51 protein-coding genes (1 of these 51 running past the window's edge) are annotated in these 57,273 nt (G+C 63.1%); 23 read left to right on the top strand and 28 right to left on the bottom strand.

The annotated features are described in order from the left end of the window. Window positions 1–654: 654 nt before the first annotated feature. The 11 genes from NDI79_RS19910 to NDI79_RS19860 form a co-directional block, all read right to left on the bottom strand. Window positions 655–2,022 carry a hypothetical protein gene (locus NDI79_RS19910; RefSeq protein ID WP_310930442.1) on the bottom strand — a complete coding sequence of 456 codons (1,368 nt, stop codon included), beginning with the start codon at window positions 2,020–2,022 and terminating at the stop codon, window positions 655–657. A gap of 141 nt (window positions 2,023–2,163) precedes the next feature. Beyond that, a complete protein-coding gene (locus tag NDI79_RS19905; RefSeq protein WP_310930441.1) occupies window positions 2,164–5,073 on the bottom strand; it encodes a helicase-related protein in 2,910 nt (969 codons plus the stop codon). A gap of 4 nt (window positions 5,074–5,077) precedes the next feature. After that, window positions 5,078–5,545, bottom strand: a complete 468-nt coding sequence (locus NDI79_RS19900) for a group I intron-associated PD-(D/E)XK endonuclease (protein ID WP_310930440.1) — start codon at window positions 5,543–5,545, stop codon at window positions 5,078–5,080. 134 nt (window positions 5,546–5,679) lie between these two features. Next, window positions 5,680–7,830, bottom strand: coding sequence for a BREX-5 system phosphatase PglZ (gene pglZ, locus NDI79_RS19895; RefSeq protein ID WP_310930439.1), 2,151 nt, complete (start codon window positions 7,828–7,830; stop codon window positions 5,680–5,682). Between the two features lie 2 nt (window positions 7,831–7,832). Beyond that, window positions 7,833–12,152: a BREX-5 system adenine-specific DNA-methyltransferase PglX gene (pglX, locus tag NDI79_RS19890; RefSeq protein WP_310930438.1), complete on the bottom strand. Its 4,320-nt coding sequence runs from the start codon at window positions 12,150–12,152 to the stop codon at window positions 7,833–7,835. 80 nt (window positions 12,153–12,232) lie between these two features. After that, entirely contained in the window at window positions 12,233–13,198 is a 966-nt protein-coding gene (locus NDI79_RS19885) for an AAA family ATPase (protein ID WP_310930437.1), read from the bottom strand. A gap of 110 nt (window positions 13,199–13,308) precedes the next feature. Next, window positions 13,309–17,124 (bottom strand): hypothetical protein, encoded by a 3,816-nt coding sequence (locus tag NDI79_RS19880; protein ID WP_310930436.1) that lies wholly within the window; start codon window positions 17,122–17,124, stop codon window positions 13,309–13,311. Next, window positions 17,121–17,711: a BREX protein BrxB domain-containing protein gene (locus tag NDI79_RS19875; protein ID WP_310930435.1), complete on the bottom strand. Its 591-nt coding sequence runs from the start codon at window positions 17,709–17,711 to the stop codon at window positions 17,121–17,123. Before NDI79_RS19875 ends, NDI79_RS19880 begins: the two co-directional genes overlap by 4 nt. Continuing rightward, window positions 17,708–21,427, bottom strand: a complete 3,720-nt coding sequence (locus tag NDI79_RS19870) for a hypothetical protein (protein WP_310930434.1) — start codon at window positions 21,425–21,427, stop codon at window positions 17,708–17,710. Before NDI79_RS19870 ends, NDI79_RS19875 begins: the two co-directional genes overlap by 4 nt. After that, window positions 21,427–22,266, bottom strand: a complete 840-nt coding sequence (locus tag NDI79_RS19865) for a BrxA family protein (protein WP_310930433.1) — start codon at window positions 22,264–22,266, stop codon at window positions 21,427–21,429. The genes NDI79_RS19870 and NDI79_RS19865 overlap by 1 nt, the downstream gene beginning before the upstream one ends. Window positions 22,267–22,330: 64 nt before the next feature. Then, on the bottom strand, window positions 22,331–22,924 hold the full coding sequence (locus NDI79_RS19860; RefSeq protein ID WP_310930432.1) for a tyrosine-type recombinase/integrase: 594 nt from the start codon (window positions 22,922–22,924) through the stop codon (window positions 22,331–22,333). Window positions 22,925–23,674: 750 nt separating this feature from the next. Between NDI79_RS19860 and NDI79_RS19855 the strand changes: the two genes are divergently transcribed. The 4 genes from NDI79_RS19855 to NDI79_RS19845 all read left to right on the top strand — a co-directional run bounded on the left by NDI79_RS19855 (window position 23,675) and on the right by NDI79_RS19845 (window position 27,014). Continuing rightward, entirely contained in the window at window positions 23,675–24,163 is a 489-nt protein-coding gene (locus NDI79_RS19855; protein ID WP_310930431.1) for a hypothetical protein, read from the top strand. Between the two features lie 2 nt (window positions 24,164–24,165). Further along, complete coding sequence (locus NDI79_RS23650; RefSeq protein ID WP_425499636.1) at window positions 24,166–24,849, top strand: HNH endonuclease; 684 nt, start codon at window positions 24,166–24,168, stop codon at window positions 24,847–24,849. Window positions 24,850–25,443: 594 nt separating this feature from the next. Next, entirely contained in the window at window positions 25,444–26,454 is a 1,011-nt protein-coding gene (locus tag NDI79_RS19850) for a tyrosine-type recombinase/integrase (RefSeq protein WP_310930430.1), read from the top strand. 287 nt (window positions 26,455–26,741) lie between these two features. Next, window positions 26,742–27,014 (top strand): HalOD1 output domain-containing protein, encoded by a 273-nt coding sequence (locus NDI79_RS19845; protein ID WP_310930429.1) that lies wholly within the window; start codon window positions 26,742–26,744, stop codon window positions 27,012–27,014. Between the two features lie 31 nt (window positions 27,015–27,045). Here NDI79_RS19845 and NDI79_RS19840 read toward each other — a convergent pair whose 3' ends face one another. Further along, window positions 27,046–27,207 carry a TFIIB-type zinc ribbon-containing protein gene (locus NDI79_RS19840; protein WP_310930428.1) on the bottom strand — a complete coding sequence of 54 codons (162 nt, stop codon included), beginning with the start codon at window positions 27,205–27,207 and terminating at the stop codon, window positions 27,046–27,048. Between the two features lie 136 nt (window positions 27,208–27,343). Here NDI79_RS19840 and NDI79_RS19835 point away from each other — a divergent pair, with 136 nt between their 5' ends. The 3 genes from NDI79_RS19835 (at window position 27,344) to NDI79_RS19825 (ending at window position 28,597) form a co-directional block, all read left to right on the top strand. Next, a complete protein-coding gene (locus NDI79_RS19835; protein ID WP_310930427.1) occupies window positions 27,344–27,781 on the top strand; it encodes a hypothetical protein in 438 nt (145 codons plus the stop codon). Window positions 27,782–27,860: 79 nt separating this feature from the next. Next, a complete protein-coding gene (locus NDI79_RS19830) occupies window positions 27,861–28,265 on the top strand; it encodes a CBS domain-containing protein (RefSeq protein WP_310930426.1) in 405 nt (134 codons plus the stop codon). A gap of 98 nt (window positions 28,266–28,363) precedes the next feature. Then, a complete protein-coding gene (locus NDI79_RS19825; protein ID WP_310922457.1) occupies window positions 28,364–28,597 on the top strand; it encodes a DUF7385 family protein in 234 nt (77 codons plus the stop codon). 39 nt (window positions 28,598–28,636) lie between these two features. Here the strand turns inward: NDI79_RS19825 and NDI79_RS19820 are convergent, their stop codons facing one another. Next, window positions 28,637–29,962, bottom strand: coding sequence for a ribonuclease catalytic domain-containing protein (locus NDI79_RS19820; RefSeq protein ID WP_310930425.1), 1,326 nt, complete (start codon window positions 29,960–29,962; stop codon window positions 28,637–28,639). A 52-nt stretch (window positions 29,963–30,014) separates the two neighbouring features. Further along, window positions 30,015–30,599, bottom strand: a complete 585-nt coding sequence (locus tag NDI79_RS19815) for a VIT1/CCC1 transporter family protein (protein WP_310930424.1) — start codon at window positions 30,597–30,599, stop codon at window positions 30,015–30,017. A gap of 80 nt (window positions 30,600–30,679) precedes the next feature. Here NDI79_RS19815 and NDI79_RS19810 point away from each other — a divergent pair, with 80 nt between their 5' ends. After that, window positions 30,680–31,108 (top strand): universal stress protein, encoded by a 429-nt coding sequence (locus NDI79_RS19810; RefSeq protein WP_310930423.1) that lies wholly within the window; start codon window positions 30,680–30,682, stop codon window positions 31,106–31,108. 31 nt (window positions 31,109–31,139) lie between these two features. Here the strand turns inward: NDI79_RS19810 and NDI79_RS19805 are convergent, their stop codons facing one another. Beyond that, entirely contained in the window at window positions 31,140–31,448 is a 309-nt protein-coding gene (locus NDI79_RS19805) for a DUF7562 family protein (RefSeq protein WP_310930422.1), read from the bottom strand. Between the two features lie 131 nt (window positions 31,449–31,579). Here NDI79_RS19805 and NDI79_RS19800 point away from each other — a divergent pair, with 131 nt between their 5' ends. Beyond that, entirely contained in the window at window positions 31,580–32,062 is a 483-nt protein-coding gene (locus tag NDI79_RS19800; protein WP_310930421.1) for an RNA-binding protein, read from the top strand. Between the two features lie 20 nt (window positions 32,063–32,082). On the opposite strand, the gene NDI79_RS19795 is transcribed toward NDI79_RS19800, so the two are convergent. Then, on the bottom strand, window positions 32,083–32,757 hold the full coding sequence (locus tag NDI79_RS19795; RefSeq protein WP_310930420.1) for a DUF1028 domain-containing protein: 675 nt from the start codon (window positions 32,755–32,757) through the stop codon (window positions 32,083–32,085). A 121-nt stretch (window positions 32,758–32,878) separates the two neighbouring features. Between NDI79_RS19795 and NDI79_RS19790 the strand changes: the two genes are divergently transcribed. Both NDI79_RS19790 and uvrA read left to right on the top strand, forming a co-directional pair. Continuing rightward, the gene (locus NDI79_RS19790; RefSeq protein ID WP_310930419.1) at window positions 32,879–33,232 is read left to right on the top strand and encodes a cell division protein SepF; all 354 of its coding nucleotides are present in this window, start codon (window positions 32,879–32,881) and stop codon (window positions 33,230–33,232) included. Between the two features lie 108 nt (window positions 33,233–33,340). Further along, complete coding sequence (gene uvrA, locus NDI79_RS19785; RefSeq protein ID WP_310930418.1) at window positions 33,341–36,289, top strand: excinuclease ABC subunit UvrA; 2,949 nt, start codon at window positions 33,341–33,343, stop codon at window positions 36,287–36,289. 96 nt (window positions 36,290–36,385) lie between these two features. On the opposite strand, the gene NDI79_RS19780 is transcribed toward uvrA, so the two are convergent. Beyond that, window positions 36,386–36,589, bottom strand: coding sequence for a hypothetical protein (locus NDI79_RS19780; protein ID WP_310930417.1), 204 nt, complete (start codon window positions 36,587–36,589; stop codon window positions 36,386–36,388). Between the two features lie 146 nt (window positions 36,590–36,735). On the opposite strand from NDI79_RS19780, the gene NDI79_RS19775 reads away from it, so the two are divergent. After that, a complete protein-coding gene (locus NDI79_RS19775) occupies window positions 36,736–37,749 on the top strand; it encodes a WD40/YVTN/BNR-like repeat-containing protein (protein WP_310930562.1) in 1,014 nt (337 codons plus the stop codon). Between the two features lie 3 nt (window positions 37,750–37,752). On the opposite strand, the gene NDI79_RS19770 is transcribed toward NDI79_RS19775, so the two are convergent. After that, window positions 37,753–38,508: a hypothetical protein gene (locus tag NDI79_RS19770; protein ID WP_310930416.1), complete on the bottom strand. Its 756-nt coding sequence runs from the start codon at window positions 38,506–38,508 to the stop codon at window positions 37,753–37,755. Window positions 38,509–38,626: 118 nt separating this feature from the next. Here NDI79_RS19770 and NDI79_RS19765 point away from each other — a divergent pair, with 118 nt between their 5' ends. Both NDI79_RS19765 and NDI79_RS19760 read left to right on the top strand, forming a co-directional pair. Then, the gene (locus NDI79_RS19765; protein WP_310930415.1) at window positions 38,627–39,709 is read left to right on the top strand and encodes a geranylgeranyl reductase family protein; all 1,083 of its coding nucleotides are present in this window, start codon (window positions 38,627–38,629) and stop codon (window positions 39,707–39,709) included. A 104-nt stretch (window positions 39,710–39,813) separates the two neighbouring features. Then, window positions 39,814–39,969: a hypothetical protein gene (locus NDI79_RS19760; RefSeq protein WP_310930414.1), complete on the top strand. Its 156-nt coding sequence runs from the start codon at window positions 39,814–39,816 to the stop codon at window positions 39,967–39,969. A gap of 37 nt (window positions 39,970–40,006) precedes the next feature. On the opposite strand, the gene ygfZ is transcribed toward NDI79_RS19760, so the two are convergent. Together ygfZ and NDI79_RS19750 are read right to left on the bottom strand one after the other, a co-directional pair. Further along, a complete protein-coding gene (gene ygfZ / locus NDI79_RS19755; RefSeq protein WP_310930413.1) occupies window positions 40,007–41,101 on the bottom strand; it encodes a CAF17-like 4Fe-4S cluster assembly/insertion protein YgfZ in 1,095 nt (364 codons plus the stop codon). A 78-nt stretch (window positions 41,102–41,179) separates the two neighbouring features. Continuing rightward, window positions 41,180–41,479: a DUF6432 family protein gene (locus NDI79_RS19750; protein ID WP_310930412.1), complete on the bottom strand. Its 300-nt coding sequence runs from the start codon at window positions 41,477–41,479 to the stop codon at window positions 41,180–41,182. A gap of 125 nt (window positions 41,480–41,604) precedes the next feature. Between NDI79_RS19750 and NDI79_RS19745 the strand changes: the two genes are divergently transcribed. Together NDI79_RS19745 and NDI79_RS19740 are read left to right on the top strand one after the other, a co-directional pair. Further along, a complete protein-coding gene (locus tag NDI79_RS19745) occupies window positions 41,605–42,723 on the top strand; it encodes a DUF7093 family protein (protein ID WP_310930411.1) in 1,119 nt (372 codons plus the stop codon). Between the two features lie 124 nt (window positions 42,724–42,847). Continuing rightward, window positions 42,848–43,228, top strand: coding sequence for a DUF5611 family protein (locus tag NDI79_RS19740; RefSeq protein WP_310930410.1), 381 nt, complete (start codon window positions 42,848–42,850; stop codon window positions 43,226–43,228). Window positions 43,229–43,318: 90 nt separating this feature from the next. Here the strand turns inward: NDI79_RS19740 and NDI79_RS19735 are convergent, their stop codons facing one another. Continuing rightward, window positions 43,319–44,059, bottom strand: a complete 741-nt coding sequence (locus tag NDI79_RS19735; protein WP_310930561.1) for an SDR family NAD(P)-dependent oxidoreductase — start codon at window positions 44,057–44,059, stop codon at window positions 43,319–43,321. Window positions 44,060–44,279: 220 nt separating this feature from the next. Here NDI79_RS19735 and NDI79_RS19730 point away from each other — a divergent pair, with 220 nt between their 5' ends. The 4 genes from NDI79_RS19730 (at window position 44,280) to NDI79_RS19715 (ending at window position 47,871) form a co-directional block, all read left to right on the top strand. Continuing rightward, a complete protein-coding gene (locus NDI79_RS19730; protein WP_310930409.1) occupies window positions 44,280–44,738 on the top strand; it encodes a universal stress protein in 459 nt (152 codons plus the stop codon). Between the two features lie 113 nt (window positions 44,739–44,851). Continuing rightward, complete coding sequence (locus NDI79_RS19725; RefSeq protein WP_310930408.1) at window positions 44,852–45,823, top strand: ROK family protein; 972 nt, start codon at window positions 44,852–44,854, stop codon at window positions 45,821–45,823. A 129-nt stretch (window positions 45,824–45,952) separates the two neighbouring features. Next, a complete protein-coding gene (locus NDI79_RS19720) occupies window positions 45,953–47,431 on the top strand; it encodes an LVIVD repeat-containing protein (protein ID WP_310930407.1) in 1,479 nt (492 codons plus the stop codon). 107 nt (window positions 47,432–47,538) lie between these two features. Further along, complete coding sequence (locus tag NDI79_RS19715) at window positions 47,539–47,871, top strand: NifU family protein (protein WP_310930406.1); 333 nt, start codon at window positions 47,539–47,541, stop codon at window positions 47,869–47,871. A 211-nt stretch (window positions 47,872–48,082) separates the two neighbouring features. Here the strand turns inward: NDI79_RS19715 and NDI79_RS19710 are convergent, their stop codons facing one another. The 3 genes from NDI79_RS19710 to NDI79_RS19700 all read right to left on the bottom strand — a co-directional run bounded on the left by NDI79_RS19710 (window position 48,083) and on the right by NDI79_RS19700 (window position 50,241). After that, the gene (locus tag NDI79_RS19710) at window positions 48,083–48,352 is read right to left on the bottom strand and encodes a HalOD1 output domain-containing protein (protein WP_310930405.1); all 270 of its coding nucleotides are present in this window, start codon (window positions 48,350–48,352) and stop codon (window positions 48,083–48,085) included. Window positions 48,353–48,418: 66 nt separating this feature from the next. Beyond that, the gene (locus NDI79_RS19705) at window positions 48,419–49,867 is read right to left on the bottom strand and encodes a ribonuclease FAU-1 family protein (RefSeq protein WP_310930404.1); all 1,449 of its coding nucleotides are present in this window, start codon (window positions 49,865–49,867) and stop codon (window positions 48,419–48,421) included. Further along, window positions 49,864–50,241: a DUF7532 family protein gene (locus NDI79_RS19700; protein ID WP_310930403.1), complete on the bottom strand. Its 378-nt coding sequence runs from the start codon at window positions 50,239–50,241 to the stop codon at window positions 49,864–49,866. Before NDI79_RS19700 ends, NDI79_RS19705 begins: the two co-directional genes overlap by 4 nt. Window positions 50,242–50,346: 105 nt before the next feature. Here NDI79_RS19700 and NDI79_RS19695 point away from each other — a divergent pair, with 105 nt between their 5' ends. Next, complete coding sequence (locus NDI79_RS19695; RefSeq protein ID WP_310930402.1) at window positions 50,347–51,357, top strand: PrsW family intramembrane metalloprotease; 1,011 nt, start codon at window positions 50,347–50,349, stop codon at window positions 51,355–51,357. 63 nt (window positions 51,358–51,420) lie between these two features. On the opposite strand, the gene NDI79_RS19690 is transcribed toward NDI79_RS19695, so the two are convergent. Continuing rightward, complete coding sequence (locus tag NDI79_RS19690) at window positions 51,421–52,041, bottom strand: riboflavin synthase (RefSeq protein ID WP_310930401.1); 621 nt, start codon at window positions 52,039–52,041, stop codon at window positions 51,421–51,423. A 142-nt stretch (window positions 52,042–52,183) separates the two neighbouring features. On the opposite strand from NDI79_RS19690, the gene NDI79_RS19685 reads away from it, so the two are divergent. After that, complete coding sequence (locus tag NDI79_RS19685) at window positions 52,184–52,831, top strand: DUF502 domain-containing protein (protein WP_310930400.1); 648 nt, start codon at window positions 52,184–52,186, stop codon at window positions 52,829–52,831. A gap of 13 nt (window positions 52,832–52,844) precedes the next feature. On the opposite strand, the gene NDI79_RS19680 is transcribed toward NDI79_RS19685, so the two are convergent. Further along, a complete protein-coding gene (locus tag NDI79_RS19680) occupies window positions 52,845–54,707 on the bottom strand; it encodes an SLC13 family permease (protein ID WP_310930399.1) in 1,863 nt (620 codons plus the stop codon). A gap of 152 nt (window positions 54,708–54,859) precedes the next feature. On the opposite strand from NDI79_RS19680, the gene NDI79_RS19675 reads away from it, so the two are divergent. Then, a complete protein-coding gene (locus tag NDI79_RS19675) occupies window positions 54,860–55,105 on the top strand; it encodes a DUF7533 family protein (RefSeq protein ID WP_310930398.1) in 246 nt (81 codons plus the stop codon). 36 nt (window positions 55,106–55,141) lie between these two features. Here the strand turns inward: NDI79_RS19675 and NDI79_RS19670 are convergent, their stop codons facing one another. Further along, entirely contained in the window at window positions 55,142–56,305 is a 1,164-nt protein-coding gene (locus NDI79_RS19670) for a M24 family metallopeptidase (RefSeq protein ID WP_310930397.1), read from the bottom strand. 10 nt (window positions 56,306–56,315) lie between these two features. After that, a protein-coding gene (locus tag NDI79_RS19665) for an ATP-dependent helicase (protein WP_310930396.1) crosses the window boundary here: on the bottom strand, window positions 56,316–57,273 show its 3' portion. The gene runs 899 nt beyond the window's last position; the window shows 958 of its 1,857 coding nt (coding positions 900–1,857); its start codon lies beyond the right edge, outside the window; its stop codon occupies window positions 56,316–56,318.

Raw genomic sequence — 57,273 nt, 5'->3', positions numbered from 1 at the left:
CTATCTCGTGGCTATTCGTCGCTGATGTCTCTAGAATTCTACTGTACAATCACGTGCTCGTTGCACAACCCCTCGAGATACCTAGCTCTGTCGAGTATCTCAACCAGCGACAGTATATAAAGAACTCCTCGGAAGCTTGGTGAGGGAACTGATTCGGACCCCTCTGTTTCCGCTGAAGTGGTGCTCGTTGCACAACCCTTGTGCAGAGTGATGTGCAACGAGGCGGATCGGATGTTCTCGACGAAAAACCGGGAGTTGAAACCGTGGTTCAAACGTTAGCAGCGAGGCCGTTATGCGCTAGAAAAGACGCAGTTCTAAATACCGCAACTAGCCTCAGCGGAACCCCGGTTTATATATGGGTCACAAAACTCCAACTACACACATTGAATAGATCGTCCAAACGACTTAGCCGATGGGGCGACCGCCATACTCAGCGGCGAGATCGCTTTTCGCGACTCTGAGGTGCTGTGTCAATGATACTGGAGAGATCATTGTAGATGGTCTCTATTGCCCTGACGTAGAACGTTTGGACTTGTCCAACTGTTTTTGTGGTGATTTCACATTTCCATCTTCATTGTTGTCACCCAGTGATCGTTCTTGTTGTCTGTGAGCGAGAATGTTCGCTAGATTGGCAGCGAAACTATGTCTCCTAGTTTATACCTGATAGACATATGCGTCATCTTCGAGAGATTCGGGGTAGTCCCCAATTCCCCATCCCTCTCCTGTGGTCTCGATATAGTAGTAGTCCCGTTCATCATACTCCCAGTAGGAGCCTTGAAGATCAGTACCATATATTCCGGTTCCCATGTGTCCTGGGGGCTGAATAAGAACCATGTCATATCCAAATGGTTCACACTGAAGGATTCCAGCTAGTAAGATTGAGGTATCCTCACAGTCGCCACCCAGTTCAGTAAGTGTCTCGAGGGTATACTTAGTATAGTCGTTGTATCCCGTCGAAACGTCGTCAGGCACATATGGAAGACGTTGTACAAAGTCGATAATAAATTCTACTTGCTCTACTTTTTCACTGAAATCATTGTCTAAAGCGATATCTGAAATAATCGCAGCGAATTCCCCAGCAAACCCATTCTGCATCTCGAAAGATACAAATTCCTCGCGACTTCTCCCGTGGTCACGTTCAACAGCAAGCGCATAAGCACTCTTAAATACGAAATACGATGCAGACCACTCCCTTCCTTTTGTTCGACCGCTTACCGAAAGAGCAAACGCTCCTTCGGCGTCTTCACGAGTATAATAGTCTGTTTCTTCAGTATTGATTCGTGCAAGAACGTCCGGTTGGTCCCGTCGAATATTCTGAGTATCTGTATCGACGACAAATGGATCTGACTCCCCAAGGAAAGTGAAGTCACTAAGAGATGCACTCTCATATGTCACGTCCTCATCAATGAAGAATATTAGAAAATGAACTAACTCATCCTTGGCCGATTCCGGAAATTCGAGATCAAGTTCAATAGGGGTGTAACCACTATCATTAGCCGAAAACGACGTACGGTAATATTCATGGTCTTGTTCTCTGGGAAAATTTGCGAGAAGGAGAAGCAGATCATTTCCATTAGCAGTAATGCCGTCCATGTCTTCGCTGACAACTTGAATAGTAGCCTTCGTTGAAGAGTATGAAGAAATATAGTTCCGACCCTCGTAGACCTGTGGGTTTTTTGCAGTTATTGTTCCGTAATCAGTCTCTGGCTTTGGAACCGGAGTAGATGTTGAACTTGGCGTCGGTGTTAGCGTCTTTGTTGGAGTCTGTACCGGAGTTTGGGTTGGAGTATCAGTCTTTGGAGTCATCTTCGCCGTACCCTTTACATCAGCGCGTTCCTGTACGCTCTTGTCACGTGGAGCGTAGTCTTTGCTGTCAATAACTCCATCACCATCAGTGTCTTCAATACTAGCACCACCAATGCACCCTGCGAGACCGAGAAGGGACCCTGTACCGACTGTAGTGAGCAATTTTCGGCGGGCTAAACCCAGACTATCGTTCGACTTGTCATCAGACCTTGACATATACTTAATATAGATTATTTATTCAAAGTTGATAACTCCTCCGTGCTGGTATTCTTTGCTGAGAATTAGAGAATTGGCAATACGGAGCATGCGCTAGATATTCGGCGGCTAACGCCGAATATCTGTACGCTTCTTTATCTCCTATATCGGGAGGGCAAGACAGATGTTCTCGACGTCGGGAGCTAATGAAATCACCTGCGCCTTCCGCTGCAGTTCATTTTGACGTTTCTCGATCCGTTCCTCAAGCTTGGAGAGCCGATCCCGTTGCCTCCGGATCGCGATGTCCATATCAGATCCAGCTTCTGCTTTCCGCTCGTAATCCGCGATGAACGTCTCGATCCTCTCACGTTCGGCTTCCGCGTAGGTCTCGAGATCGTCAAGTTCTTGCTGTGTCTCCTCTCTACGACGTTGCTGGAGTTTGTCGCGTCGTGATTCGACACGCTGACTCACGTACCGGTCGGCAGACGAACGCATCTCGCGCTGGTGCTCAAGGAGCGTTCGCACACGGTCGCCATCCGGGGAGCCCTTGATCGTGTCTCCCTCGATGATTCGTTGGCCCAGGCGCTGCTGAGGGTCACGATGCGTTGCATCGACGAATACGGGGAGTATCTCTTCACGGATGACCTCGCCCGTCCCGTCCTCGAATCTGACGCGGTAGTTGTAGGTGATTCCCGGCTCGTCGACGAACGGGAGCAGCTTAAGGCCCACCGCACCCTGATCGCTGTCGAGCACTCGCTGCATCAGCTCTTGGACGAGGTCTGCATCGGGAGAGATGTACTCGATCCCGTCGTGGTCCATCGCGAACTCACGGTTGAACGTGAACGGTCCGTACGGCTCACCGTCACGCGAGCGTCGAAGCGAGTCGGGCAGTTCTGCACGGAACAGGTTGTTTCCGGCCTTTTCGACGTTTCCACCGAGCGCGGAGATTCCCAACTCGAAGAACTGTCGAATGTCGGCTTCACTCCCATAGACGTCCTCGGACTGGTCCATCACCTCCTGGATCTTCCGGCGGCTCTCCTCGTCGAACGTGCTGGTGTCGATGAGACTGCGTTCGTACCACTCCGCGAGCGTCCTCTGTCGCTCGTTGATGAGCTCTTCGAGTTCCTCCTTGGTCGCACTCGCTGGCTCGTCGTTCCGGATGGACTCCATGATGAGCGAGTCGACGTTAATGTCGTCGAGCATCCCTAGCACGTCGGCAGTATTCCCCAGCTGGCCGCGGATGTTCTCGACCTTCTCCTGGAGCATCTCGAACACCTCGCTCTCGCGGGTGTCCTCGAACGAGAAGTTCCACACTTTGACCTCTTTCTCCTGGCCGTAGCGGTGGAGGCGACCGATGCGCTGTTCGAGGCGGTTTGGGTTCCACGGCAGCTCGTAGTTTACCATGATATGGCAGCTATGCTGGAGGTCGATCCCCTCGCTCGCTGCGTCGGTCGCGAAGAGCAACCGGGACTGGCCGTGGTTGAACTCGTCCTCGATGCGAGCACGGTCTTCCTTGTCGACGCCACCGTGGATGACGAGGATCTCGTCGGCCCATGGCTCGTCCTTCACCAGTTCGAGGATGTAGTCGAGCGTGTCGCGGTACTCCGTGAACAGCAGCACCTTCTCGTTGGGCTGTTCTTCGAGCAGTTGCTGGATGTACCGTCGAACCTTCTGGGCCTTCGAGTCGACAGGGATGCCCTCTGCGAGCGAGACGAGGTCTCTGAGCGTCTCGATTTCCTCTTCGAGTTGGGCGTCGCTCTCGGTGATCGTGAGCCCTGCGAGCTCTTCTTCGGCCTTCTGCTGGTCCTGCTCGTCAAGGTCCTCTCCCTCGAGATAGGCGGAGGCCTCTTCGGACAAGGATGTCGCCGTCGTCTGCTGGTCCACGAGGTTCGCGAGTCGGCGGCTGAGCGTCGCCTTGATCGCTCCGATACTGCTGACGAGGCGCTTCTGCATCAGCGCCATCGCGAAGCCCACAGCAGGCTCGTTGAGCTGCTCAGATCGGTTGTAGACGTTCTTGACGTAATCCGTGACCGCACGGTAGAACTGGCGCTCTTCGTGAGTCATCTCGACCGGGACGGTTCCGACCTCTCGATTCGGGAAGATGCGCTCGCCATCGTCGTCGTAGATGGTCTGCTTCCCGCGGCGCATCATCACGCGGTCGACCGCCTCTTTTGAGAGGTCTTGGTCCTCGGCGACGAGGAAGGGGTCGATGTACTCGATGAGCGAGCGGAACGCCTCGCCCTTCCCGTCGTGTGGCGTCGCACTCAGCAGGAGCAGCGAGTCGGAATTGTCGGCGACACGCTCGACCATCTTCGACGTCTTGCTCGGAGACTCGCCACGCTTGGCTGCCTTGTGTGCCTCGTCGACGACCACGACGTCCCAGAACGCGTCGTCGAGTTCCTCGCGGAACTCTTCCTGACGGAGGAACGCCATACTCGTGACCAGCTGCTGGTGGTCTTGGTCCCAGATGTTCGCCTCCTCGCCGAGACGACGGCGTTCACCTTCGACCCACTGCCGATCCGCTGGTGTGAGGCTGATGTCGAAGAAGCGGTCCATATCGCGGATCCACTTCTTCTGGAGATGGGCGGGGACGACAAACAGGACGCGGTCGGCGCGGTTGCGTGCTGTGAGCTCTTTGAGGATGAGCCCCGCCTCGATGGTTTTCCCCAGCCCGACGTCGTCGGCGATGAGCGCTCGCTGTCGGAGCTTCTGCATCACCCAGTTCACGCAGGCGAGCTGGTACGGTTCGAGGCGGACCAGAGAGTTCGAGATGCTCAGTAGTTGTCCTTGCTCGTGGGCGATCTGGAGCTGGAGCGCCTGTGACCGGAGGTCGAACCACTCTGCAGAGACTGATTCGTGGTCTGGATGTAGCTGGGTGGCTGTCGCCGGTTCGAGCGCCCCGAGCTGGTCTTGCTTCCGCTCGATCTCCACGTCGTCGATACAGACGGTTTTAACGCCGACATCCTCGACGTAGGCTCGCAGGTACTCAAGGTCGCCAACAGAGTACGTCTTGATGACCTCGGCGGGGTTGTCGTTGAGCAGAATCGTGTCTCCTGGGTTGAGTGAGTCCATATCGTTAGGTCGAGTCTGGATTCTGTCCCGTGTCTTCTGCGTCCGGGGTCACAGTGTGGTCATGCAGGTTCGAAAGTGCTTGAGCGAAAGTATAGTCGTCAAGGATGTTCGCGATACTCGCATTGTGCTCCGTCATTTCGTCTCTACCTTTCGCATTCACTCTGAACTCGTTTTGGCCGACCTCATCGAAGGTTGCATAGAATACTTTGTCCTCCTGAACGACGTAGCCAGCAAATATGTCGACTTGACCCGCCTCGTATCGGTCTGTGAATATCCGGTATTTCCAGGATTTCTTGTTCATCTGGTTGGCCTTCTTGACCTGCACTCGCAGGAGTTCGTCGTCTTTGTCTGCGACCAAGTCGTATTTGTACTGGCCGTGGGTGTACGAGACTCGACAATCGTTCCTAACGAGATCTGCAGCAACTGCGAATTCAGCCAATTCGCCATCAACGTGACCGGTGTTCCGACTCATAATCTGGAAGCGATGGTTTGGACGTGACTATGCTGCGCTTCTGGTGTGCGTGAATGCCGACTGACATAGGACGATGGATACCTATTATGACCGAATCTGGTCTTATCAATCTTCGCGAAGAAAGGGTGAGACCGCTACTCCTGCGTGATAGTGACGAAGTTCAGCACGAACTCCTGCGGGAGAACGCCTCCGTGGTAGAACCGCGCGTCAGGGAGGCCCTGGTTGCGGAAGCGCTGGATCGGATCGGCGAGGATACTGACTTTCGCATCGTCGTCGAGGTACCCCAGGTGGGTGTCCTCGTCGAGCAAGACGCCTGGTGCGTCATCATCGAGATCTGTTCCAGCAACCCATCGTCGGGTCACCTGTTCGGCGTTGTCCGGCGGGTGGAGATCGTCGATATCGACGTGCTTCGGCAATGAGACGAAGCCGTGGTCCGAGAGGATGTACGCACGGTCCCACTCACCCTTGTCCAGCTTCTCACAGATGATGCTTGAGATCGCTTCGATGCGGTCGCTAAACAGCTCCTCGAAATTCGTCAGCTCCTTCTCACCCGTCTCGTCGATGTCGTTCCAGTAGTAGGCGACGCGGGTGTTGCTCCAGCCCACCTCGTCCTCGGCGTCCTGCATGATGTAGCTCCAGCCGTCGTTCTCGAGGAGGGTCTGGCGACGGTGGTTCGTGATCTTGCGGTCGTTGCGCTCGGGAACGAGCTCGCCGTCCTGGAGTTCGATGTTGAAACTGAACTTACTGCCGGGCGTGAGCGCGGCCTTTCCGAATTCGGTATCGGATGGGAGCGTGCCAACCCACGTGCTCTCGTCGACTTCGAGCTGGGGAAGTTCGCGACGGATCGAGTCGGCGAGTTCGTGGGCGAGGTCGAACCGCAGCGCGTCGACGATGAACAGTGCGACACTCTGGCCGCTCTGGAGGTGCTCCTGCTCCTCGGCGAAGAACTGGTGAGCGTGCTTCTCACCGACGAAGGGTGAGCCAGCTTTGATCTGGTCGACGACAAGGTCACCGAGGTCAGTGAGGTACTCGAGGTACCGCGATTTGGTCAACGAGGAACGAAGGCCGTCGAGCGTCGCCGTCGCCGGATGCTCCTCGGGGAGCCCGGTCTCCGGTTGGCCAGAGACGATGAGATTGAAGACGGCGTTGTCGATCTGCCAGGTCCCCCCATCGACATCGCCGTAGAGATCGACGACGTCACTGGTGTCGCCACGCTCTTCCCAGGTCGCGAGTTCGTTCGCGAGGGTGGCCACGTCGATGGCCTGCTCCCAGACGTTCGTCCACGGAACGTCGCCGTAGGTTGACTCGAGGCGGTCGTGACGCTGCTTCGCCTGGGTGACACACGTCTCGTACTCTCCGCTGTTGAACGACTGGGTCCACTCGTCCCAGAGTCGGTGTTCGAGAGAGGCGTCGACCGGACAATCGACGAGCTTCCACGGCTCGTCGTAGGTGCGGAGGACGTCGTGCCAGAACCGCTGGTCCGGATCGAGGTAGACGTTCGCCAGTTCACGCTTCTGTGCGGTCTTGCTCAGCATCGACCGAAGTTCGGGTCTGGACACACCGAATCCCGTGCTTGGTTCGGGCTGGTACTCCCGCGGAAGCAGCGACTTCTCCAGTCCTTCGTCGACGAGCCACTCAGCGACTGCCCAGCGGCGTGTTCGTTCGACGATGGTTCGTACGTCGGACTCGCCCTCGACGGCCTTGACGCCATTGTCGACCAGTAAGTCACGAATCTTCAGGAGTTCGTCGCCATCCGGGAGGTTTCGCGTCCCGTGTTCGAGGACGAACTGCACGGGATCGTCGTGGCCGTCCAGCACGATCTTTGTCTGGAGACCCTGGAGTGACGGGAGACCACCCTCGCCGTTGAGTTCCTTGTAGAGCGTTTGGGCTACCTTCTCGCGGTCCTCAGCATCCTTGTATGCGGTACGAATCGTTGCCGCTTGGAGGCGTTCGTTTTCGAAGCAGCGTGCAGCTAGCTTACCGATGTGTTGCTCGACGACACCACCGGTGTGTTCGACGTCCTTGAACCAGTCGACGTCGCCGCTGCTGGGCTGGGGTACGTACCAGACGGTTCGGTTGCGTGGTGCGTCCGCACGGAGCTCTAACGGCGTCTGCTCGGCGGCACGGAACTCACAGCGGAGTTGGGTGCTCGCATGTTCAACGATGTCTCGGAGGTAGCCGCCGTCGTCCCACCAGAGGATGACTGGGTCCTCGTCGGCCGCATCGTCGATAGCGCTCTCGATCGCCTCGTGGGCGCACTGTGGGAGGGTGTTCGTCGCTGGCATACTTAGAGAACGTCATCCTCCACCGTCTTCGGGACGATATCGGCCTCTGCGAGGGGTGCGATATTGATTTCGACACCGTGCTTGTGGTTCGGTTGGTACCCTTCAGTCGTTATTTCTGAGAGTGCGCGGTCGGTCCAATTGGAGGGAATTCGTTTGTCGATGGTCTGGCAGCGGTCGCCGATTTCCTCTGCCAATGCTTTGAACTCTGCCAGTGGAAGGAGATTGTCGACGTTCTCGACGCCCTCTTCGTCGGCTATCGCTTCGAGGAACTCCATGTCGACGACTGAGGGGTCATCAAGACTGGTCGCGAGCGAGGCAAGCAAGCGCTCTTCGTCTTTCAGATTCTCGAACGGTTGCCCGTCATCGTCAAGCAGTTCGGCTCCTTCCCGCTCGAAGTAGTAGGTCATGAACAGGATGCCCGTGCTGGAGTAGTGGTCCGATCCCTTGAGTCGGTCATTAAAATACTCGAACAGGTCCGCTAGGTGTGCCTCGACTGACTCATCAGACGGATTGACGTACTCCTCACAAGCGCGTTCGAGTTCGCTGAGGGCGTCGTTCCACTCATATCGCCACTCGTCGACGGCATTCCAGAAGTTGTCCGAGAAGGTGTCCTGAAACCACTCTTCACTGTTACGCTCGCGTAGGTCCGCCAGCGTCTCCACGCGCTCTCGGGTTTCCTCGCGGAAGGTGGCGACCTTCGGAGCAAGTTCCTCAACGAGTTGTCGGTCCTCGTCGCCGAAGTCACGTTCGGTGGTGCTGCCCAGATCCTGAAGCACGTCCTCGAAGACGCTGATCTGGTTGAGTCCGCTCGCACAGCGCTCGTACTGCTCGGCGGCTTCCGCCTGTTCACTCGTTGAGAGGGACTGGTCACTCCGACGGCGGTTCGCGGCGCTCCGGCGTTCTCGGAGTTCGGCCTTTCTGGGTTCGAGGTACTGAGTGGCGAGCCGGTCTAGGAGTCCCGAATCGAGGCTATGGTAGTCAACGAAGCACGCGAACCCCTCGCCCGCCGAGTCGGCGATGAGGCGTTCACTGGTGAGCTTCCAGAGAATCGGCGTACTCTCCATCTTGTCGACGTGATAGTCAAAGAGATGCTCCTCGACGAACGCCCGGAGATTGGGATAGGCCTCCTCGGCGGCGGCCGTTGCACCGAGACACTCGTCGACTTCGGCGAGCCGGTCTGATGCGTGCTTGCCGTAAGCCTCCTGGAAGCGGTCGATAATTCGGTCGAGTATATCGGCTTTGCCGCCGGTGGAATGGAGTGGGATGATGCCGTCTGGTTCTGCACGGACGACTTCCATCGCGAAGTGATGGACGAGGTCTTTGACGTGTCGATCGACGTTGTCCGGGACTTCTGGGACTGATTCTGGGTCTGGGATCTCACGATCCTCCGGGGATTCCGACGTCCGGAGGAATATCTCTTGGCGAACCCGTGCTTCCGTTTCCGGCGAGACACCGACTGTTTCGAACACGTGCTCGTCGATCGCCCCGGAGAGTTCCTCCAGCCGGGACCGACGACGAAGCCGCTCCCGCTCCACCTGCGCAACCCTGCTCGTGATACTCATATTTGCTGCATCGCCGGTCATCTCTGTCTCCACGATTTCGGTTATATGGTCGACATGAGCATGCTCGTACACCGAGTCAGCCGGATACGTTTTCGGGAGAAGTCTTGGCCCAATGTAGTGAGGACTCGTCGGCTTTCGGGATTCGTTCTCCAATTGCAGCCTGAACTGCTCCTGGGCTAGTTCTGCGAGCTGATCTTGTTCGGCGAGGTCTTCCACCCAGGGCATCCGCCCAACATCCCCCACTTGCCAATGACGTTCGACGGTGAGGGACAGGAATAACGCGTGGTACAGGTTTGAGTTGAGAATCGCCATGAGTACCCAGTCCGAGACAGCATCGGTGAAGAACATACAGCCCGTGCCGTCGAACGATCCACCCGGTGGGAAGTAGCCGAACCGACGGCCCGTTCGTTTAACGTACGTCCACGTCAACCCCGCTTTTCCGAACTGTTCCTCGTTCTTCAGGGCAGCTCCTGCACGACGAAGTTCGTCACCATCGAAGGCCCAATTCAGGCTCGTGGAGATACGCGGAAGCACCCAGGCGTCGGTTCCACCTTTCGCGTACGGGATGTACCGGTCGTCACCATCGACCTCCCAATGGTACCGGATAAACCGATCATTATCGTTCGTATCCATCCCCTTCGCAGCCGTCCCCAGACTGGTACCCTCCACTCGGGCAGCGTCCGGATCCAGCTTCGTTTCCGTATCGTGTAGCCGTCGTATTGCTTCTGGCGTGGAGTAACACAGCGGCGTCCGAGGGATGTGCTTGAACTCGTCGTAGGGAACGTGGAACACCCGCTTCACGTCGTTTTCCGAGCTCTGTTCGAACACCGTCTCTCGGAACACTCGTTCCTTCTGGTAGCTATCGACATCGTGCAACCGAATGAAGGACCCCTGGGTGCTCTCGTTGTCACCGACTCGCACGACGGTCCCCACGGTTCCTACCATTGCATTGTCCAGTATACCGTACCCGAACTCCGCCAAGAAGTCGAAGCCTCCCTGTTCTCCGACGAAGTCCTCCCGGAACTCCTGGAAGGTATTCTTGAACATGAAACTGTGCGGGATGAGCATCCCGACGCGACCGGAGTCGTGAACGATCCGGCTCCCGACTTCGAAGAAGTTGACGTAGAACTCGGGTGGGTAGTCGAACTTTGACCGGACGTAGGACTGCACGACGTCCGGCATACGGTTCTGTGCACCATACGGCGGGTTCATCAGTGCCACGTCGTAGTCCTGTGCCAGGATATCCAGTAGCCGGACGAAGCTCCGAAGATCCTGTGCTAGGAACGAGTCCGAGTCTCGGTGTTCTTCGACGGCCTCCCGCAGACTGTGGAGCACCTGTCCGAGCGTGTGGTCTACTGTCGGATCGTCGTCGAGCGTGATCTGAACGCCTTCCGTATCGCTGTCGTCCTCAAATAGGTCACCGAGCGTCCCGCGAACGTCAAGCAGGCTCCCGAGCCCGTGGACTTCCTCGAAAGCGTCGAGGATTCGGCGGAGGGCGCCCTCAACCTTCGGGTTGTCGCCGGCCACCTCGTCGAACACTGCCTCGACACCGTCGACATCGGCCACCTTCGCGTCCGCACAGACGATACCAACTTCAGGCATGTCGAAACCCTCAGTACCTTCCGCCTCTGTGCGGGTCCGGCCCTTCAGATACAGATTGAACGCCGCGAGCTGGCAGGCCCGCATATCCAGATCGACGCCGTAGAGATTTTGCTGGAGAATCTTCCGCGGAATCTCCTCCGCAGAGAGGTCCGTCTCGGCACGCCAGATACGCTCCAGCACGTCGAACGCATACAGCAGGAAGTGCCCGCTCCCACAGGCAGGGTCGATGACGCGAAGCTCCTCCGGGTGCTCGAAGTCGGTCGATTCTCCTTCTTCCTCCGAGGGAACGAGATAGGTGCAAAAATCGGCGACATCAGGTGACTTGTCGGGAGAGAGTGGTCGATTCTTTCGCTCATCCGAAGAGAACGCTTCCTGGGACTTGACGACACCTTGCAATTCGCCGGTGTGTTCGAGGTAGAGCTTACCGAGCGAGTTGTCAGTGAGCATCCGCACAACCCAGTGAGGTGTATAGAACTGGTTCGCTGGTGGAACGTCCTCAGGGTCGAGGCCTTTGCGGTCGCCTTTCCTCCGGAGGTCGTCGAGCAGTTTGACGTTGTAGTATTCGTAGACCCAGCCGAGCACGTCGTCGGCCCGCCAGACCTCGTCAGGGACCGAGTCGAGCTTCTCGCAGAGTTCCTCGAAGGTATCGTCATCTGGATCGATAAGACTGTAAGCGGATGAACGGTCGAAGAGAATCTCGATTTCCTCGGCAAACTCGTCACAGGCGTTGTGATACGCTTCGAGGATGGCCTCATCTTCCAGTAGGAATTCCTCGTGGACGAGCGTCTCTGCAGCCGGCGTCAGACCATTCTCTTTGAAGACGGTGACCTCCTCGCCGACGAAGTCACGTACCTCCATACAGCGCAGCGCTGCAAGGCGATTGACGATGGTATACCCGACACCTGTGACGTACTGTTCGAACGCCTCGTCCCACGTATGACCGTCCACAACTTCGAGTTCGATTGCTTCGACGAGCCGCTCCATATCCTCGTTCACCGATTCAAGATCCTCCGGCTCGTCATCGAGACCCTTCTGCGTCAGTTGGAACCGGACGTTGCCCTCGACGCGTTCACGGAGATCTTCGACGATGTCTTCGAGATGTTCACGTTCGGCCTTGTCCAGTTGCGCCTTTCGCTGAGAGAGTGAATCGCCTTCCATAGAATGTAATCCAGTATGCTAACACGAACTGACAGGAGTGTCTTTAATATTGCTACCAGGAACGAAGATCACGATTTCGGTTAATCACTTTGTTGTTGAGCAACGTCTGCAAGCACCGACGAAATTTGAACAGATGCATCACCTCCTGCATCAAGCCGGTATGCTGCCTCGCCGATTTGATTGATTAGACGGAGAGTCGATTCGTCGAAGTTCTCGAGGTTGTGTGCGACATTGTGGGCTTCAAAGAGAATATCCTTGCCAGATACGCCCTCGGAGAGCAACTCGTGTAACTTCGATACCGCTTCCTCATAATCACCAGCTAACGCTGCATATACCATGTTCTTCACAGTATCTGGGCGAACAGAGGTCAGGGTGTCGTCAACGTCCGACTCGGTGATTCGATCGTCGTCCGCGGTTCCAACCGCTTGTAACGCGTTGATTGCCCTTCGGAGATCCCCATCTGCGATTCTGCTGAGTGCATCGATAGCCTCATCAGTAACTGAAACACCTTCACTACGAGCAATCTTTGTGAGTCGATTGCGGATCATCTCACGATCCACAGGAGAAAACCGATAGACTGCGCAGAGCGACTGAACGCTAGAACTGACTAGTGAAACGTCGTTACATGTGAGAATGACTCGAACCCGGTCTGTGTGTCTCTCCATTAGTGGTCTAAGCATCATTTGGGCGTCTCTTACTAGACTCTCTGACTGTTCTATGACTAGTAGTCGTGGAGCCTCTCCTTTGTAGTCTGTTTTAATGAACGGTAAGATTCTCGAACGAACTTGGTCTACTCCTCGAACGTCCATTCCATCTAAGATATGCGTATGCGTGCGCCATTCCGCACCGTGGATCTCCTTAGATAATATTCTCATGACTGTGGATTTTCCAGTCCCAGGAGGACCTACGAGCAACAGGTTTGGGAATTCACCCGTTCGGGAATAGTTCTGGAAAGTAGATATGATACTCTCGTTTCCGTCAATCTCCCCGAACGAATCGGGACGATACTTCTCCGTCCAAGTTTCAGTCTGTTTCCACTTCGGCATAAAGTGACGAAGCGTTGGGTAACCATTTTATTCTACTTGTTCTATGACTGTACAGTACCCCTGCATTAGGAAAGAACGAATGAGACTCCAGCAAGAGTCTGCTTGTGAGTCTACTCTTCGATCAATACGATACCGCCGTCCTCGACGTCATCCAGTGCCTCTCTGACTTCGCGGATTCGGGTCAACAATTTCTTGGACTCATCGAGGAGTTCCGTCGCTCGTTCATCAGTCGGTCGGTCGTCCGCGTCGATTAACCCCGTCACCTCGTCGGTAACGGCAGCGTTCGGAAGCTCCTGTCGGAGATCCTCTGCGACACGTTGGAGCTCCGCCCATGAATTGTCGTCAGCTCCTGGCGGCTTGGGGTCCTTCGCTTCCTCAATGAGCCGTCGAACTCGCTGGATCGACGGTGGTCGCGAGGCGTCCAGCACCGTAGAAACCGACTCGGTCGTTGGCGAATCTGGGTTCTCTGCTCGAAGATCTTCATGTGCAGACTGTAGCTTCGACCACGGGCTCGGCTCTCCCTCAAGTAGTTCTCGAGTTTTCTTGTAATCCTCGGTCTGCTGGCGCACAGACGAATCAACCAGATCACCCTCGGCGACCTGATCCCCGTTCCAGGCGCTCCCGAACACCAACTCGAGGTCGTCAAACGAGACGCTATCGAACGTTGCTGTAGCGTCGTCGAGGAGCGCTTTGACGTCCGGCTCGTTCTCACGAAGCCACTCCGTCAACTCTTCCCGAATCTCGTCGGGGTCTGTCGTGTCTGTGGCGTTACCTGTCACTCGACGGTACTGCTTGGATAGTTCGTCGACCCGGTGCTCGATTGCCTTCGCAAGCCGCGAGGTGACCGTCGATTTCGTCGGAACAGACCCACTGACAGCTGTCGTCTGCATCCGCGATGTAATCGCCGCACTGGGGTAGAGATCCTCCAGTAACTCGAGCGTCTCGGTAAACTGCGCCCAGAGCGTTTTCCCTCCGTCCGCTGTAGCGAAGAGGTCGCGTGCGTCTGCGAAGGTTTCGGCCTCAGACTGAACGTCGTCGTCGGCCAACTCGGACGTGGCGATATCGCCGCCACTGTAGGCCGGTTTTAGAATGGACTCCAGCCCGTCAAGATCCATATCAAACTCTCTGGTGACACCCTTGAACGTCCGCTTGACGAGGATGCTGTTGGTTTCGGCCCACAAGGCGAGCCCGGCAACCCATATGTCTGGGTCGTTGCCTTCGGGATCGTGGCCAAGGACCGTCGACACGATCTTGCGAACCTCTTTAGGGTTAGTGATTCCATCGTCGACGCCGAACCGCACCTGCATTGACGTGAGCCCACCCTTCGTCCGGACCTGTCGACCGATCGCCGTTGGATCGGTCACGTAGTCCGTATCCTGCTTGAGTGCGACCTTCTCGTTCGACATTGCGAGCGTGATGAGCAGCGCCGCAATCGACTCCTGTGGCGTCCCTCGGTAGTCGCCGTTCGCCGTCCGCGTTTGCTGGAGCAGCGTTTCGACGTCCACTGCAGTCTGTGACTCGTACTCGTCGATGAACTCCCGACACCAGCCAGTGTCCGCAATCTCCGTGCTGGACGTATCGACGCCGAGCATCACGGCGTCTCTATCGGCGAGTGGCCAGTCGCCACTTCCCCGAAAGAATTTCGCCAGCTCCTTCGCGTCGTCCACCTCGACGAGCGGCCGGGAGAGGACTCTCCGAGTCGAGCCGAACACTGCCTGCACCTGGTCTTCGACGACATCGTCGAGGACGTTTGGTCGCTCACCTCGGTAGTCGTGGACTGTGTGGACAGACGCGTTTTCGAGGAGATCGCTCACGGACGACTCGAGCCGCCGTTTATCGGTCCGGTGTTCCCGTTCGAGTTCCTCGTGACTCTCGGTCTCTTCTTCCAGTACCTGCCCCATCCCGATAACGTTGCGAATCCTGTCGAGTGTCGTCTCCGGAACGTCGATTGCGATGAGGATGTGTTCACCACCGTCGCGTCCGTCGTTCACGTCCTGCCACGTCTCCACTTGGTCCGAGACCGTATCGGCGTCATCGGCGAGGACGCGAATTCGGACGGCATCGTACTCCGTGGTCGGCGCTCTGCCCACTGGATCGAGGATGGAGTACTCGTACCGGAGCGGAACGAGCCGCTCGTCGCCAACGTCGGCCTCGTGCAGGCTGTTGTCGCTCCTGAAGAAGTCGTCGCTCTCCCGGAGTCGTGTCTCCAGCCAGGCAGAGAGCTGGTGTGGCGATATCTGCTCGGCTTTCGTCTGTGCCCGACTGAGGATACTCTCCTGTTCCTCCGAGACGAGTGTGTACACCTCGTCGCCCTTGTCGTTGGTCTCCGTGAGCACCTTCCGCTTATCGACGAGCGTGTTGAGTGCCGATTTGGTTTCCTCGACGCGCTGGTCAACCGAGGCGTTCACGTCGTCGAGCATCAGCCGCCCGAGGTTCTCCGGCGTCGCCGGGACTGCAGGCGTCTGGTTCAGCAGGTACAGCGCCTTCGAGACGTGGACTTCCCACGCATCCTCGTTCCCATCGAAGGTCGGAATTAGCGTGTTCTCGAGCATCTCCTGAACCCACAGCGGCACATAGGTCGTCTCCTCAACGAGCAGGTCGAACAGTTCGTTCCACGTGACGAGGGCTCCCTCCTCCGCATCAGCCCAGCCGAACTTCGTGAACAGCGACCGCACCAGGACGAGCAACGCACGGCCCTGGATGTAGTCACGCTCGGTCGCTCGGCCTTGCGTGATCAGCTCCTGCATCACCTTCCGCAACAGCGTCAAGTCGTACTCGCGGAACGGGTAGGACTCGACCGCATCAGGATCAGCACTCCCGACTGGTGAATACGCCTTCAGCGAGAGGTCCGGCATCGATGAGATGAGCGAGGAGACTCGAGAACTGCCTGCACCGTCTTTCTGCAGCCAGCGTTTCCGGACGATAATCTCCGTGTCTGTGCCTTCTAGCCGCACCTGCTGGTGGGTCCAGTGGTCATCGTTCACCTCACCGATGAGTTTTTCACGCGTGTCTGGCAGCGGGTACTGACCGGTCGTCATGACGACTGGATTCGGACCATTTTGGAGCGCTTCCATCGTCTCCTCGAATTCACGATATCGGTGCCTGCTGTCGCCGACGAACAGCGCGACCTCGTCTAGCCCGAGGAAGAGCTCGGTGTTCGGCCCCTCCTCGTTCAGGGCGTCGGTTACCGTCTCCACACGTTCAACCAGTTCCTTAGGATTGAACGACCCAGGATCGACCTCGTCTTCGGCCCGCTCGATGGATGCCTTCGCGCCATCACTAGTTTCGAGCTCGGTCCCTGTCGTCTCCGACAGTGCTGGGAGTGCCTCGTAGAGCCATCGCCGCAGCGAGGCACGCTCTTCGAGCACACCCTCAAACGTCTGCCCATCATACTCGGTGGTCTGGAGCGCATCCCAGACGCCGTCGTACTCCATATCGACGGTCCAGGCCCACTCGAGCAGCCAGTTGGGATCGGTCGGATAGCCGAGTTCGCGTCCAATCGCCTCGAAGATGAGGAACGGGAGCGGTGGTTCCTTCGACGCGTCCCGGTCGAGGAGATTCAGGAAAACCGGTTTGAGACGCTCGACGTGTGAGGCGTCGATCGACTGGGTGAGGTTGTCGAACCCAGGCCACTGCTCAGCGAGTTCGGTTCCCAGATGAGCGAACTCGGACTCGGTATCGACGACGAGACCGATAAGTTTCAGCAGGTGAGTCTTCCCTGAGCCGAAGGTTGCGTTAACATACAAGAAACGTTCTTGAGTTCCTGGATTTTCTATGATTTTCCCCAGTTCAGTGAGGACGCGCTTTGCGCTCTCCGTCTCGTGGAACTCAACGACGTCGGTTTCTGCCCGTTCACGGGCGTTGACCTTCTGGACTTCTTCGAGCTGTCGGGTCGGGTCGCTGCGGAATAGATTGCTGATACTCATTGTTGGAGGTGTTTCTCTGTAATCGGACCCGGGATCTGGTGCGCCGGGTAGTAATGTCGTGAATCTCCGTCGAAGAAGCTCAACTTCCCGCCGACGTCATCGCCAGGGTACGGAATCCCGATGGTCGATCTGACGTTCCGACGGTCGAGTTCGTCGAAGAGTTCAGAGGCACGTGTAAACGGGTAGAGACTCCCGATATTGAGGAGCAGGACGACGTGGTTCTGTTGTTTCAGATGCTCTTCGTCGATCTCGTTCTCGACCATCTCTTGGACGAGCTCTTCGGCGAGCCGATCCTGCATCGTGTCCTCGATGCGTTCCGGGCTCGTCTCGCTCCCGAGTGCAACGCACAGATTATACACCTTGGTCTGCGGAAGCAGTTCGTCGAGCCAGATCGGTTGGATAGAGATGTCTTCATCAATGCTTGGTGGCTCGTCAGACCCTGTCGCCCAACCACTGAGTCGGTCAACAGTTTGATGTTCGATTTCGGGTTCGACGGCCACAATAACGAACGGGTTTCGGATACCCGCCTGGCCTTCAGCGAACGTACAGAGCTTCTCCTTGAACGCACGGTACGGTGTGCCGGTCATCGGATGATCACCCCCGACTCCGTCACATCGATGTCCAGTTCTCGACGCTCGACGAGACGTTCGAGGTGTCGGTCGATGCTCTGACGGTCATCCGGAAGTACGCCGATCTGCTCGACTTCATCGGGCGTCCGGTCACCGACGATTGCGGTGAGTCGGTCGAGCCTGGACGCTAACTCGTCCATATCATACTCTGTCGCTGTGGATAGCGGATCTACGTCGGAGACATCATCAGCAGCCGAGACCAGTGTATCCTCGCCGTCTGAAGCGAGCGATGCGACAACTTGATCGATCGTCTCGTACCATCGCTGTATCTCTCGCAGCGGCGTGATGTACTCGCGTTCCATCGCGACCTGCACACCTGTCGGAAGCTCCGTTGCTGGGATGACCCACGGATGACCATCGATACGCTCGACGAGGTCAGTGAGCCCTTGCTGGTCGACGTAGGCGTTCCACGAGCGCTGGAACTCCTTGCTCAGCCCAGTCGTGGTCTCTGCGACGAGCGCCTTCCATCCGTCTGTCGTCCACCAGCTCCCATCGAAGGTTTCGAGCGCATCGCGTTGTGCAGTGACGGCCGATAGCGCTTCCTCGTCAACCCACTCGAACCGATCGTCGCCCACCGTGAGGTGCGCGTCGAACCGGTACAGAGACCTGATCCGACGGTTCCAGACGTCTTTCACTTCGTCGAACCACTCCTGTACGTTGTTCGTCTGTTCGATCGCGTCTCCGAGCCCGTCGCCCTGTGACCTCACGACGGACAACCGATCAGCAGTGGCGGTGATACGATCGGACAATTCCTCGATAAGTGCGTTCAGGAGTCCAGCGACAGCTCCCGAGTGAACGTCAGTATCGACGACTAACTGGACATCCTCTTGGAGTCCAATGAGCGACGATCGTAACTGCTGGTTCGCTTCCTGCAGGTGGATGAGTCCATTTGCGACCGTCTCCGTCGTCTGCTTGAAGCCACCTTCTTCGAGGAGCTTCCCGATTGGCTCACGCGGGAGCAGCTTCAGTCTCGTCGTCGAGAGCTGCTCTTGATCGAGAACAGCCGAGTTCTCCAGTGTATTCCCGTCTTCGTCGACAGGGACCAATCGGCCCTCTTGACAGAACCCCCAGATGATCGCACAGAGTGCCGGACGAGCGTCATCGTAGAACGGCTTCTTCCCAGTGATTCCGTCGAGGACGGTATTCATATTGAGGCCGTCATCGCGGCCTTTCAGCTGTCGGCCCGTGAGTGACATCACGTTACGCTGAATCGACTTCTTCCCTTGGCTTGCAGACGGATCGGACGATGGTACCTGAATCGTGTGCGCCCACGCAGGAAGTGGGTCGCCAGTCGAGAACTCCGCCAGTTCCTGCAAGCGATCGTCGGTCACCTGCAGCATCATCGGATGGAAGTCGTCGGGGTATCCGACGTCGACGGCGGTCTGGACAGCCTTGGAGATACCGCTGATATCCGTTCGGTCTTTCACCGTGTACGAACCGCTCTGCATCGCACTGACGAGCTTACTCCGAACAGCACTGGCACGCTGCTCGAGGTCTCGTTCCACAGCTGGCGGTGCATTGTGTGTCGAAATCGCGTCACGGAGTGCCCACCATTTACCGAGATGCTTCCGGAGGTCGTCCAGTCCGTCCGTATCTATTGTCCAGTAGAGAGTCTCCTCGTCACCGTTTTCGGGGGTGTGATCTGGGCGAACGCCCTGCACTTCGATGGAGACGTCCAGTCCACCGTCAGCGTCGACAGTGGTCTCGAAGTCGGTTCCATCGAGACGGAATCCATATGCAACGGGATACTCGTCACCGGAGTCCCCGTATGGGACCGACTCTGGCAGTGAGAGATCCTGTGTAATCCGGTGCCAGAGATGCTCGTCCAGTGCTTGCAGTATCGCCTCCCAGTCGGGGTCGTCCTCGTTGGCTTCGGTGTCGTCGTAGATAATCCGCTCTTCCTGGGTCGCGAAGCGGTACCGAGCTCCCGTTTCGTCTTCGGTCGGTCGAATGAATTTCTGGAGGCGTCCGAGCGACTCCTCGACTCGGTTCTGGGTACTGATCCAGGACCGGCCGTTGAGGTCCGACATCACGGAGACTGCGATGTTCCCCTCGTTGAGCGGGACGATATCGTGCACGTGTTGGAGTAAGAGAACGGCTTTCGCAACGTCGAGATCGAACTCCTCCAGATTCCCGTCATCCACCTCGTCTTTGATTCCTCGGCTCGCCTCGGAGCCCTCGATGACGCGCATGTCCGATTTGAGTATCTCCCTGAGCTCCGGCTTCACCAACTCGTAGAAATCGACGAGCGTGATAACCTGGTCGCCCTCCCCCTCGTCGACCCATTTCTGTAGGAGGCTGTGCATGAGCGCGAGAATGGCTCGGGCCGTGCCCGAGAATATTGACTTCGCCGGGTCACTGGCCTCCTGGCGGAGATTAAACAGAATCTCGAGGAACAGTGGAGCGTGGTACGGGAGGAACGGATAGAACTCAACGAGTTCCCCGTCGTCGATGCTGTCGAGTGGTGGTTTCGTGTTCTGCTTGATCTCGTTGTAGACCAGCGACTCAGTCGGCTTCACCGACGCGTTGTCGAGCACCTCCCGAACTGCTGCTTCCCCAACGTCGGACTTCTCGAATAGACGGCGCTTCGCGATATCGCCGACGTGCTTGCTGGGGAGCTGATAGCGGTGGGGGAATCGGTCCTTGACGATACTGAAGTCCGCACCGTGTGCAGCGAACTTCGGCTGGACGTCCTCGATCTTCGCCTGTGCGGTCGCGACTAACTGGATGTCGCCGTCGCCGATGTCGTCGACGTTCTCGGCGAGTGTCTGGAGTTCGGTCAGTCGCTCGAAGTCGGTCCCGATGAAGAGGCTGACCTCGTCGAGCAGCAACACGAGCTTAACTGGTTTCCCCAGCTCTGCCTGCCGCTCGGCCCGTAGCTCTTCCAGCCTGCTTACGACTTCCTCTGGGTCGATGTCGGACGGTTGCAGGTCTGTATACCCGTCGCGTGTCTCGTTGACTTCCTCGAAGAGCTTGGGCAGCACGACGTCTGCCAGTACACCATAGCTCTGGACGTCCTTCCAGAGGCTGTCCGATTGCCAGTTGTAATCGCTGGCCGCAGTTGTCACATCATCGAGCGCAGCTTCAGCGCGAGTCTGCCGATCGGACCACGCGTCTGTCGTTCGGAACCACTTCTCGAAGTAGGCGACGTCGAGTTGCGAGGACAGCCCTTCTGAGATGCCGTCATCAACGCCCGTCAGATCTGCGTCCTGGTGGGCGTGCCTGAGAACGATCTCACTGAAGCTCCGCTGCTTTTGTCCCTGGTACTTCAACAGGTTGACCGAGACTGGAATGACATAGTACTCGTCGTGAATCGCTTGCCAATGGTCGCTGAGTTGCTCGAACTCCTCGTCACCGGACGCCTGGACGAGATTTGACCAGACTGCATCCTGTTGTCCACCGAGCCAATCGGTGTCCAGCAGCCCATCGAGGACGGTCAGCAGGTGGCTCTTCCCACTTCCGTAGTAGCCGTAGAGCCAGTAGTTCGATCCCGTTCGCATGTCGTCTGCCTGTCCGAGCATTCGGTCGACGAAGTCCTCGATAAACCGACGGGAGTCGGCAGTCATATGATACGATCGGATCGCCCGCTGGCGGTGGTCTTGCTCGTCCCGGTCGATACGAACAGACTCCTCGAAGTCGTCTGGGAGGTCGTCAAACCAGTTCGCGTCGACCATTAGCTGTCACCTCCATCGTGTGCCCACAAGTAGGGCTCATCACTGGGACGTACGTTGAGGTCGCCGTGCAGTTCGAGATACTCCCATGCGTCGGTGCTCGCAACTCGGTCGAAGAGCTCTTCCCAACGGTTCTCAGGCTGGAAGAGATAGAGTAACCCGCGCGGCGCAGTGAGCCACTCATCGTCGTCGCTCTCGTATGAATAGTCCATCGCGACGAGCAACGAGATATCGCCTATCGACGGGGGTACACCAACGACTGATTGCTGCCCATCGAGCACACCGATCTTGCGCATTACGGATCGGAAGCCCTCGCACCACCGTTCGATGGTCGACTCCGCGTAGTTGAAGGAATCTCCGTCAGAGTACTCGAGCCGAGTGAGAATATCGACAAGCGTCTCGTTCGAGAAGTCAAGCGGATCCAGCTTGCCTTCTGCGAAGCGGGCGATGTATCCGTGAACGACGTACCGAACGAGCGAATCGTCTGAAATCAGGTAGAGATAGAGGATCTGTGCTTTGTCGCGAGTCGTCTGGCACTCGTCGAATATCGCTGGCAGAATACTCGGATTCGGGAGCGCCGTGGGAGCGTTCTTGAACCGCGACGTCAGCACACGGTATATTTTTTGAGAGCTGTCCCGTGTGCTTCGGTTCGATAGTCGTTCGTCGAACCAGATCTCTTTGACTTCGTTCCAGTTTCCGTACTCGGCGTAGAGTCGTGCGAGTTCCTCGGCTCGCTCAACAAGCAGACCACACATAGTCAGATCCATATTCACGTCCCCTGGAGACAGCTGGCGAGACAGTGACGGAAGAGGAGAGACGCCTCCGTCAGATGCGAGGTTCATACGTTAGTCGACTGAACCGATGCACTTTATATTTCGTTTACCTCGGGGGACGAAGTGGTTGAGTCTATGTACTCATTGCATCTCCAATCCGAGCCTCCGTTGGCTCTGCGAGGTACGGCTCGATCGCGGAGTAGCCGGACCAGCCACCGATGCTCATCATCGTCCGAACGTCGACCTGGCGCTCAACGAGATGGTACGTCGCCCACGAGCGTCTGAGGTCGTGTGAGGAGACAGACCGCCAACGTGGCGAGTCGAGGTCGTCAGCAATCGCGTGTGCTGCTTCTTTCACCCATCGACGAACCGATGGTGTACTCACATCGACCCACGCCTCCGATGGATCCAGCTGCCGCTCACGGCTGTATTTGTGGACATCGTCAGCGACGTCGTCGGGCATCCAGGCATCTCGTACCTTGCGGTCGCCTCCCTTCGTGTTTTTCCCGCGGACCTCGAACAGCCACACACTGCCGTCTTCGGAGTAGCGAAGATAGTCATCACCGGGGTAGCTCACTTCGGACGCTCGAAGACCACAGCGGCCCATCAGTTGCACTGCGATCTCTCGCTCCCAGCCGTCTTTCCCAGCGGCCCGTTCGAGAGCCGATAGCTCATCTGGGGAGAGCCAGCACTTTGTGACGTCTCCTGAGTCGTCGACGCGAACCATAATCGGATATCACAGAGAATGCGTCTAGTTCTTTCGGTCAACAGGACCAAATATCGGCTTCAGCTGCGGACATCCGGCTGCTCGTGATCGGGTTGTTAAATAAGTCGATTACACCGTAGCAAAGTATCACTAGAACTAATGACCGAACTCTGTTCTTAGATTGACTTCTCCCTCAAGATAACTTTCACCCCATTCAGTTATGCGATATACCCCATTTCCAAGATTCTCTAACAATTTATGCTCTGTCAACAACTTACATCGTTGGTTGATGTGTGTTCGGCTAAAGTAAATCCGGTCGTCTCCGTGCATCTTTGATGGAGTGTGTGGTCCCTCTTCCCTAAGAAATTCCAGTATGCGCTCGTCAGCGATGGTCATCCAATCTGCAGAGAGTCGCACGTTCTACTGTTATCTAACCGATTCATACCATCAACGATTGGGTAATTTAGGATACCTTAGAGTTAACTAGAATTATCTAAGAGAAGTCCATAGGAACTTTCCACAGAGATGTGCGCGAGATATCAACCCAAGTCAGCTAACAACAGCAGGCTTGCTATAGATATAGAGACCATTAGCCCAGACCACGAGTACTCGGAGAAACCTGATTTCCGTGATTCATCCGATTTCGAGCTTCTCTCTGTCGCGTTCGCTTACCAACAAACACCAAGATCACGTATTCGCACTGAAGTACTGTTTCGTGAAGGACGTGGTCCTAAGGCTGAGTTCAAACTACTCGACAAAATCGCAACCAAGATGGAATCCACGACAGCGACTTCTTATCTCTCTTACAACGGTGAAGCCTTTGATTTCCCTCATCTCCGAGGCAGAGCTCAAATTGTCGCTGATATCGTAGGAACCGACCGGGAAATTGTAGAGCGAATTGACTCTGCTCTCTCATCCGTACACAGTGACGATCTGAAGCACGATGCTTGGGCATCGTTTGGTCAGTATACCTCGCTAGAGGACGTATGCTCACAGATTGGCGTGTCACAAGTAACGCCACGTTGGCAAAAGTACGAACATGGACTGAATGCTGATGAATTCCGGCTTGATCAGAACCAAGGCGATCCATACCTCACGAGTTCGGACGTTGCTCAGTTCGGCGAACATTACCTCAACTGGTCCGACGATCCTGAGATTTCAAGAAGGCGCTACGACGCGCTTGAGGACCTGTTGAGAGCGTATGCCGTCTCAGATGTCATACCGCTATTCGAACTGGCAGACAAGAGACCGTACAAGTAGCTATGAACTCTAGCGCTGATAGAGAGCAACTTCGAGTCCGCCACGAGGCTTTGCTCTCGAAACGTGATGACTATCACAATGGGAGCGCTCCAAGAGGAGAAATACTGTCGTGGGTCGCACGACGACTGGAGGTGAGCTTCCTTAAGGATCCCGCGGTTGGTTTCTCTGAGTCGGATGGAATGAGATACAATGGAGGAATACTTGAAATCTGGAGGGATATCGTCCTATTGTATCTGGAGTTAGATTCCATGAGTCGTGAGAAGACGGATTCCTACGAACTACGGATCAAACGACTGTTACGCACGTTCCGCTATCCAATCCCTACGCGAATAGTTGCTGGCGTCGTTGGCTGTAGTTCTGGACACGCACGACGGTTCTACTGGGACGACAAAGAAAATCTCGTGCGGGAGAAAGAGTGGTCACAGTCACAACGAGTACAACAGGCGTCTCCACAGTTGGTGCAGGTGATCCAAAGGACTGATCAAGGAGAGTGTGTCCGCTGTGAGTCGGACAAGCGATTAGTTGTCCATCACATCCGTCCCGTCTCTAGTTCAGGTGAACCAGTCCCCGGAAATTTAGCAACCCTTTGTAGACGTTGCCACGCTGATGCTCACGGTGGAAGCGTCAATAGTGGTGAAGTTGTTTACGAGTATGATAGATTTTGGACATGGGTTGATCATGGGTAGATTCACCACTTTGAGAAGTTATTACATTCCTCTACTAAACAAATGATTCTTTCATACTATCTTAAAATAAACCTTTGCAGACAACACTTTTCATTCCGTGTATCATCGCGTTAAGTGCTACATGCGAACTGCATCAGAAACCCGCATACCGTGTTCACGGGGGACACGCGATCGTCTCCGTCGCTCGAAGCGCGGCGGCCAGACGTATGATGAACTCCTCCGGAAGATGCTGGAGCAGTACGACCCAGACAGGAACCGGTAACGCGGCATAACGATGTAGGAAGTTGCTCGCACCAATTGGCGACGGACGTCCGGTCATTGGCTAAGATCACAGGACGCCCGTCGCTGCAGCAGGATACATCACAGACAGCACCCTGCAATTGGGGATTACTATCTCCCTGAGCAAAGGCATTTCGTTGCCTGACGGCTCCTTTGTGATGTGTCCATTAAGCCACGATCAGTGGCATCTCAAGACACAAATGAAGTTAACACCATACAGACATTCCACACAAAAAGATAGAGAAGGCGAATCGAGTCAGCGAGACCTCGATAGCCGCGCGACAAAGATCTGCCAGAATCAGCGAGTTCAGACAAATGACTGATCTTGATCCTCTACTCCCAGAGGAGGGCGTTGAGCGCTTCCTAAACTATCGCGAACCGAGTATTGTCGAGTCCACCTATCAGAACGAGACGACTCGTCTCGGGTTCTTCCTCAACTGGTGCGAGCTTCGCGATGTCAACAATTTGAACGATCTCTCGGGGCGTGACCTCGCGGACTTTGTCGCGTGGCGTCGCAACGCGATCAAGCCGATTACGCTCCAGAAACAGCTCTCAACGATTCGGCAGGCGCTTCGCTGGTGGGCAGACATTGAGGCAGTTGAGGACGGTCTTGCTGAGAAGGTCCACGCGCCTGAACTTCCAGATGGCGCGGGCGCCCGGTCCGTTCATCTATCAGGAGAGCGTGCAAACGAGATCCTCGCTTCTTTGGACCGTTATCAATTCGCCAGCCGGAACCATACCATCGTCTCGTTGTTCTGGCGAACTGGGATGCGACGCTCTGAGGTGCGAGCCATCGACGTAGAAGATCTCCGTCCGGATCACCACGCGATAAATTTGAAACATCGTCCGGAGACCGACACGCCGCTGAAAAACGGTGAATCAGGTGAGCGCTGGGTCTACCTCGGCCCGAAGTGGTACTCTATCATCGATGAGTACCTTGACCACCCGGATCGGTACGACGTTCAGGACCGCTACGGGCGGCAGCCGTTAGTTACCTCGAAGTATGGTCGACCGACCGGAGACACGTTCAATAAATGGATAAACCGAGTCACGCAACCTTGCGAAATCGGTCCGTGTCCGCACGACCGAGATCCGGCGACGTGTGAAGCCCGTGTTGGCTCGAATCAGTACCCGGCGCGATGTCCATCGAGTCGGTCACCGCACGCGCTCCGTCGGGGCGCTATCACGTATCACCTGAACGAGGAAGTGTCGCCGGAGACGGTATCCGAACGGATGGACGTCTCGCTCGAAGTGCTATACGAGCATTACGATGCGCGGACACCACAGGAGAAGATGGACGTTCGAAAGGGGAACCTCCCGGAGTAGATCTATGCCAAGTGGACCATCTCCTCCCCCGCGAGTCCATCTCCTTCCGTCGCTACGCTCCGTCAGTCGATGGACTCGCTTGCCCCCGCTCACTCGCTTCGCTCGTTCGCGGGGACCCCGCGAGTCCACTAATTCCTCTCGACATAATCGGCGAGCGACGCAAGCAGTCGCGTCAAATCTACGTCCCATCGCCTAAGCCGCCGCGACCGCAGACTTTTCTAACCCGACGACGGTGACACGAACAGGAACGCCGCGAATCGGACGACGCTCGCGGCGGGAAACAACAGATGACGAAACAGACCATCTCCGACGGACCGGACGGACGCTCGATACCAGACCTCTCCTACGACGAACTGGCGAACGAAATCGTCGGCGTCGTCGCCGAGGCGAAGGGCTGCGACCCCACGACGCTGCGTCCGGTCTCTCAGGTGATGGACCCCGAAGCGGCCGACAGGATACTGGAACATCCGAACACGGGTCTCTCGATAGCCTTCGAGTACGAGGGCGGCGTCGTCCGCGTGGACAACCAGGAAGTCAAGTTCGAGATTTCGGAGGCGTAGCGCCCCGAGTCGGTCGCGCGCTACCAGTAACTTACCGCCGCTCGTCGGTCGGTTTCTCGAAGACGCGCTGGAGTTCGTCGCCGATGCCGTCCTGCCACTTCCGACCGCAGTTCTCGCAGACGTAGTCGGCGCCGTCGGCGCTGTGCGGGTCGGGGTCGGTCAGCGTCTCGCCGCAGTTGGGACAGTCGGTCACGTGGACAGCGAGGGCGCCCGCGCGCATGAGTGTGGTGGCGTTCCGGGGGAGGCGCCCCACGGCCGCCCGTCATCTCTCTACGCGGGAATCAGCCGCCGCGTATACTCCCTTCGAGTGCCTCTCTTCGCTCGGAATCATGTCCGCTACGCCGACTTCCCCGACCCGGAGAACCGCCGGGATACCGCGACTGCTCGGTCCGCTCGCCGCGTGGGCGCTGATGGCCGTCGTCGCCGTCGCCAACGGCGTCTTCCGCGAGACGGTGCTCGTCCCGCGCATCGGCGAATACACCGCCCACGTCCTCAGCACCGGACTCCTCGCGGGGGCCATCGCGGCGTTCTCGTACGCCTTCTTCGCGACCACCGACGCCGAGTACGCGCGCGGCGAACTGCTGGCGGTCGGCACCGGGTGGACCGTCCTGACCGTCGGCTTCGAGTTCCTCGTCGGCTACGTCGAGGGGACGCCCGTGTCGACGACGCTCGGGCAGTACGACGTGCTCGCGGGGCAGGTGTGGATTCTCGTGCCGCTGACGCTGTTCGCGACGCCGCTGCTGTTCGGTCGCCGGTCCCGGCGGTAGACGCTCGCGCCGCCGCGCGCCCGAGGATTCTCCGGCCCGCCGGCGCTACCCTTATGGACCGACCCCTCGACGTACGTCCATGGAGGATATTTTCGTCGCGCGCCTGATGTCGACGTCCACGCACACCGTCTCGCCCGACACGCTCGTCGAGGACGCCGCACAGGTGATGATGGACGAGGGCATCGGTTCGGTGATGGTCGTCGACGACGACAATCAGGTGGTCGGCATCCTCACCAACACCGACTTCGTGAGAATCGTCGCCGAACGCAAGCCGAAGGACCGCACGCCCGTCTCCGAGTACATGACCGAGGACGTGGTGACGACGACGGCGCAGGTGCCCATCCGCGACGTGGCCGACACGATGATGAACCACGGCTTCCACCACGTGCCCGTCGTCGACGACGAGGAGGGCGTCATCGGCATCATAACGACGACGGACCTCGCCGCCTACCTCTCGACGGCCGAGGCGCCCAGTCCCTCCTGAGGACGGACGCCGAACCGCACGACCGACCGCTCTTCTTCGCCCGCCGCTTCCGACGTGCTCATCGGTACCACTAAGCGTCCGCTCCGCGCACGGAGGGTATGGACGACGCGGAGTACGACGAACTCACCTCCTCGTTGACGCCGAACGAGGCCGTCGACGGGGTCACGACGTATCGAAACACCGTGAGCATCGCCTGTCCCGCCTGCGGGGACCCGTTCGACGACTTGGTCGTCTGCGAGGGCGAGTACAGCAGTCTCGAACTCAGCCGCATGCTCGACCTCTGCGTGTCGACACACGAGGACGAAGTGGTGCTGTTCACGCACAAACAGTAACTGAAAAACCGGCGGCGAACCGTCCGCCTGCGCCTACGCTTACGCCTCTTCTTCCGGCGGCAGACCGTTCTCGTCGACCACGTCGCCGTCGTCGTCGACGGTGACGATACCGCGGTTGTTCACCGCGTAGGGGTCGAGTCCGACCTCCTCGAGGAACTGCTTGTACAGTCGCTCGGCCGTCTCGGCGTCCTTCTGTCGGTCGGAGGCCCGGTCGCAGAGTTCGATGAGGTCCTCGGGAACGTCGTTCTCGTGGACGATCCAGTGGTTGATGAGGTCCGACAGCCGTCGGATGGGCGAGGTGAAGTGCCCGTAGATGTCGAAGTTCAGGGCGTGGTGCCCGCCGAAGGGGTCGTTCATGTACTTCGCGCGGGGCATCACCTTCAGCACGGCGCGCTGAATCTTGTTCAGCGCGCGGCCCGGCGAGTCCTCCAGGGCGGCGTTGACGGCCTTCCGCGGGTCGTCGAACGACGCGCTCGGGATGGAGACGCCGTCGAGCTCCATGATTTCGCGCAGCGCCTTGTCCCACTGGTCGGGCGTCGGTTGCGGGTGGACGCGGTACATCGCCTCGACGCCGCGGCCCCACATCAGTTCGTGCGTGACGGCCTTGTTCGCCTTCAGCATGCACTCCTCGATGATGGTGTGCGCGCGGTCCCGACTCGGATTCAGCACGAGAGAGCCGTCCTCCTTGCGCTGTTCGTGCATCCGGTCGGCGAGTTCGTAGACGAGCGTGCACTCCTCGTGGAGGGCGGCGTCCTCGTCGTCGAGGCGCTTCTCGGCCTGCGAGTAGGTGAGACGCTCGTCCGACTCGATGACGGACTTGTAGATATCGATGGTCTCGAAGGAGAGGTTCTCCTTGTCTATCTCCATCTCGACGGTGTGCGCCAGGCGGTCCTCGTTGGGGACCAACGAACACACCGTCTCCGCCAGCGTCGGCGGTAGCATGTGGATGGTGTAGGCGGGGAGGTAGACGGTGTTACCCCGCTTGACCGCCTCGTCCCACATCTCCGACCCGGGGTGGACGTAGTGGGTCACGTCGGCGATGTGGACCCACAGGGTGTACGTCTCCTCGTCCTCCGCGATGGAGATGGCGTCGTCGAAGTCCTGCGCGTCGATGGGGTCGGTCGTCCACGTCGTCAACTCGCGGAGGTCCTGCCGTTCGTCGACCTCCTCTCGAATCTCCGCCTGTACGTCTTTCGTGCGCTCTCTGGCCTCCGTGAGGACGGGGCCGGGGAACGCGTCGCGTATCTCGAACTCCTCGAAGAGTTCCTCGCGCTTCTCCTGCAGTTGCCGGGCGACGTCGGGACTGATTTCGACGGGGCCTTGCCCCTCGGCCGTCCCGGCCTGCGCCTGCGCGTCGTTCGACATGCCATCGACTAAACGCGAGAGGTAGTTAGGCGTGTCGCACTGGTGGATTCGCTCACGCCACGCCGCGCAGCAGGTCGCCGACGGCGTACGCGACGGCCGCGGCGACCATCCCGACGACGAACATCTCGGCGCCGTTGACGTACCACCGCCGCGCCGTCACCAGACTGCGACTCGCGCCGACGGCGAAGAAGGCGACGCCGGTGAACGCGACGGAGAACCCGAACGCCGGTGAGAGGTCCGCGAGGTACGGAATCAGCGGCGCCCACCCGGCGACGACGAACGCGCCGAACGTCACCGCCGCCGTCAGTCCGGGCGACTTCCCGTCGGCCGCCTCGGCCGCCGTTCCCTCCGCTGTCGACGCCGAGTCGCCGCTCTCGCCCGCCGCCTCCGCGCGCACCGCGCGCTGGTAGTCGAGTTCCGAGCGGCGACTGAGGTAGTTACTCATCCCCATCGAGAAGCCGTCGGCGAACAGGTTCGCCAGCCCGAGAACGACGACGATAGAGGGGTTCAGCGCGGCGCCGGTGACCCCCGACACCACCGCGAACGTCGTCACGATACCGTCGTTGGCGCCGTAGATGACCTCGGCGAGGTAGCGGCCCGACGACTCGACTTCGTCGCGCAGGAGCGTCTCTAACATCGGTGTCGGATGACGCGCGGAAGAGAAAAATCCTCTCCGGGCCAGTGAACCATTTGCGGTTCGGGGTCGTACGCCGCTGCATGGGAGAACACGTTCTCGTCCCGTTCGACGGCTCGCCGCTCTCCGAACGGGCGCTCGACCGCGTCCTCACGAGACACCCGGAGGACGATGTCACGGTCCTCTACGTCGTGGACCCGCTTTTGGCGGTGTACGAAGGGGAGACGAAAGGTCTCGGGGCCGGGGAGTCGTGGTCCGAGTGGATGACCGCCCGGACGGACGCGATTCGCGCCGACGCGGAGGAACGGGCGGCCGAACGCGGTCGGACGGTGACCGTCGTCGTCGAGAGCGGCCGTCCGGGTCGCGTCGTTCTCGCCTACGTGGACGACCACGACGTCGACCACGTCGTGATGGGGAGTCACGGTCGCTCGGGGGTTCCGCGCCTCGTCCTCGGGAGCGTCGCGGAACGTGTGATGCGCGAGTCGACGGTTCCGGTGACCGTCGTCCGCTGAGCCGACGGGCCCCGTTCGGAACTCGCCTCGGTCAGCGCTCCCGTTCCGTCTCCTCCGTCGAACCGTACCGCTCTTCGACCGCCTCGACGTACCGCGTCAGGAACTCGGTCCGGCGGAGGCCGTCCGCCTCGATGTCCACGAGGAGCGACTCCAGTTCCGCGCGCGGTTGGTGGCACAGTCCGCGATAACACTCCTTGCAGAGGTGTTCGAACTCCTTGCCGTGTCGGTTCCAGCGGTCTCCCTCCTTGTCGTACTCTCGCGCCTCTCCCCGAAGGATCGACGTCCCGCAGGCGATGCAGACGACCGTCTTCTGACCCCGGTTGGTCCGGGAACGCCACATAGAAGCCAGCAAGAACCCGCGTTACTTAGCGTTTGTTCCGCGCTCGCATCCGGGAGCGTCGTCGTCCGCGGACGCCCGACGCCGCCCCGGATAGCGGTCGATTTATTCACGCCGGTTCCGTGGACGGGGGTATGAAGGTCAAGTCCCGCCACCACCTTCGCTCGGACGAGATTTCGGAGTTGGAGGACGCCATCGCCGAACAGACCGGCGTGGAGTTGGACGGCGACGCCTACGAGATGGTCGAACTCGCCGACGCCGACTTCGACGTGGTCCTCGTCGACGGCGACCCGGTGGTCGTCTACATGGACGGCGAACGCCCGTTCCTCACCGTCGCGGGCGCCAACGGCTACGAACCGACGTCGAACGTCGTCACCGTCGACGCGGGCGCCGTCTCGTTCGTCAGCGACGGCGCCGACGTGATGCGCCCCGGCATCGTCGACGCCGACGACGGCATCGAGGCGGGCGACCTGGTCCTGATAGCCGAGGAGACGCACGGCAAGGTGCTCGCCGTCGGCCGCGCCCTCGAACCGGGTTCCGAGATGGTCGGCGACTCGGGGAAAGTCGTCGAGTCGCTCCACCACGTCGGCGACGACCTGTTCCAGTTCTCCGTCTGAGCTTCGAGCTTCGGACCGGACTACTCCTGATACTTCTCGACGGCCGCCTCGTACCCCTCTCTGGCCGTCTCGTACGTCTCCCGGAGGTCCGAAATCGGCGTCCGCGTCGCGTCCACCCGCAGGTCGTCGTAGTACGGTCGGGGGGACTCCTCCTCCGTCGTCTCCACCACCAGCGCGGCGCTCTGAACCTCCAAGTCCTCGCGCTTGTCGCCGCCCTCCTCGTAACCCGCGTCGAGGGCGTCCACCAGTCGCTTCGCCAGCGGTTCCGACCGGTCGCCCCCCTCGTACGCCGCCGCGGTGGCGTCGACGACGGACTCGCCGGTGAGGAGGTTGCCGGCGACGGTGTAGTTCCCTCCCGTCCGGTGGCCGAACCAGCCCTGACACTCCTCGCCGGAGAAGGCGAACTCTCCCTCCGAGCCGACGCCGTGCAACTGTCGCTGCTCGCGCCCCTCGTCGGCGTTCAGGAGGGCTTCCAGGGCGTCTTCGACGGCGAGTCCGTCGTCGAGGTACGCGACGCCCTTCCGCCCCAACTCGACGTTCACGAGGCTCTGCGTCGCCACGGCGCCGCTCTCGGAGGCGAACGGGCAGAGCGTCCCGACGCCGGGGAGGCGCGTCGTGACGGCGACGCCGAACCGCGTCTGCTCCTCGCCCAGTTCGCCCTCGTATCGCTCGCGGACGCAGATGCTGAAAGTCACGTTCGCGGGTCGGACGCCCGGCGCAAAAACCCCGGTATCCCGGCGCGTGGCGCCCGTTCTGTCGGGCGTCTGACGAGCGTCTGACGTAAGAACTAACCCGGCCGTAGCGGTTGTAGCCGACATGGGAATCATGAGCAAAATCCTCAGTGGCGGCGAGAGCCACACCACCGAGGACTACGTCGAACTCGACTTGGACGACTTCGACACCGCTCGCGGCGAAGCGGGGATGAGCGTCCGCATCGCGACTATCGGCGGCAAGCAGGACGTCGTCGCCATCAAGGACGCCGTCTACGACGGCAACCTCGTCATCGCGGACATCACGCGGCACACCACCTCCGACAGCACGATGGAACACATCGTCGACGACCTGCGACAGGTGGCCGACGAGGTGGACGGCGACATCGTCCAGAAGGGCGACGACCAGATAATCATCGCTCCCACCGGCGTCACCATCGCCCGCGAGAAACTGTCGTAGTCCGCCTTCCGCACCCCGCCTCGCCGCGACCACGAACCGCCGCGCTGAGGTGTGCTATCCTACCACAACCGATGGGTTTAGCCGTACGCTCGCCTTAGCCGAGCGTAGATGAGCAAGGACTTCATCGAGGTTCGAGGCGCCGAAGAACACAACCTCAAAGACCTCGACGTCCGGATTCCCCGCGAAGCGTTCACCGTCGTCACCGGCCTCTCGGGTTCGGGTAAGTCGTCGCTCGCCTTCGAGACGATTTACGCCGAGGGGCAACGACGGTACATCGAGTCGCTGTCGGCGTACGCCCGGAACTTCCTCGGACAGATGGACAAACCGCAGGTGGAGGCCGTCGAGGGTCTCTCGCCCGCCATCTCCATCGACCAGAAGAACGCGGCGAACAACCCGCGTTCGACCGTCGGCACGGTGACCGAACTCCACGACTACCTCCGCCTGCTGTACGCCCGCGTCGGTACGCAGTACGACCCCGTCACGGGAGAAGAGGTCGGCGAGCAGTCCGCACAGGACATGGTGACGCAGGTGCTCTCGCTCCCGGAGGGGACGCGCGCGAAGATAGTCGCGCCCGTCGTCCGTGACCAGAAGGGGGCGTTCGAGGACCTGTTCGACGACTTGGTCGCCGACGGCTACGCCCGCGTCGAAGTCGACGGCGAGGAGTTCGACCTGACGGTGGAGCGGCCGGACCTCGACAAGAACTACGACCACACGGTGGACGTGGTGGTCGACCGGGTGAAGATACGCCCCGAAGATAGATCCAGAATCGCCGACAGCGTCGAGACGGCCTTAGAGGAGGCCGACGGCGTGCTGAAACTCGTCGTCCCCGACCCGCCGGAGGACGTGCCGTTCGCCTCGAACACGCGGTCGACGGGCGACTTAGCGGGCGAGGGCGACGACCGACTCGTCGTGCAGTTCTCCGAGGCGTTGGGCAACCCCAACTCCGACTTCCAGTTCTCCGAGATAGAGACGCGGTCGTTCTCGTTCAACAGTCCGCACGGCGCCTGCCCGGCCTGCGAGGGCCTCGGACAGACGAAAGAGGTCGACGAGGAACTCGTCGTCGTCGACCCCTCCAAATCGATCAAAGACGTCTTCGAGCCCTGGTCGTACAACCGTTCGTACTACCGCACGCGCCTCGACTCGGTGGCGTCGCACTTCGACGTGAGCGTCGACACGCCGTTCGAGGAGTTAGAGGAGGACGTTCGCCGGCAGTTCCTCTACGGCACCGACCGACAGGTCGTCTTCGAGCGACAGACCCGAAACGGCACGCGGAGGAAGGAGAAGCGCTTCGAGGGCGTCATCCCGAACCTCGAACGCCGCCACGTCGAGACGGATTCCGAGTCGACGCGCGAGCACATCGAGAAGTACATGGCGACGACCACCTGCCCCGAGTGCGACGGGACGCGCCTGAAAGAGCAGTCCCGGCACGTCCTCGTCGCCGGCACCGCCATCACCGAGGTCAACCGGATGAGCATCGGCGACGCCCTCGAACACTTCGAGGGTCTGGAGGCCGAACTCGGCGAACGGGAACTCACCATCGCCGAGGAGATTCTCAAGGAGATACGCGCCCGCCTCGGCTTCATGGAGGAAGTCGGACTGGAGTATCTCACGCTGGACCGCGAGGCGGCCACCCTCTCCGGCGGGGAGAGCCAGCGTATTCGGTTGGCCACGCAGGTAGGGTCGGGTCTCGTGGGCGTCCTCTACGTCCTCGACGAACCGTCCATCGGCCTCCACCAGCGAGACAACGACCGCCTGCTGAACACCCTCGAAGGCCTCCGCGACCTGGGTAACACGCTCATCGTCGTCGAACACGACGAGGAGACGATGCGCCGCGCGGACACCGTCGTGGACATGGGTCCCGGACCCGGCAAACGTGGCGGCGAAGTAGTCGCGCAGGGCGACTTCGACGACATCTGCGCGGCCGAGGAGTCGCTCACGGGCGAGTACCTCTCGGGCCGACGGGAGATACCCGTCCCCGAGGAGCGCCGCACCTCGGAGGGGGCGCTCACCGTCCGCGGCGCGCGCCAGCACAACCTGAAGAACCTCGACGTCGACTTTCCCATCGGGCAGTTCACCGCCGTCACCGGCGTCTCCGGGTCGGGCAAGTCGACGCTGATGCACGAGATTCTGTACAAGGGGCTCGCGCGGACGATGAACGACAACACGTCCGTCCACCCCGGCGAACACGACGCCATCGACGGCACCGAGCACATCGAGACGGTGCGCCTCATCGACCAGTCGCCCATCGGTCGGACGCCGCGGTCGAACCCCGCGACGTACACCGGCGTGTTCGACTACATCCGCGAACTGTTCGCGGAGACGAAACTGTCGAAGCAGCGCGGCTACGAGAAGGGCCGCTTCTCGTTCAACGTGAAGGGCGGGCGCTGCGAGGCCTGCGGCGGGCAGGGGACGGTGAAGATAGAGATGAACTTCCTCTCGGACGTGTACGTCCCCTGCGAGGAGTGCGGCGGCGCGCGCTACAACGACGCGACGCTGGACGTGACGTACAAGGAGAAGACCATCTCGGACGTCCTCGACATGGAAGTCGCGGACGCCCTGGAGTTCTTCGAGTCGAACAGACAGATCCGCCGCCGACTCCAACTCCTGAAGGACGTCGGCCTCGGCTACATGACGCTCGGTCAGCCCTCCACAACCCTCTCGGGCGGGGAGGCCCAGCGCGTCAAACTCGCCGAGGAGTTGGGGAAGAAACAGACCGGCGAGACGCTCTACCTGCTGGACGAACCCACGACGGGGCTGCACAAAGAGGACGAGCGGAAACTCATCGACGTGCTCCAGCGACTCACCGACAACGGCAACACCGTCGTCGTCGTCGAACACGAACTCGACCTGGTGAAGAACGCCGACAACATCGTCGACCTCGGCCCCGAGGGCGGCGAACACGGCGGCGAGATAGTCGCCAGCGGCACGCCCGAGGACGTCGCGCGGGTCGACGACTCCCACACGGGCCGGTACCTCCGCGACCTGCTCCCCGACGTCGACATCGAGGGGCCGCGGTCGGACCGCCGCAAACCCGCGAAGGCGCCGAGCGACGACTGAGCGACGAGCGCGTGCGGGCGGGGGACGTCGGTTCGACCGACGCCGCGTTCCGATTTTCCGTACTGATTCTTCGATTCGGACGAGCGCCCCGCGGACTCACTCTACCGTCGCCAACAGCGTCGCCGCGGCGACGAGCGAGACGGCGAGGGCGAAGATACCGACGCTCTTGGTCGCCGTCGCGGCGTTCGGCGTCGCCGCCGCGGCGCCGTCGACCGATAGCAGGAACCCCGCGAGCCAGAAGCCGCCGACGGCGATACCGCTCATCCCCAGCGCGTATCTCGCCGTCCAGTTCGCGGGCATACACCGACTCTCGCGTCGACCGCAAAGAAACCACCGACTGAACTATCAGAATTGATTCCCACAGCAGTTGGCGTCCTTCCGCACCCCGCACAACGGTCAAGGTCGGCGGCGCGCTAGGTGCGCGCATGACAAGGTGCTACGTCGCGATGGCGGAGGACGTCCTCGTCGTCGAGGACGCCGAGACGGGTTCGCCGACGGCGCGGCGGACGTTCGACGGCCACGAGGTGGAGTGTCTCGCCGCGGGCGCCGACACGCCGGCCCGCGCCTTCTGCGGGACGTTCGAGTCGGGTCTCCACCGGACCGACGACGCCGGCGAGACGTGGGAACGGGTCGGCGCCGAGGCGCTTCCCGAGTCGGTGACGAGCGTCGCCGTCTCGCCGCACGACCCCGGCGTCGTCTACGCGGGGACGGAACCGAGTGCGGTCTTCGAGTCCGTCGACGCCGGCGAGACGTGGACGGAACTCGACGGCCTGACGGACCTGCCGTCCGCCTCGGAGTGGTCGTTCCCGCCGCGCCCGGACACCCACCACGCGCGGTGGGTCGAACCCGACCCGAACGACCCCGACCATCTGTACGTCGGCGTCGAGGCGGGCGCCCTCGTGCAGACGCGCGACGGCGGCGAGACGTGGGAGGACCGCGTTCCCTCGGCCCGCCGGGACACTCACTCGATGACGACGCACGCCGACGAACCGGGCCGCGCGTGGGTCGCCGCGGGCGACGGCTACGCCGAAACGCGCGACGGCGGCGAGACGTGGACCCACCCGCAGGAGGGTCTCGACCACCGGTACTGCTGGAGCGTCGTCGTGGACCGGGCGGACCCCTCGCGCGTCCTCCTCTCCTCGGCGTCCGGACCGCGCTCGGCGCACCGCGCCGGAAGCGCGGAGTCGTACCTCTACCGACGCGAAAGCGGGGCCGGAGGCGACGACGGCGGCGCGTGGGAGCGACTCGACGACGTCGGGATTCCGACGGGTTCGGGCGTCGTGCGCGCCGTCCTCGCCCGCGGGGACGACGGCGGCGAATTCTACGCGGTCACCAACCGCGGCCTCTACCGCACCGCCGACGGCGGCGACTCGTTCGACCGCCTCGACGTGCCGTGGCCGGACGCCTACGAGGGGCAGACGCCGTCCGGTCTGGTCGCCGTGGGGGAGACGGAACGGTAAGGCTCACGCCCTGATGCTCGAATCGCCGGCGTGCATGCGGCGGAGTCGCGCCTCCCCCTCGGCTGCCAGCAGGGCGAGAACCAGCGGGAGGGGCCAGCCGATGGCGTACAGCGCGCCGAACGACAGGCCGTCGCCGGCGGGGACGACGAGGACGAACCCGAGGCCCGCGCCGACGACGGCGGCGGGCGAGAGGCGACTGGTCTTGACGGCGACGTAGACGGGGACGGAGCCGACGAGGACGAGACCGACCGTGACCCAGACGGCGAGGCCGACGGTTTCGAGGTCGAACGTCCGGAACTGGAGGCCGGAAAAGCCGACGACGACGGCGGCGTGGAGGACGCCGGTGGCGAGGGCGCCGACGCCCGTCTCGCCGTCGAGGGCGTCGTTCACGCGCGGGTGTCTGAGCGCGAGGTACTCGACGGCGGCGAGGGAGACGATGACCGCCTCCGCGAGGGCGACGCCGACGAGGAAGTCGGGGGCGACGAGCGAGTCGGGGGCGACGCCGCCGCGTCCGGTCCCGAGACGCGGGCCGAACCCGATCCACGGCACCAGCAGCAGCAGCGACGTGGTGACCGGGAGCGGGGTGAGGAGTCCCGAGTGGTGTCCGACGACGACGACCAAGCCGACGGCTGCGAGTAGGACGACGAACAGGAGGGCGGTTCGAGCGTCGTCCATCGCGCCCGAGACACCCAGACTGAGGAGATAGCTCGTGAACGCGACGGGGGCGATGACGGAGGCGAGGAGAGCGTCCCGGCGCATACGCGCTTATTCTCACTCCGTTGATTTATCACTACGCCTCTGTGTCAGTCTCTGCGCTCGCTCCGAGGTCGTGCAGACGGCGAAGGTATTTGTTCGCCGGCGGCCGAATCCGTAGCAAATGTACGACTTTGCCGTGGTCGGCGTCGGTCCCGCGGGCGCGCGCTTCGCCCGCCGGGTCGCGGCGGCCGGCCACGACGTCGTCGCCTTCGAGAAGGGCGAGGTCGGAACCCCGCTGGCCTGTTCGGGCCACGTCAGCACCGACATCTGGGAGTACGTCCCCGACGGGGCGAAAGAGCGCCTCCTCCAGAACCGCGTCTACGGCGCGAACTTCCACGTCGGCGGCGCGGACTCGAACTCCTACCCGTTCTACAAGACCGAGGAGGTGTCGAACGTCATCGACCGCGTCGAACTCGACCGGACGCTCGCCGACTGCGCGCGCGACGCCGGGGCCGACGTGCGCGAGCGACACACCGTCACGAGCGTCGAGGAGTTCCACGACCGCGTGGAACTCACCGTTTCGGCCGCCGGCGAGGAGGAGACTATCGAGGCGAAGATGGTCGCAGGATGCGACGGTCCCGTCTCGCGCGTCCGCCGGCAGGTCGGCCTCGACGAACCCGAGGAGATACTCCACGGCGTCCTCGCGTTCGACGAGGCGCACGACGACGGCGACTTCGTCGACGTTCACCTCACGGTCCCGCGCTTCTTCGCGTGGCGCATCCCGCGCGGCGAGGCGGGCGTCGAGTACGGCCTCGCCGCGCCGCCGGGCGCGGAGGTCAACGAGATGTTCGACGTGCTCACCGATCAGTACGACGTGGAGACGACGCACTTCTGTTCGGGTGGCATCCCCATCGGTCCGCCCGAACGCGTCACGACGCGCCGCGTCTTTCTCCTCGGAGACGCCGCCGCGCAGACGAAACCGTTCACGGGCGGCGGCATCCTGTACGGCATGACCGCCGCCGACCGCGCGGTGGAGGCCGTCGACCCCGACGACCCGGCGACGCTCCGCGACTACGAGTCCGCGTGGCGTACGGAGCTCTCGACGGAGATTTCGATGGGTCGCTGGGTCCGGCGGGCGTACTCGCTGCCGGAACGAGTTCAGCACCTCGGCCTGCGGTCGCTCTCGGGCGAAATCGCCGTCCACATGGACAAGCCGACGTCGTTCTTCTCGCGGGAGCACCTCGGGACGCTGTTAGGTCGCTGAGGCCTCTGAGGTCCCCCGTCGGACTCTGACTTCCCATCGCTCGCTTCGCTGACCGATTTTCCCCCGTCGAAAAGCATTTGTTCGCTAGCTGACTGTTTACCTGTATGGTCGACATAGGCGGCGGTGACGACCCGTGGCCGGTGCCGCAGGTGCCCGAGGGTGAGCGAGGGTCCTCCGAGAGTCGTTGGGACGTGCTCTGGTTCTTACTCCCGGTCGTCCTCGTCTTCGTCGTCTTCGTGGCGGCGCTGTACGTCTGGTAGCGTTCGGTCGCCGGTTCCGATTCCGCCCGTCGCCCGTCTATTCGCGCTCCAGATACGTCGGTAGCCGCCGCGACGTGTCGCTGCCCTCCACGAACGGGAGCGCCGTCACCCCGGCGTCCACCTCCTCGCCGTCGACGCGGACCGTCACGTCGTCGGTGTTCAAATCGAAGTCAACGAGCGCCAGCGCAATCGGCTCTTCCAGCGACGGACTCGTCACGCCGCGCGTCACCTCGCCGACGGAGGCGTCGCCCGCGAAGACGGCCGCGCCCGACTCGGGGACCGCCTCCGGGAGCAGGCCGACGAGGCGCTTGCTCGGCTGTCCTCGATTCTCGACCTTCGAGACGACCTCCTGGCCGACGTAACAGCCCTTCTCGAAGTCGAGGGCGTTGCGGAGGCCGAGGACGTTCGGGACGTTCCCCTCTAACTCCGTGTCGAACAGCGGCGTCCCCGCCTCGGCGGTGAGCGTCTCCCACGTCGCGTAGCCGAACGGCGGCGCGTTCATCCCGTTGGTGAGGAGCGTCTCGAAGACGCGCGCGGCGTCGTCGGCCGCGCAGACGACTTCGTACCCCTCCTCGCCCGCGAGGCCGTCGCCGGCGATGACGGTGACGCCCTCGTCGCCCATCGACCCGCGGACGAACGTCAGCGCGGGTTCCGGCGCGGCCGCGCCGTTGAGCACGCTCGCCACCTTCTCGGTCGACTGCGGGCCGTGGACGCCGAACACGCCGAAGTCGGTGGAGGCGTCCCGAATCGACACGTCCTGGATGAACACCTTGTCCGACCAGTCGTCGACCAGCGGTTCGGCCCGTTCGGGCGGCGTGAAACAGAGCAGGCGCTCGCCGGCGTTGTAGACGTACATGTCCGTCTCGATACGTCCCTGCGGGTCGAGCAGGAGGGCGTAGACGCCCTCGCCGTCCGCGTCGGGCACGCGGTTCGACACCGCGTTGTCGACGAACTCGACTCTGTCGTCGCCCTCGACGACGACGACGCCGTAGCCCATCTCCATCACCGCCGCGCCGTTGCGGACCGCGCGGTGGGTCCGCTCCGGGCGGCCGTAATCGCGGACGACGCGCCGGCCCGCGCGAGTCTCGAACGTCGCCCCGTACCGCTCGTGCATCTCCTCTACGACGGTCATTACGTCACTCTCCGCGCTCGGGCCTGAAAACGTCCACGTCACGCGGCCGGCGCACGAACGCCGGCCCCTCCTCTCGGGTCAGAACCCGAACTTCTCGCGGACGGCGTCGATGAAGCTCTGTTCGTCCTCGGGTTCCGCCGTCGGGTCCGGGACGACCCGGTCGGCCGGGAGGATGACGACGCGGTCCTCGCCGCTGTCGACCGAGATGAGTCCGTCGGACTTCAGCGCCGACAGGGCCTCCTCGATGGTGTCGATGTCGGCGTCGACGGCCGCGCGCAACTCGAAGACGGTCATGCCCTCCTCCGCCCGGTCGACGAGTGCGTCGAGGAGGTCGACCTCTACATCCCGCCGGTCTCGAAACTCCCGCCGCGCTCTCATGTCCGGTACATCGTCCGCGGTCGGTTTATACTGTCCCCCGGTCGTGCGCCCCGGTAGCACGCCGGCCGCGGGCGTCGGACGGCGAGGGGGTACATTTTAGTCGCTGAGTTTCCGAAAAGCGGGTAATGGGACTCAAATGTCGTCTACTCGGGCATCAGTACGGGGACCCCGAGATAGAACGCGACCGCGAGGAGAAGGGCGACGAGGTCGTCGTCACCATCCGGGAGATTCAGGTGTGCCAGCAGTGCGGGGCCGAACACGTCGTCAGCGAGAACAAGGAGGTCACCGCCATCCGAAGCGCACAGGAGGTGGGACTGGACCAACGCTCCGGCGCCGCGCCCGAGGCGGCCGACCCCGCGGCCGCAGACGACGCCCCGGCCGGTCCCGAGACCTCGCCCGTCGACGACCCGGGCGCCCGCATCCCCGAGGCGGAGTCGGAGTCGGAGGCCGACGCCCCGAACTCGTTCTCGCCCGACGCCGCGAGCGAGTCCGCTCCCGACGCGGCCGGGGCGTCCGATGCGTCCCCGGCCCCCGAGACCGACGCCGACGCCGGCGCCGACTCGGAGTCGTTCAACGACGATGACTTCGAACCCCCGTCGGACCCCGAGGAGGACGACGCGGTCATCCTCGGTGAGGAGGACGCCGAACGCGACGAGACGCAGTGGCCCGAAGACGCGGGCGCCGACCCCGCCGCGGCGGCCCAGGAGTCGGCCGCGCGGGACCCGACGACGGAGGGTTCGGCGGCGGAGTCCGCCGACGGCCAACCGGTCCCGACCGACCCGCCCGCGGAGGGGGACGCCCCGGTCACCGACGACGCGGAGTTCATCGACGCCGACGAGGAGACGGCCGACGCCGCGGAGGTCGACCGCGGCCACGGCGAGTGGCCCGAGCGGAACGACCTCGAAGAGCGACAGACCTCCTGGCCCGTCCAGGAGGGCGAGGACGAAGGGTTCGACGCGGAATCGCCCGACGGAACGCCGGCGGAGGTGTCGTTCGGCGGTCTCGCGCCCCAGGCGAACGGACGGTCGTCCGACGGGGCGGACCGGTCGGACGCCGGCGCCGGCGACGACGGGTTCGCCCGCGAGGAGTCGCAGGGCGAACGGCAGGCCGACGTGCCCGACGACCGAGTCGAGTTCTACTGCCCGAACTGCGGGCACGCCCGGGGGGCGGGCGTCTCCTCGATGCGCGCGGGCGACATCTGCCCCGAGTGTCGGCAGGGGTACATCGCCGAGCGCCGAGCGTAGTCGGCTTTCCGTCGCGGCCGCCTTCACTCGTAACCGACTTATAGGCGGCGTGAGGCGCTTTTATACGGCATAAGAAGCGGCGAGGGACGAAACAGGTAAACCGTCCCCTGTCAAACGACGGGCCATGAAGGAGTACAAGATGCGCCGCGGCGAGACCCTCGACGAGCGAGTGCCCGACATGGAGTCGTACGTCGAGGAGATGTTCGGTCCCATCACCGAGACGATGGACTACAAGGGCAGCGACCTGTACGTCGTCGGCGAACCCTCGAACCCCGTCTTCGAGAAAATCGTCGCCGGCGCGGTGAAGTACAGCGGCAAGAAGGACAAACTCGCCGTCGAGTTCCACGAACGCGACCCGACGGAACTCGGCCCCGACGAACTCGAGGCGGCCGGCGACGCCGTCGACGCCAAGAACACGTTCCTGCTCGAAGCGACCGGCCGGGACGCCAAGTCGCGCCGCGACTCGCTGAAGCGGTCCGTCGAGGACGAGTCCCCCGACTACTGAGCGGTCCCTTCTCCGCGCGGGCGACGCCGCGCGCCCGCACCGCACGTCGCCTCGGAGCGACCGCGCTCCGTCCCGAACGGCCGACGCCGTTCACATCCGCTCGGGGAGCCATCCCCCGTCGACTTCGACGTTCTCCCCGGAGAGGTACTCCGACCCCTCGTCCCAGAAGAAGGAGACGGCGTGGGCGACGTCGTCCACCGTCGCCCACCGGCCCCGCGGGGCGTCCTCGGGGAACTCGTCGGACGTCTCGACGACGTACGGCGAGACGGCGTTCACCGTCACGCCGTCGTCCCGCGTGTCCGCCGCGAGCATCCGCGTGAACATCAGCACGCCCGTCTTCGCCACGAAGTACGGGAAGTTCTTCGGGTGGACGAGCGCCTTCTCGCTGCCGGCGTACCCGACGTTGACGATGCGGCCCCACGACCCCTCGCGCATCCCCGGAAGCGCGCGCTTCGAGCAGAGCACCGTCCCGTAGAAGTTCGTCTCGACGACCCGCCGCCACGTCTCGAACGCTATCTCCTCCCAGTGGGCGGGCGCGAAGTCGCCGACGTTGTTCACCAACACGTCGACCGTCCCCAGTTCCGCCTCGGCGGCGTCGAACATCGCGTCGACGCCGTCGGGGTCCGTCACGTCTCCCTGCACCGTCGTCGCGGCGGGGGCGCCGAGTTCGCGCGCCTCCTCGGCCGCCTCTTCGGCCGCCTCCTCGCTGGAGTGGTAGTGTATCGCCACGGACGCGCCGGCGGCGGCGGCGCGGAGCGCTACCGCCCGACCGATACCGCCGGAACTCCCGGTGACCAACGCGACGCGGCCGTCCAACTCTGGAGAGAGCATGTCCGCCCCTTGGCGGGAGGCCACATTACGCCGTCGTCCGCGGAACGCCGCCGCCCGCCTCTTGACCCACCCGTCTCACGCGCGGAGCGGAGAAAACTACATGGTGGTAGCACGTGACACCGAACCGTCCGCCGCACCCGCCGGTAGCCTGCCCGACTCTTAATTCGAAACCGAGTAAATAATCGTCATAGTTAAGTTCTCGCCGGCTGATACCGTAGCCATGGCCATAGAAACCATTCTCTTAGCCGTCGGACCGGGCGATGCGGACCGACTCGACCGACTCGCCGAAGAGACGATAGAGGTCGCCGGTCCCGCCGGCGCGCGCGTCGTCCTCGGGCACGTGTTCACGCGCGAGGAGTACGACTCGGCGCTCGACAACCTCGAGTTCGACAGGAACGCCGACGAGGTATCGGCCGACGACGTGGCGGCGCGTCACTCGACGGTCCGCGAACTCGTCGCGCAACTCGACGCGGCGGACGTCGAGTACGAGATACGGGGGCGCGTCGGCGACCACGGCGAGTCCATCGTCGGACTGGCGCGGGACGTCGACGCCGACCGAATCGTCGTCGGCGGCCGTCGCCGGTCGCCGGCCGGGAAGGCCGTCTTCGGCAGCGTCGCACAGGAAGTCATGCTCTCGGCCCCCTGTCCCGTCACGTTCGTCCGCGCGGACACGAAGTGACGGCTCGACGGAGACGTTCTCCGGGCGCGCGGGCGCTTTCGGGGCGTGCAATCGAACTCGGATTCGTGTGAGAAACCTCTTAGTTAAGTGCGGGGCAAACGCGTATCGGTACAATGGCCTACTACGTGGGTGTCGACCTCGGGGCGACCAACGTCCGGGCGGTCGTAGCCGACGAAGACGGCACGGTCCTCAGCAGTCGCAGCGACGGGACACCTCGCGGTCCGACCGGTATCGCCGTCACGGAGGCGATTCTCCGCATCGTCCGCGAGGCGTGCTCGGACGCCGACATCGAACCCGAGGAGGCGGTCGCCGCCGGCGTCGCCTCCATCGGTCCGCTGGACTTGGCCGAGGGCGCCGTCGAGAACCCGGCGAACCTCCCCGACACCATCGATAGAATCCCGCTCACGGGACCGCTCTCGGTCCTCCTCGACACCGACCGCGTCTACCTCCACAACGACACGAACGCGGGCGTCATCGGCGAGCGGTTCCACTCCGAACGCAACCCCGACGACATGGTGTACGTCACCATCTCCTCGGGCGTCGGCGCGGGCGTCTGCGTCGACGGCAACGTGCTCTCGGGGTGGGACGGCAACGCCGGCGAAGTCGGTCACATGACGCTCGACCCGCAGGGCGAACTCACCTGCGGGTGCGGACACGACGGTCACTGGGAGGCGTACTGCTCGGGGAACAACATCCCCCGGTACGCCGAGTTCCTCTACGAGGAGGACGGCAGCGTCGACACCGTCCTCCCGGTCGAAGACCCCGACTTCTCGGCGGTGGACATCTTCGAACACGCCGAGGACGACGAGTTCGCGCGCTACGTCGTCGACCAGGTCGGTCACTGGAACGCGATGGGCATCGCCAACATCGTCCACGCCTACGCCCCCCTCACCATCTACGTCGGCGGCGCCGTCGCCCTCAATAACCCCGACCTCATCCTCGACCCCATCCGCGAGCGGATGGACGAGATGGTGATGGTGAACGTCCCGCAGATAGAACTGACGACGCTCGGCGACGAAGTCGTCGTGCAGGGCGCGTTGGCGAGTGCGCTGACCGGGGGCACCGGCGACCGTTCGCGCCTGTAGGGCGCGAAGGTTCGCGAGTGGACTCGCAGGCGGGACCGGCGACCGGTCGCGGATGTGGGCCGCGACGATTCGTCCGACTCCGGTCGTTCGAACCGCCGACTTATCCCGCTCGAACTCTCAGACGTGCGTATGCGCCGCCGCGACTTCCTCCGCACCGGCGCCCTCGCCGGCGCGACCGCTCTCCTCTCGGCCGCGACGCCGACGGCCGCCCACCCCGGCCCGTACCAACCGTACGGCCGCGTCGACGTTCCGGGGACGAAGGAGGCCGTCACCTCGCCCGACGGGAACGTCGCCTACCTCGCCACCAGCACCGGATACGCGACGGTCGACGTCTCCGTTCCCGACCGCCCGGAACTCCTCGCCGACGTGCGGGAACCGCTCTCGGACCACGAGGCGGGTCCGCTCCGCGGCATCTACGACGCGAAACTCGACGCGACGGACCCCGAGACGCTCGTCGTCGTCGGCCCGGCGAACCCCCTGCCCGGCGCCGTCGCGGGCGTCCTCGTCGTCGACGTCTCCGACCCCGCCGCGCCCGAACGCGTCGCCTTCCACGAGACCGACTATCCGATCCACAACTGCTTCGCGCGCGACGGCCTGGCGTACCTGACGAAGAACGACGGCGAGACGAACGCCCTCGCGATACTCGACCTCGAATCGGGCGAGACGCTCTCGGAGTGGACGCTCACGAGCGTCGACGGCGCGTGGGCGGACGTGCGCAACGGGCGTCGGTCCGTTCACGACGTGTACGTCCACGAGACGACCGCCTACCTCGCCCACTGGGACGCGGGCACGTGGATTCTAGACGTGTCCGACCCGGCGAATCCGACCCGCGTCGGCGGCGTCGAGGTGCCCGACCCGACGGACCTCGCGGCGTCGAGCGCCGAGGGCCGACGCGAGGGCGTCCTCCCGCCCGGCAACCACCACTACGTCGCCACCGACGAGTCGGGGTCGCTCCTCGGCGTCGGCAAGGAGTCGTGGGCGCAGCGAATCGGCGGGAACGGCGATGGGGGCGACGGGTCCGGCGCGCGCCTCGTCGGCGGCCCCTCGGGCATCGACCTCTGGGACGTCTCGGACCCCGCCGCCCCGGAGCGACTCTCGACCATCGACCCGCCGCCGTCGCCGGACCCGACGTACGGCGGCGTCTGGACCACCGCGCACAACTTCGAGTTCGCCGGCGGCCGCCTCTACTCCTCGTGGTACCGCGGCGGGGTCAAGCGCCACGACGTCTCGGACCCGCGAAATCCCGAACAACTGTCGTGGTGGCGGATGCCCGACGAGGCGTCTTTTTGGACCGCCCGCCTCGCGAAACCCGGCGCGCAGGAGGGATTTTTCGTCGGAGCGAGTCGCGGCGTCGGCGACGTGCCGGGCCGCCTGTACACCTTCCCCGACCACGCGGGACAGCAGGCGTCGCCGCCGTCGCTTCTCCCCGAGGACTCGACGGGGACCGAATCGCTCGTGGTGACGGGAACCGAGACGGCGGCGGACGGACGCACTGCCGAGACGGACGACGGTGCGTCGGCGTCGGCGCCCGGGTTCGGCGTGGGCGCCGCCGCGGGCGCACTCGGCCTCGCCGCGTGGCGACTCCGCCGGCGCGCCCGCCGCGAGTGACCCCGACGCCCGAATCCGAGCGATAGACCGTGAGAGACATCCGTTCGCGTTCCGAGCGCCTGAGGCCAACCGGAAGGCATCAAAGTGTGGGGCGCGAAAGGGGAGGTATGAGCGACGACGGGGACTCGCTGAAACGGCGTATCGAGGACTGGATGGTCGGCCAGATGCCCATCATCCAGATGCACGGCGGCGACAGCGTCGTCCGCAAGGCCGACCCCGAGTCCGGCGAAGTCGTCGTCGAACTCGGCGGCGCCTGCGCGGGGTGCGGCATCTCGAACATCACCGCCAACAACATCAAATCCGACCTCATCATGGACTTCGACGACGTGACCGACGTGCAGGTGAAGGTCCCGAGTTCCGGCGACCACGGCGCCAGCACCGTCGAGGGCGGCCGCGGGGGCGAACTCCAGTACGGCGAGGAAGACCCCGGGCACTTCTAACGAGCTTTTTACACGCTCGGGTCGCGCGAAGCGAGACCGCTCGCCGTAAAAAGCTCGACCATCGCCAGAAGTCTTCGACTTCTGGCTGTTCAGCCAGAACGCGCCGCGTTCTGGCGACAAAAACCTCCCGCGACTCACTTCGCTCGTCGCGGTACAACTGCTCGGAGCTACCACTTCAGCCGCCGCCTTGCGAGACGACTGACTCTCTCCTCTATACCTTCACGAACTGCGCTCGCCCGCTCTGTCCGACCGTGATGCGGTAGCCCTCGTAGGTGAACGTTATCTCCACTTGCGCCTCCGGGGCGGGCGGGTTCGAGAACAGATGGTCGAGGATGTGACCGACGTGGAGGTACGTCGGGTCGAGTCGGTCCGCGGCGGTTCCCTCTAACTCCGCGACGATTTCGGCCACCTGCACCGCCGGCTCCCCGGCGCTCGTCTGTAGCTGTCGCTGAACTATCGCATCGTCCGGCGTCTCATCCATCCCACTGCCCCGTCGCAATCGCCGGACAAATAACTCGCGCCCGTTCGTCGTTCCCGCGACCGACTCTCACTTCGAGAGCGCGCGCTCCAGACTCGACGCCACCGACCGGGCCTTCTCGGCGAGGTTTTCGTCGACGTGCCCCGCCTCGACCGCCGCGTCCAGTTCGTCGTCGTCGACGCGTTCGACCGTCCCGTCGGGGTGTTTTATCACGTCGACGTGCAGGTCGACGTAGCGCACCTCGTCGGGGAAGCACTCGACGGGCGTGCAGACGTTCACGTACGTCCCCTTCAGGTCGCCGTCGGCGCTCCGGTAGACGGTCGGATACCACCACCGACCCTCGCGGAACTTCGTGAGGGCGGTGTCGCCCGACTCCCGCGGCGTCCCGAGGGCGTCGTAGACGCCGCCGCCGGAGAGGGACCGCTCGACCGACAGCGTTCCGTCGGCGTCCCACTCGACCACCTCGCCGCGGCCGAGGGCGAACGCCCGGCCGTCCGGCTTTCCGTGGCCGATGCCGACCCTGTCGCCCTCGACGGGGCCGAACTGCCGCGTCACCACGCCGAACGGGAACTCTCCGGACGGTTGGCACATCGCCTCCACGAAGTCCACGCCGGCGCTGGCCGCCTCGCAGGACGCCTTCGTCCGGTGGTGCCCCGGCATCGTCGTCTCCACCTCCCGCCGGTGCTCGTCCAGCGAGAAACGCGACTCGCGGCCGAACCAGACCCACCGACCCGCGCCGGGGGCGGTGAGTCGCCGGAGCGGTTCCGGGTCGGCCGCGTCCGCGAGGGCGTCGTCCATCGCCGCGGCGCGGTCGGCGGCGCGTTCGAGGGCCGCGCCGAGGGCGTCCATATCCGCCCTCGTCGCCGCGTGGGACCACTCGATACCCCATCCTTCCGGGAGGTCGACGGAGAGGAACTCCGTCATGCCGGCGAGTTCGCGCCCGGCGGCGTCGTCGCGGGTGTCGACGGTGACGCCGTCGCGTCCGCGGACCAGCGTCGCGAGTCCCGCGTCGGCGCGCACGCCGGTGCCGAGCGACGCCCGGCGGTCGCTCCACGGCGGTTCCGGGTCGCGGACCTGCACGCGGACGGCGTCGCCCTCCTCGATTCGGTCGTCGGTCTCGCGGAACGGGAGGAACCCCTCGGATTCTCCGAGCGAACAGACCGCCCCGGAACCCTTCGTCTCCGTCACGCGGGCGTCGAAGACGGCGCCCGGCGGCGCGGGGTCGGTCCAGACGAACGCGTCGATTCCCACCCCGGAGAGGCGGTCCGTCACCGAGTCGACGGCGTCCGCGTCGCCGTGGACGCCGACGCCCTGCCGGTCGTCCGTGGTCGCCGCCGTCACCTCGTGGTGGCCGTCGGCGAACTCCGCGTCGAAGCGGTCGCGGATGGGGTCCGAGGCCTGCACCACCTCGTGGCCGGCGTCGAGGAGGAGGCGCGTCAGCGCCGTGGTGTAGATGCCGCGGACGCGAACGCGCGCGGGTTCGGCTTCCGGTTCGGACGCCGACGCTCCCTCGCTCATCGCAGCAGGTCGCGGTCGCGGGCGAACCGGACGCGGGCGTCGACGGTCGGCCCGAGCGACAGTTCCACCTTCTCGTCTCCCAGCACTCTGCCGCCCTCGACGGGGACGCCCCACGAGTCGAAGCGGAGATACCCTCGCAGGTCGCTGCCGTGCGTGAACAGGTCGACGAACGCCACCTCGTGCTCCTGTATCTCGTCGGCGCTGTGGGCCATCTCCATGTCGGAGTACACCGTCTCCTCGCCCTCGAAGAACGCGCGGATGGTCTCGGCGTCGCGTTCGACCGCGTCGGCGACGGCGTCGGAGGCGGTTCGGATCTCCTCTGTCGTGAGGCCGACGTCGCGGAGGGCGGCCTGCGTGCGTTGGTCGAAGTGCATCTCGTCGGGAGTTGGTTCTCACACCCTTTCAAGCGCCCGTTTCCGCCGCCGACGTTCACGCTCGGCCGAAGATATTACCGGGGGTCCCGTTGTATTGTCAAGGCGATGGCAGAGAGACGAGACCCAGTCGAGCGAGCATCGGAGTCCTCGACGGACCTCTACGACATCTCCACGTGGGAGGAGCGGACGTCCGTCGACGGTCTCTCCGTGGCGCTGTATCGCCTGTTCACCGCGTCCGCCCGTATCGTCGTCGTCCTCCTCGCCCTGATACTCCTCCTCGCCATCGGCGGGTTCGCGGCGCTCACCACCCCCGAGATAGGGCTCCTCACCGCCCTCTCGGCGGTTCCCGCCCTGGGACTCGCCGGCTACGTCTACTACTCCGACGCGACGACGAACGAACCGCTCTCGCTCCTCGTCGGAACGTTCCTCCTCGGCGTGCTGACCGCCAACTTCGCCGCCGTCCTCAACGGCGCCCTTCAGCAGTACTTCCAGGCGCTCGGCGGCCTCGGCATGATACTGTTCTTCTACATCGTCGTCGGTCCCGTCGAGGAGACGGTGAAACTCCTCGCGGTGCGCCTGTACGCCTACACCGACGACCGGTTCGACGCCGTCGTCGACGGCGCCGTCTACGGCGCGATGGCGGGTCTCGGCTTCGCGGTCATCGAGAACGCCCTCTACATCACCCGTCAACTCCCGCAGGGCGGCGACGGACTGGAGGTCGGTCTCGGCCTCATCGGCGCCGGCGGCGGCATCACGGCCGTCCGTGCCCTCGCGGGCCCGGGGCACGTCATCTACTCCGCCATCGCGGGTTACTACCTCGGACTGGCGAAGTTCAACCGCGAGAACCGCGGCCCCATCGTCGTCAAAGGCCTCCTCATCGCGGCGTTCGTCCACGCGACGTACAACGCCACCGTGAGCATCGGCGCGGGACTCATCCAGACGTTCACACCGCTGAGCGGTCTGTGGGCGTTCCTCGCGTACGTCCTCATCTACGACAGCATCTTCGGCCTCTACCTCATCCGGAAGATTCGGCGCTATCGGCAGGCCTACCGGCGGGCGCACACGCCGATGCACGACGACGGGTCCATCCAATCGGAGCAGACCGAGTTCGAGTAGTCGGGTCGGTCGCGGGTCGTCGCTCCGGCGGGCCGTCCGCCGCCACTCCGCTTCTCCGGCGCTTCAGAGCGCGTCGGCGTAGCCGGACACCATGTTCTCGACGTACTTCGCCACCACGTCCACCTCGACGTGGACGGGGTCGCCCATCGACTTCTCCGAGAGCGTCGTCACCTCGTACGTCGTCGGGACGACGGCGACGGCGAAGTCCCCCTCGCGGCGGTCCGCGACGGTGAGGCTGATGCCGTCGAGACAGACGGACCCCTTTCCGACGACGTACTTGGCCACCGAGGCGGGCAGGTCGAACTCGAAGTACCAGTCGTCGCCCACGCGTTCGATTCCGGTCACCGTCGTCGTCGTGTCGACGTGGCCCTGCACGATGTGGCCGTCGAGGCGGCCGTCGGCCCTGAGAGCGCGTTCGAGGTTGACCCGGTCGCCCTCGCCCACGTCCCCGAGATACGTCTTCTCGACCGTCTCCCGCGCGAGGAACACCTCGAACCACCCCCCCTCGCCGTCCGCCCCGACGGAGTACTCCTCGACGGTGAGACAGACGCCGCTGACGGCGATAGACTGGCCGTGGTGGAGGTCCTCGAACGTCGCGTCGGGGGCGAGACGGAGGCGCCGGCCGCCCTCGTCGTCCGTCGCGGCGACGACGGTGCCGGTGCACTCGACGATTCCCGTGAACATACCTCCCGTCGCATCTCGCACGTGAAAAGCATCACGAGTCTGGTCCGCCGCGACCCCGTGAGTACGAACTCCCAGACGTTTCGAGTCCCGACACTCTCAGGGCGAGATACGCTTTTATCGTCGCTCGCTAACACAGTCCACGATGACGCTCCTCTCACGGCTCCGGACCAGTTTCATCGCGGGGCTGTTCCTCGTCGCGCCGCTGGCGGTGACGGTGTTCATCCTCGATTTCGTCTTCGACCGTCTCACGGGAATCATCCTCGACCCCATTGTGAACACGGCGGGGCTTGCGAGCGTGACCGGCGACGAGATACTGCTCGCGCAACTGCTGGCGGCGGTGCTGCTCGCCGTCTCGCTCACCGTCGTCGGCCACGTCGCCTCCCGCGAACTCGGCCGCCGCCTGTTCGGGGGGTTCGAGCGCGGCGTCAGCCTCATCCCCCTCGTCCGGACCGTCTACTTCGGCGTCCGACAGGTCTCGGAGTCGCTGGCCAGACAGACCGACGGCTTCGACCACGTCGTCCTCGTGGAGTACCCCCGCAAGGGCCTGTACGCCATCGGCTTCGTGACGAACGACGGGCCCCGTTCGGCCGAGACGGCGACCGACTCCGAGGAACTGCTCACGGTGTTCGTCCCGCACAGCCCCAACCCGACGGCAGGGACGCTGGTGATGGCGGCGCCCGAGGAGGTGTTCGAGGTGGATATGTCCGTCCGGCGCGGCCTCCGTCTCGTCGTCACGACGGGTCTCGGCGTCGACGACCTCGAGGAGTTGCCCGAGGGCGTCGTCAGATGACTCACGGCTCGACTCAGAGTCCCCAGTACAGCGCGATGGCGGCGGACGTGACGACGGCGAGCAGCAGTTGCAGGGGCGCGCCGACGCGGACGTAATCGGAGAAGCGGTAGCCGCCGGGGCCGTACACCATGAGGTTCGTCTGGTAGCCCACGGGCGTCGTGAACGCCGTCGACGCCGCGAACGTCACCGCGAGGGCGAAGGAGAACGGGTCCGAACCGGCTTCGGCGGCCGTCGAGACGGCGACGGGGAGGAAGAGCACGACGCTGGCGACGGGCGTGATGACGTTGGCGAACGCGCCCGTCAACAGGTAGAACAGGGCGAGGACGGCGACGGGCGGGAGGCCCGCCGTCGCGGCGACGAGCGAGTCGGCGACGAGCGCCACCGCCCCCGTCTCCCGGAGGGCGATGCCGAGGGGGACGACGCCCGCGAGGAGGAAGACGACGTTCCAGTTCACCGCGTCGTACGCCTCGTTCGGCGAGAGGACGCCCGAGACGACCATGGCGACGACGCCCGCGAGGGCGGCGACGGCGATGGGCAGCACGTCGAGGGCGGCGAGGCCGACGACGCCGAACAGGACGGCGAACGCGACGGCGGCGGTCCGACTCACGCCGCCCGCCCGCGCCCGTTCCATCACCTCGTCGAACGCCTCGTTCGTCACGACGAAGTCGTCGTTCTCCGCGAGGAACTCCGCGGCCTGCTCGGTCGTCCGCAGCAGCAGGGCGTCGCCCCCGCGCAGTTTCGTCGCGCCGACGCCGTTGCGGACGAGTTCGCCGCCGGCCCGCCGCACGGCGAGGACGGTGGCGTCGTACCGCTCGCGGAGGCGGGCGCTCTCGACCGTCTCGCCCGCGAGCGCCGACTCCGACGGGACGACGAGTTCGACCAGCGTGCTCCGCTCGGGGTTGTCGAGTTCGGCGTCGGTCACCGTCGCCCGCGGCAGTCGGCGCAGCGAGGCCAACTCGACGAACCGCTGTATCGTCGCCGGGTCGCCCCGGACCGTGAGAACGTCTCTGGCCCGCAGTTCCCGGTCGGAGTCGGCGGCGACGAAGTGCTCTCCGCCCCGCACCACGTCCAACACGTCCAACCCCAAGTCGCGGCGGGCGTCCTCGACGACCGCCTGCGCGAACGCGCCCGCCAGCGGCGACCGGGCGGTGACGAGGACGCGCGCGAGGTACGGTTGCACCTCGTATCGCTCGGTTCGCGACCCCGGCGGGACGCGGGCGGGCAACAGCCACTTCCCGACGGTGAGCAGGTACGCCGCGCCGACGAGGAAGACGACGACGCCCACCGGCGTCAACTCGAAGACGCCGAACGGCCGGCCGAGGAGGTCGGCCGACAACTCGGAGGCGACGAGGTTCGTCGCGGTGCCGAACAGGGTGAGCGTCCCCGCGAGCATCGACGCGTAGGAGAGGGGGATGAGCAGTTTCGACGGGGAGACGCCCGCCTCGTTCGCCAGGTCGGTCACCATCGGGACGAAGACGGCGACGACGGGCGTGTTGTTGACGACGCCGGCGATGGGACCGGTGAGGCCGATGACGGCGGCGAGGAGTCGGTTCTCGCTCCCGCGCGCCGACTGGGCGACTTCGACCCCGAGTCGGCGGATGACGCTCGTGCGCCGGATGCCGTCGCTCAGGACGTACATCGCCATGACGGTCACCGTCGCGGGACTCGAGAACCCCGACAGCCCCTCCGCCGCCGACACGCCGGTGTACGGTTCGAGGGCGACGAGGACGACGATGACGGCGAGAGCCGTCACGTCCGGCGGTATCGCCTCGGTGACGAACAGGACGACGGTGCCGAGGACGACGGCGGCGACGACGAGGACGCCGAGAGGGAGGTCCGCGCCGAGGAGTCCGACCGGGGGCGCCGTCGGTACCATACCTCCCCCTCTCCGTCCGCCGGGTTAGCCGTGTCGCCGGGTCGCCGGTCGGTTCCGGCTCTCGCCCCCGTCCGCCCCTCGGTCGCTCCCGGCGCCGACCCCCCTCGCGCGCACCGAGACGCTTTTTCCCCCGGCCGGCCATCGCACGGACGATGCGACTGGGAATCATCGGGACGATTCAGCTCGCGGCGACGCTGATATTCGCCGTCCCCCTCGGTATCTTCGGGCTGAACGCGTTCCTCGACGGGCAGCGACTGCTCGGCGGCGGCCTCCTCGCCGTCGCGGTGCTGATGGTCGTCCTCCCGCGCATGGTGACGACGCCCGGCGACATCCCCTCGAAGGTGGCCGAATCGGTCGTCGGAAAGGCCGTGAAGACGCCGGACGACGAGGAGAAGTAGACGCGGCCGGGGGCGCCGGCCCCGCGTTCGATTCCGCTACTCCGCCCGCGGCGCGAACGACCGGGGGTACTCGTGGAGAATCTCGTACCCCTCCTCCGTGACGGCGACCAACTCCTCCAGGCGAACGCCGCCCTGTTCGGGGTCGTAGACGCCCGGTTCGACGGTGAACACCATCCCTTCTTCCAGTTCGACCGAATCGCGGAGCGACGGCGCCTCGTGGAGGGAGACGCCGACGCCGTGGCCCGTGCCGTGGGTGAACCCGGCCGCGCCCTCCTCGGCGTTCGGGTCGAACCCGTGGGCGGTGAGTTCGGCGGCGGCCTCGCGGTGCACGTCGTTCGCGCGGGCCCCGGGCGCTATCTCGTCCAGCGCGGCGCTCAGCGCCGCCTCCACGGCGACGTAGGCGCGGCGCTCCCACCCGCCGTCGCTGTCGACGACGTAGGTGCGCGAGAGGTCGCCGTAGTAGCCGTGCGGGCCGCGCGGCGAGAGGTCCAACAGAACGGTCTCGCCGGGCCGGAGGACGTCGGTGCCGGTGTAGTGTAAGTCGGCCGCGGACGGCCCCGCGCCGACGACGGTGTTGCCCGCGTCGCGGACGCCGTAGGCGGCGAACTCGGCGTTCACCCGCCTCCGGAGGCGCTCGGTCGACAGCGGCGCCCCCTCCCACAGCAGTTTGTCGCCGTCGGGGTCGGCCGCGGCCAGAATCTCCTCGGCGCGCGCCATCCCCCGGACGGCGGCGCGTTGGACCCGGCGGAGGCAGTCGACCTCCTCCTCGGTCTTCACGCGACGCGCGTCGGCGACGGCCGTCGTCGATTCGAGGTCGTAGCCCGCGCGTTCGAGGTGGACCGCGGCGTCGTGCGGGATTCGCTGCGGGACGAGCACCGTCCCCGAGTCGACGCCGAGCGCCGAGAGTGCGGCCGCCGCGCGGACGCCCGCGGGGTCGGTCGCGTCTTCCGTTCGCACCGTCCCGTCGAACTCCCGTTCGGCCTGCTCGGCGAACAGGCTCGGCGCGCAGAGGGCGGACTCGCCCGCCGCGCGGACGAACGCGTAGTCGCGGTCCGGCCCCGAGAAGCGGGTGAGATACCGCAGGTCGTCGTCGGAGCGGTCGCCGACGGCGACGAACGCCGCGGCGTCGGACTCCGAGAGCGCCACGTCGAGGAACGAGGCGTCCGTCGACGGGGCGGGGAGGGGGTCGGATGCCTCCATGCCGTCTCGGTTACGGGTCCGGTTCGGGCGCCGGCGCGTCGCCCGTCTGCGCCTCTTCGAGCAGTTCCTCCAGCGGCGTGTCGCGCACCTCGTTGTGCAGGAGGACGCTCACGGGGAGCGTCGGCGCTCCCTTCACGAGGTTCTCCAGGATGACGAGGCGCTCGCGGGCCCGCGACATCCCGACGTAGAACACGCGGCGCTCGTTGTCCGTGAGGATGGGGACGGGGTCCGTCGTGGAGGTGAACTCCTCGACGCCCTCCACTTCTTCGTCGTCGACGGAGGCGGCCATCTGCTCGACCACCTTCTCGGTCAGGTCCGTGGAGACGAACACGTGGTCGGCCTCGCGGCCCTTCGCGGAGTGGATGGTGCCGACGCGGACGCGGTTGGGGTCCATGCCCCGATACTCGCCCTCGAAGTACGCCTCGACGGACTTGCGCTGGAACGAGGTGACCTTGCGGACCATGTCGCCGGCGGCGGCGCCGTCGGGGACGAACGGCGCGTGGTCCTTGATGGTCTCCGGCGTCACTTCGAGGTCGGTCAGGTCCTCGACGCCTTCGAGTTCCTGCAGGTCGTCGATGTAGTCGAACAGGTCGTCGCGCTCGTTCGACCCGAACGCCGACTCCTGCAGCATGTCGGCGAGACGCCGCGCCTCCAGTCCGGTGATGTTCTCGCCCTGGTCGAGTTTCTCGATGGCTTCGACGTACTGGGTGAGGCGGTCGGTCCACATCCGCTGGTCCGTGAGGACGGAGAACGGGACGCCGAGCGGCAGGAACTCGTCGATGAACTGGAACATCTGGTAGCGCGCCCGGAACAGCACCATGATGCTCTCCTCGTCGTCGTCGTTCTCGATGGTGTAGCGCACGTTCCGCGCGAGGTCCAGCATCGACGGATTGGCGACGCCCTCGACGACGCCGCCCTCCTTGCGCGGGTGGAGGTCCTTCTCCTGGCGCTTCTCGATGTGGCGAATC

The sequence above is a fragment of the Halogeometricum sp. S3BR5-2 genome (assembly GCF_031624635.1).
Classification (GTDB): Archaea; Halobacteriota; Halobacteria; order Halobacteriales; family Haloferacaceae; genus Halogeometricum; species Halogeometricum luteum.
Note: the sequence above shows the minus strand (reverse complement) of the source record. Positions and strands in the feature narration are given on the sequence as shown.

Bases quoted from the DNA above. Each gene is read 5' to 3' on its own strand.
- NDI79_RS19910 (WP_310930442.1), bottom strand. From the start codon at position 2,022: ATGTCAAGGTCTGATGACAAGTCGAACGATAGTCTGGGTTTAGCCCGC.
- NDI79_RS19905 (WP_310930441.1), bottom strand. From the start codon at position 5,073: ATGGACTCACTCAACCCAGGAGACACGATTCTGCTCAACGACAACCCC.
- NDI79_RS19900 (WP_310930440.1), bottom strand. From the start codon at position 5,545: ATGAGTCGGAACACCGGTCACGTTGATGGCGAATTGGCTGAATTCGCA.
- pglZ (WP_310930439.1), bottom strand. From the start codon at position 7,830: ATGCCAGCGACGAACACCCTCCCACAGTGCGCCCACGAGGCGATCGAG.
- pglX (WP_310930438.1), bottom strand. From the start codon at position 12,152: ATGGAAGGCGATTCACTCTCTCAGCGAAAGGCGCAACTGGACAAGGCC.
- NDI79_RS19885 (WP_310930437.1), bottom strand. From the start codon at position 13,198: ATGCCGAAGTGGAAACAGACTGAAACTTGGACGGAGAAGTATCGTCCC.
- NDI79_RS19880 (WP_310930436.1), bottom strand. From the start codon at position 17,124: ATGAGTATCAGCAATCTATTCCGCAGCGACCCGACCCGACAGCTCGAA.
- NDI79_RS19875 (WP_310930435.1), bottom strand. From the start codon at position 17,711: ATGACCGGCACACCGTACCGTGCGTTCAAGGAGAAGCTCTGTACGTTC.
- NDI79_RS19870 (WP_310930434.1), bottom strand. From the start codon at position 21,427: ATGGTCGACGCGAACTGGTTTGACGACCTCCCAGACGACTTCGAGGAG.
- NDI79_RS19865 (WP_310930433.1), bottom strand. From the start codon at position 22,266: ATGAACCTCGCATCTGACGGAGGCGTCTCTCCTCTTCCGTCACTGTCT.
- NDI79_RS19860 (WP_310930432.1), bottom strand. From the start codon at position 22,924: ATGGTTCGCGTCGACGACTCAGGAGACGTCACAAAGTGCTGGCTCTCC.
- NDI79_RS19855 (WP_310930431.1), top strand. From the start codon at position 23,675: ATGGAATCCACGACAGCGACTTCTTATCTCTCTTACAACGGTGAAGCC.
- NDI79_RS23650 (WP_425499636.1), top strand. From the start codon at position 24,166: ATGAACTCTAGCGCTGATAGAGAGCAACTTCGAGTCCGCCACGAGGCT.
- NDI79_RS19850 (WP_310930430.1), top strand. From the start codon at position 25,444: ATGACTGATCTTGATCCTCTACTCCCAGAGGAGGGCGTTGAGCGCTTC.
- NDI79_RS19845 (WP_310930429.1), top strand. From the start codon at position 26,742: ATGACGAAACAGACCATCTCCGACGGACCGGACGGACGCTCGATACCA.
- NDI79_RS19835 (WP_310930427.1), top strand. From the start codon at position 27,344: ATGTCCGCTACGCCGACTTCCCCGACCCGGAGAACCGCCGGGATACCG.
- NDI79_RS19830 (WP_310930426.1), top strand. From the start codon at position 27,861: ATGGAGGATATTTTCGTCGCGCGCCTGATGTCGACGTCCACGCACACC.
- NDI79_RS19825 (WP_310922457.1), top strand. From the start codon at position 28,364: ATGGACGACGCGGAGTACGACGAACTCACCTCCTCGTTGACGCCGAAC.
- NDI79_RS19820 (WP_310930425.1), bottom strand. From the start codon at position 29,962: ATGTCGAACGACGCGCAGGCGCAGGCCGGGACGGCCGAGGGGCAAGGC.
- NDI79_RS19815 (WP_310930424.1), bottom strand. From the start codon at position 30,599: ATGTTAGAGACGCTCCTGCGCGACGAAGTCGAGTCGTCGGGCCGCTAC.
- NDI79_RS19810 (WP_310930423.1), top strand. From the start codon at position 30,680: ATGGGAGAACACGTTCTCGTCCCGTTCGACGGCTCGCCGCTCTCCGAA.
- NDI79_RS19805 (WP_310930422.1), bottom strand. From the start codon at position 31,448: ATGTGGCGTTCCCGGACCAACCGGGGTCAGAAGACGGTCGTCTGCATC.
- NDI79_RS19800 (WP_310930421.1), top strand. From the start codon at position 31,580: ATGAAGGTCAAGTCCCGCCACCACCTTCGCTCGGACGAGATTTCGGAG.
- NDI79_RS19790 (WP_310930419.1), top strand. From the start codon at position 32,879: ATGGGAATCATGAGCAAAATCCTCAGTGGCGGCGAGAGCCACACCACC.
- uvrA (WP_310930418.1), top strand. From the start codon at position 33,341: ATGAGCAAGGACTTCATCGAGGTTCGAGGCGCCGAAGAACACAACCTC.
- NDI79_RS19780 (WP_310930417.1), bottom strand. From the start codon at position 36,589: ATGCCCGCGAACTGGACGGCGAGATACGCGCTGGGGATGAGCGGTATC.
- NDI79_RS19775 (WP_310930562.1), top strand. From the start codon at position 36,736: ATGGCGGAGGACGTCCTCGTCGTCGAGGACGCCGAGACGGGTTCGCCG.
- NDI79_RS19770 (WP_310930416.1), bottom strand. From the start codon at position 38,508: ATGCGCCGGGACGCTCTCCTCGCCTCCGTCATCGCCCCCGTCGCGTTC.
- NDI79_RS19765 (WP_310930415.1), top strand. From the start codon at position 38,627: ATGTACGACTTTGCCGTGGTCGGCGTCGGTCCCGCGGGCGCGCGCTTC.
- NDI79_RS19760 (WP_310930414.1), top strand. From the start codon at position 39,814: ATGGTCGACATAGGCGGCGGTGACGACCCGTGGCCGGTGCCGCAGGTG.
- ygfZ (WP_310930413.1), bottom strand. From the start codon at position 41,101: ATGACCGTCGTAGAGGAGATGCACGAGCGGTACGGGGCGACGTTCGAG.
- NDI79_RS19750 (WP_310930412.1), bottom strand. From the start codon at position 41,479: ATGAGAGCGCGGCGGGAGTTTCGAGACCGGCGGGATGTAGAGGTCGAC.
- NDI79_RS19745 (WP_310930411.1), top strand. From the start codon at position 41,605: ATGGGACTCAAATGTCGTCTACTCGGGCATCAGTACGGGGACCCCGAG.
- NDI79_RS19740 (WP_310930410.1), top strand. From the start codon at position 42,848: ATGAAGGAGTACAAGATGCGCCGCGGCGAGACCCTCGACGAGCGAGTG.
- NDI79_RS19735 (WP_310930561.1), bottom strand. From the start codon at position 44,059: ATGCTCTCTCCAGAGTTGGACGGCCGCGTCGCGTTGGTCACCGGGAGT.
- NDI79_RS19730 (WP_310930409.1), top strand. From the start codon at position 44,280: ATGGCCATAGAAACCATTCTCTTAGCCGTCGGACCGGGCGATGCGGAC.
- NDI79_RS19725 (WP_310930408.1), top strand. From the start codon at position 44,852: ATGGCCTACTACGTGGGTGTCGACCTCGGGGCGACCAACGTCCGGGCG.
- NDI79_RS19720 (WP_310930407.1), top strand. From the start codon at position 45,953: ATGCGCCGCCGCGACTTCCTCCGCACCGGCGCCCTCGCCGGCGCGACC.
- NDI79_RS19715 (WP_310930406.1), top strand. From the start codon at position 47,539: ATGAGCGACGACGGGGACTCGCTGAAACGGCGTATCGAGGACTGGATG.
- NDI79_RS19710 (WP_310930405.1), bottom strand. From the start codon at position 48,352: ATGGATGAGACGCCGGACGATGCGATAGTTCAGCGACAGCTACAGACG.
- NDI79_RS19705 (WP_310930404.1), bottom strand. From the start codon at position 49,867: ATGAGCGAGGGAGCGTCGGCGTCCGAACCGGAAGCCGAACCCGCGCGC.
- NDI79_RS19700 (WP_310930403.1), bottom strand. From the start codon at position 50,241: ATGCACTTCGACCAACGCACGCAGGCCGCCCTCCGCGACGTCGGCCTC.
- NDI79_RS19695 (WP_310930402.1), top strand. From the start codon at position 50,347: ATGGCAGAGAGACGAGACCCAGTCGAGCGAGCATCGGAGTCCTCGACG.
- NDI79_RS19690 (WP_310930401.1), bottom strand. From the start codon at position 52,041: ATGTTCACGGGAATCGTCGAGTGCACCGGCACCGTCGTCGCCGCGACG.
- NDI79_RS19685 (WP_310930400.1), top strand. From the start codon at position 52,184: ATGACGCTCCTCTCACGGCTCCGGACCAGTTTCATCGCGGGGCTGTTC.
- NDI79_RS19680 (WP_310930399.1), bottom strand. From the start codon at position 54,707: ATGGTACCGACGGCGCCCCCGGTCGGACTCCTCGGCGCGGACCTCCCT.
- NDI79_RS19675 (WP_310930398.1), top strand. From the start codon at position 54,860: ATGCGACTGGGAATCATCGGGACGATTCAGCTCGCGGCGACGCTGATA.
- NDI79_RS19670 (WP_310930397.1), bottom strand. From the start codon at position 56,305: ATGGAGGCATCCGACCCCCTCCCCGCCCCGTCGACGGACGCCTCGTTC.